This window comes from Streptacidiphilus neutrinimicus (genome assembly GCF_000787815.1).
In the GTDB taxonomy this organism is placed as follows: domain Bacteria; phylum Actinomycetota; class Actinomycetes; order Streptomycetales; family Streptomycetaceae; genus Streptacidiphilus; species Streptacidiphilus neutrinimicus.
This window is the reverse complement of sequence record NZ_BBPO01000019.1, coordinates 1-57,581: the sequence shown is the minus strand read 5'-3', so window position 1 is coordinate 57,581 and position 57,581 is coordinate 1. Positions and strand designations below refer to the sequence as shown.

At 71.3% G+C, this 57,581-nt stretch carries 43 protein-coding genes, 1 tRNA gene and 1 pseudogene; 22 read left to right on the top strand and 23 right to left on the bottom strand.

The window, feature by feature from the left end:
* From trpA to TR48_RS14865, 4 genes are all read left to right on the top strand, one after another.
* A partial coding sequence (trpA, locus tag TR48_RS14880) for a tryptophan synthase subunit alpha (protein ID WP_042367045.1) occupies positions 1-634 on the top strand: 634 nt, incomplete at its 5' end.
* A gap of 145 nt (positions 635-779) precedes the next feature.
* The gene (locus tag TR48_RS14875; RefSeq protein ID WP_161789835.1) at positions 780-1,127 is read left to right on the top strand and encodes a hypothetical protein; all 348 of its coding nucleotides are present in this window, start codon (positions 780-782) and stop codon (positions 1,125-1,127) included.
* Positions 1,128-1,214: 87 nt separating this feature from the next.
* Positions 1,215-1,664: a MauE/DoxX family redox-associated membrane protein gene (locus TR48_RS14870; protein ID WP_236652155.1), complete on the top strand. Its 450-nt coding sequence runs from the start codon at positions 1,215-1,217 to the stop codon at positions 1,662-1,664.
* Positions 1,665-1,722: 58 nt separating this feature from the next.
* Positions 1,723-2,601: a DsbA family protein gene (locus tag TR48_RS14865; RefSeq protein ID WP_042367041.1), complete on the top strand. Its 879-nt coding sequence runs from the start codon at positions 1,723-1,725 to the stop codon at positions 2,599-2,601.
* 42 nt (positions 2,602-2,643) lie between these two features.
* Here the strand turns inward: TR48_RS14865 and TR48_RS14860 are convergent, their stop codons facing one another.
* Positions 2,644-3,288 (bottom strand): response regulator transcription factor, encoded by a 645-nt coding sequence (locus TR48_RS14860; RefSeq protein WP_042367039.1) that lies wholly within the window; start codon positions 3,286-3,288, stop codon positions 2,644-2,646.
* Positions 3,285-4,613 carry a sensor histidine kinase gene (locus TR48_RS14855; protein ID WP_063770992.1) on the bottom strand — a complete coding sequence of 443 codons (1,329 nt, stop codon included), beginning with the start codon at positions 4,611-4,613 and terminating at the stop codon, positions 3,285-3,287. Before TR48_RS14855 ends, TR48_RS14860 begins: the two co-directional genes overlap by 4 nt.
* Before the next feature lie 195 nt (positions 4,614-4,808).
* Between TR48_RS14855 and TR48_RS14850 the strand changes: the two genes are divergently transcribed.
* The 5 genes from TR48_RS14850 (at position 4,809) to TR48_RS14830 (ending at position 13,800) form a co-directional block, all read left to right on the top strand.
* On the top strand, positions 4,809-5,882 hold the full coding sequence (locus tag TR48_RS14850) for an ABC transporter permease (RefSeq protein ID WP_042367037.1): 1,074 nt from the start codon (positions 4,809-4,811) through the stop codon (positions 5,880-5,882).
* Positions 5,879-6,562, top strand: a complete 684-nt coding sequence (locus TR48_RS14845; protein ID WP_042367035.1) for an ABC transporter ATP-binding protein — start codon at positions 5,879-5,881, stop codon at positions 6,560-6,562. Before TR48_RS14850 ends, TR48_RS14845 begins: the two co-directional genes overlap by 4 nt.
* A gap of 128 nt (positions 6,563-6,690) precedes the next feature.
* Positions 6,691-7,413: a VIT1/CCC1 transporter family protein gene (locus TR48_RS14840; protein WP_042367155.1), complete on the top strand. Its 723-nt coding sequence runs from the start codon at positions 6,691-6,693 to the stop codon at positions 7,411-7,413.
* A gap of 416 nt (positions 7,414-7,829) precedes the next feature.
* Positions 7,830-12,344: a glutamate synthase large subunit gene (gene gltB, locus TR48_RS14835; protein ID WP_042367153.1), complete on the top strand. Its 4,515-nt coding sequence runs from the start codon at positions 7,830-7,832 to the stop codon at positions 12,342-12,344.
* Positions 12,337-13,800, top strand: coding sequence for a glutamate synthase subunit beta (locus tag TR48_RS14830; protein ID WP_042367033.1), 1,464 nt, complete (start codon positions 12,337-12,339; stop codon positions 13,798-13,800). Before gltB ends, TR48_RS14830 begins: the two co-directional genes overlap by 8 nt.
* 166 nt (positions 13,801-13,966) lie before the next feature.
* On the opposite strand, the gene TR48_RS14825 is transcribed toward TR48_RS14830, so the two are convergent.
* The 4 genes from TR48_RS14825 to TR48_RS14810 form a co-directional block, all read right to left on the bottom strand.
* Positions 13,967-14,881, bottom strand: a complete 915-nt coding sequence (locus tag TR48_RS14825) for a hypothetical protein (protein ID WP_042367031.1) — start codon at positions 14,879-14,881, stop codon at positions 13,967-13,969.
* Positions 14,882-14,978: 97 nt separating this feature from the next.
* Positions 14,979-16,832, bottom strand: a complete 1,854-nt coding sequence (locus tag TR48_RS14820) for a phospholipase C (protein ID WP_042367029.1) — start codon at positions 16,830-16,832, stop codon at positions 14,979-14,981.
* A 149-nt stretch (positions 16,833-16,981) separates the two neighbouring features.
* The gene (gene efeB, locus TR48_RS14815; RefSeq protein ID WP_042367027.1) at positions 16,982-18,163 is read right to left on the bottom strand and encodes an iron uptake transporter deferrochelatase/peroxidase subunit; all 1,182 of its coding nucleotides are present in this window, start codon (positions 18,161-18,163) and stop codon (positions 16,982-16,984) included.
* 134 nt (positions 18,164-18,297) lie between these two features.
* Positions 18,298-19,488: an EfeM/EfeO family lipoprotein gene (locus TR48_RS14810; RefSeq protein ID WP_236652154.1), complete on the bottom strand. Its 1,191-nt coding sequence runs from the start codon at positions 19,486-19,488 to the stop codon at positions 18,298-18,300.
* 194 nt (positions 19,489-19,682) lie between these two features.
* Here TR48_RS14810 and pyk point away from each other — a divergent pair, with 194 nt between their 5' ends.
* Positions 19,683-21,128, top strand: coding sequence for a pyruvate kinase (gene pyk, locus TR48_RS14805; protein WP_042367025.1), 1,446 nt, complete (start codon positions 19,683-19,685; stop codon positions 21,126-21,128).
* Between the two features lie 71 nt (positions 21,129-21,199).
* Here pyk and TR48_RS14800 read toward each other — a convergent pair whose 3' ends face one another.
* The gene (locus tag TR48_RS14800; RefSeq protein WP_042367023.1) at positions 21,200-22,834 is read right to left on the bottom strand and encodes an APC family permease; all 1,635 of its coding nucleotides are present in this window, start codon (positions 22,832-22,834) and stop codon (positions 21,200-21,202) included.
* A 411-nt stretch (positions 22,835-23,245) separates the two neighbouring features.
* Positions 23,246-23,326 (bottom strand) — tRNA-Leu (locus TR48_RS14795).
* A gap of 91 nt (positions 23,327-23,417) precedes the next feature.
* Here TR48_RS14795 and TR48_RS14790 point away from each other — a divergent pair.
* Positions 23,418-24,044 carry an ANTAR domain-containing response regulator gene (locus tag TR48_RS14790; RefSeq protein ID WP_236652153.1) on the top strand — a complete coding sequence of 209 codons (627 nt, stop codon included), beginning with the start codon at positions 23,418-23,420 and terminating at the stop codon, positions 24,042-24,044.
* A gap of 59 nt (positions 24,045-24,103) precedes the next feature.
* Here TR48_RS14790 and TR48_RS14785 read toward each other — a convergent pair whose 3' ends face one another.
* The 7 genes from TR48_RS14785 to TR48_RS14755 all read right to left on the bottom strand — a co-directional run bounded on the left by TR48_RS14785 (position 24,104) and on the right by TR48_RS14755 (position 31,080).
* The gene (locus tag TR48_RS14785; RefSeq protein ID WP_042367018.1) at positions 24,104-24,820 is read right to left on the bottom strand and encodes an ABC transporter ATP-binding protein; all 717 of its coding nucleotides are present in this window, start codon (positions 24,818-24,820) and stop codon (positions 24,104-24,106) included.
* Positions 24,817-25,662 (bottom strand): ABC transporter ATP-binding protein, encoded by an 846-nt coding sequence (locus TR48_RS14780; protein ID WP_042367016.1) that lies wholly within the window; start codon positions 25,660-25,662, stop codon positions 24,817-24,819. The genes TR48_RS14785 and TR48_RS14780 overlap by 4 nt, the downstream gene beginning before the upstream one ends.
* Positions 25,663-25,667: 5 nt before the next feature.
* Positions 25,668-27,461 carry a branched-chain amino acid ABC transporter permease gene (locus TR48_RS14775; protein ID WP_042367014.1) on the bottom strand — a complete coding sequence of 598 codons (1,794 nt, stop codon included), beginning with the start codon at positions 27,459-27,461 and terminating at the stop codon, positions 25,668-25,670.
* Between the two features lie 5 nt (positions 27,462-27,466).
* Entirely contained in the window at positions 27,467-28,396 is a 930-nt protein-coding gene (locus TR48_RS14770) for a branched-chain amino acid ABC transporter permease (protein ID WP_042367013.1), read from the bottom strand.
* 140 nt (positions 28,397-28,536) lie between these two features.
* On the bottom strand, positions 28,537-29,772 hold the full coding sequence (locus TR48_RS14765; protein WP_042367011.1) for a branched-chain amino acid ABC transporter substrate-binding protein: 1,236 nt from the start codon (positions 29,770-29,772) through the stop codon (positions 28,537-28,539).
* A gap of 166 nt (positions 29,773-29,938) precedes the next feature.
* Positions 29,939-30,514 (bottom strand): hypothetical protein, encoded by a 576-nt coding sequence (locus tag TR48_RS14760; protein WP_052442683.1) that lies wholly within the window; start codon positions 30,512-30,514, stop codon positions 29,939-29,941.
* 104 nt (positions 30,515-30,618) lie between these two features.
* On the bottom strand, positions 30,619-31,080 hold the full coding sequence (locus tag TR48_RS14755; RefSeq protein ID WP_042367147.1) for a PaaI family thioesterase: 462 nt from the start codon (positions 31,078-31,080) through the stop codon (positions 30,619-30,621).
* Between the two features lie 203 nt (positions 31,081-31,283).
* Between TR48_RS14755 and polA the strand changes: the two genes are divergently transcribed.
* From polA to pgfA, 3 genes are all read left to right on the top strand, one after another.
* On the top strand, positions 31,284-34,034 hold the full coding sequence (gene polA, locus TR48_RS14750; protein ID WP_042367009.1) for a DNA polymerase I: 2,751 nt from the start codon (positions 31,284-31,286) through the stop codon (positions 34,032-34,034).
* Positions 34,035-34,586: 552 nt separating this feature from the next.
* Positions 34,587-34,721, top strand: coding sequence for an SPW_0924 family protein (locus tag TR48_RS41950; RefSeq protein WP_152627380.1), 135 nt, complete (start codon positions 34,587-34,589; stop codon positions 34,719-34,721).
* 13 nt (positions 34,722-34,734) lie between these two features.
* Positions 34,735-35,775, top strand: a complete 1,041-nt coding sequence (pgfA, locus tag TR48_RS14740) for a cell envelope lipid trafficking protein PgfA (protein ID WP_042367005.1) — start codon at positions 34,735-34,737, stop codon at positions 35,773-35,775.
* On the opposite strand, the gene TR48_RS14735 is transcribed toward pgfA, so the two are convergent.
* Complete coding sequence (locus tag TR48_RS14735; protein WP_042367003.1) at positions 35,698-36,549, bottom strand: class I SAM-dependent methyltransferase; 852 nt, start codon at positions 36,547-36,549, stop codon at positions 35,698-35,700. The two genes, pgfA and TR48_RS14735, sit on opposite strands and share 78 nt — an antisense overlap.
* A gap of 350 nt (positions 36,550-36,899) precedes the next feature.
* Here TR48_RS14735 and rpsA point away from each other — a divergent pair, with 350 nt between their 5' ends.
* The 3 genes from rpsA to coaE all read left to right on the top strand — a co-directional run bounded on the left by rpsA (position 36,900) and on the right by coaE (position 41,481).
* The gene (rpsA, locus tag TR48_RS14730; protein ID WP_042367001.1) at positions 36,900-38,396 is read left to right on the top strand and encodes a 30S ribosomal protein S1; all 1,497 of its coding nucleotides are present in this window, start codon (positions 36,900-36,902) and stop codon (positions 38,394-38,396) included.
* A 193-nt stretch (positions 38,397-38,589) separates the two neighbouring features.
* Entirely contained in the window at positions 38,590-40,755 is a 2,166-nt protein-coding gene (locus TR48_RS14725; protein WP_052442682.1) for an MMPL family transporter, read from the top strand.
* Positions 40,756-40,842: 87 nt separating this feature from the next.
* The gene (gene coaE / locus TR48_RS14720) at positions 40,843-41,481 is read left to right on the top strand and encodes a dephospho-CoA kinase (protein ID WP_042366999.1); all 639 of its coding nucleotides are present in this window, start codon (positions 40,843-40,845) and stop codon (positions 41,479-41,481) included.
* Here the strand turns inward: coaE and treZ are convergent.
* From treZ to glgX, 3 genes and pseudogenes are all read right to left on the bottom strand, one after another.
* A pseudogene (treZ, locus tag TR48_RS14715) lies at positions 41,427-43,166 on the bottom strand (malto-oligosyltrehalose trehalohydrolase); the annotation flags it as partial. The gene coaE and the pseudogene treZ sit on opposite strands and share 55 nt — an antisense overlap.
* Positions 43,167-43,297: 131 nt before the next feature.
* Complete coding sequence (treY, locus tag TR48_RS14710) at positions 43,298-45,646, bottom strand: malto-oligosyltrehalose synthase (protein WP_042366997.1); 2,349 nt, start codon at positions 45,644-45,646, stop codon at positions 43,298-43,300.
* 82 nt (positions 45,647-45,728) lie between these two features.
* On the bottom strand, positions 45,729-47,855 hold the full coding sequence (gene glgX, locus TR48_RS14705) for a glycogen debranching protein GlgX (RefSeq protein ID WP_042366995.1): 2,127 nt from the start codon (positions 47,853-47,855) through the stop codon (positions 45,729-45,731).
* Between the two features lie 359 nt (positions 47,856-48,214).
* Here glgX and TR48_RS14700 point away from each other — a divergent pair, with 359 nt between their 5' ends.
* Together TR48_RS14700 and TR48_RS14695 are read left to right on the top strand one after the other, a co-directional pair.
* Positions 48,215-49,471: a DUF5919 domain-containing protein gene (locus tag TR48_RS14700; protein WP_161789834.1), complete on the top strand. Its 1,257-nt coding sequence runs from the start codon at positions 48,215-48,217 to the stop codon at positions 49,469-49,471.
* Positions 49,472-49,564: 93 nt separating this feature from the next.
* Positions 49,565-50,269 (top strand): exonuclease domain-containing protein, encoded by a 705-nt coding sequence (locus tag TR48_RS14695; RefSeq protein ID WP_042366993.1) that lies wholly within the window; start codon positions 49,565-49,567, stop codon positions 50,267-50,269.
* A 78-nt stretch (positions 50,270-50,347) separates the two neighbouring features.
* Here TR48_RS14695 and TR48_RS14690 read toward each other — a convergent pair whose 3' ends face one another.
* Positions 50,348-51,304 (bottom strand): beta-ketoacyl-ACP synthase III, encoded by a 957-nt coding sequence (locus TR48_RS14690; protein ID WP_042366991.1) that lies wholly within the window; start codon positions 51,302-51,304, stop codon positions 50,348-50,350.
* Positions 51,305-51,434: 130 nt separating this feature from the next.
* Here TR48_RS14690 and TR48_RS14685 point away from each other — a divergent pair, with 130 nt between their 5' ends.
* The 3 genes from TR48_RS14685 to TR48_RS45535 all read left to right on the top strand — a co-directional run bounded on the left by TR48_RS14685 (position 51,435) and on the right by TR48_RS45535 (position 54,984).
* Positions 51,435-52,034 (top strand): TetR/AcrR family transcriptional regulator, encoded by a 600-nt coding sequence (locus tag TR48_RS14685; RefSeq protein ID WP_042366989.1) that lies wholly within the window; start codon positions 51,435-51,437, stop codon positions 52,032-52,034.
* A 306-nt stretch (positions 52,035-52,340) separates the two neighbouring features.
* A complete protein-coding gene (locus tag TR48_RS14680; protein ID WP_042366987.1) occupies positions 52,341-54,506 on the top strand; it encodes an MMPL family transporter in 2,166 nt (721 codons plus the stop codon).
* Between the two features lie 301 nt (positions 54,507-54,807).
* On the top strand, positions 54,808-54,984 hold the full coding sequence (locus TR48_RS45535; protein WP_236652151.1) for a hypothetical protein: 177 nt from the start codon (positions 54,808-54,810) through the stop codon (positions 54,982-54,984).
* 22 nt (positions 54,985-55,006) lie between these two features.
* On the opposite strand, the gene TR48_RS14670 is transcribed toward TR48_RS45535, so the two are convergent.
* The 3 genes from TR48_RS14670 to TR48_RS14660 are packed head-to-tail and all read right to left on the bottom strand — an operon-like array spanning position 55,007 to position 57,429.
* Positions 55,007-55,762 carry a sirohydrochlorin chelatase gene (locus tag TR48_RS14670; protein WP_042366985.1) on the bottom strand — a complete coding sequence of 252 codons (756 nt, stop codon included), beginning with the start codon at positions 55,760-55,762 and terminating at the stop codon, positions 55,007-55,009.
* Between the two features lie 4 nt (positions 55,763-55,766).
* Positions 55,767-56,660: an ABC transporter permease gene (locus tag TR48_RS14665; RefSeq protein ID WP_042366983.1), complete on the bottom strand. Its 894-nt coding sequence runs from the start codon at positions 56,658-56,660 to the stop codon at positions 55,767-55,769.
* Complete coding sequence (locus tag TR48_RS14660; RefSeq protein WP_042366981.1) at positions 56,647-57,429, bottom strand: ABC transporter ATP-binding protein; 783 nt, start codon at positions 57,427-57,429, stop codon at positions 56,647-56,649. Before TR48_RS14660 ends, TR48_RS14665 begins: the two co-directional genes overlap by 14 nt.
* Positions 57,430-57,581: the final 152 nt, after the last annotated feature.

Sequence of the window (57,581 nt, the reverse complement as noted above, 5' to 3'; positions counted from 1 at the left end):
GGTGCTGGACGGCGCGACCATCCAGACCGCTGACGACATCGCGCTGCGCGGGGGCGTGCGGACGAAGGACGTGCTGGAGACGATCCGCACCGTCACCGCCGCCAACCCGACCGTCCCGGTGCTGTGCATGACGTACTGGAACCCGGTCGACCGGTACGGCCAGGCGCGCTTCGCCGCGGACCTGGCGGCGGCCGGCGGCGCGGGCTGCATCCTGCCGGACCTGCCGGTCGAGGAGGCCGACGAGTGGCTCGCGGCCGCCGCCGAGCAGGGGCTGGCGACGGTCTTCGTGGTGGCGCCCTCCAGCCGTGACGAGCGGCTTGCGGTCATCACCGCCAAGGGCACCGGCTTCGTCTACGCGGCCGCCGTCATGGGCGTGACGGGCACCCGCGCCCAGGTCGGCGACATGGCCGAGGACCTGGTCGCCCGCACCCGGGCCACGACCGAGCTGCCCGTCTGCGTGGGCCTCGGCGTCTCCAACGCCGCGCAGGCGGCGGAGGTGGCCGCCTTCGCGGACGGCGTCATCGTCGGTTCGGCCTTCGTGCAGCGGATCCTGGACGCGGCCACGCCGGAGGCGGGCTACGGGGCGGTCCGCGAGCTGACCGCGGAGCTGGCCCAGGGCGTGCGCAAGCGCTGACGGGCGGTCAGGCCAGTCGGGCGAAAGCCGACACGGCAGGCACGGCGGACGCCTGGTGAGGGGGCGCGGACTTCGGTCCGCGCCCCCTCCGTGTTGCCGCGTGCGCCGCAGCCTGATCGCCCGTCATCAGGCGCTCGTCCACTGGATGATCGAGCCTTCACTCCACGAACGTCTGCCCGGTTCCAGTGCTGTGGCCGCCGCCGTCGCGGCGCGCGTCGCGCTCGTCCACGGGGGATTCCCGCTGTTCCACGCCCTGCTCCTGGCCAGCCGGGGCCACGAGGACGCGGACGGGTTCATCGCCGACCGGCTGCCGGCCGTGGCCGTGCACGTGCCGGGGCTGCGGTCGACGGCGTTCGACTCCGAGGCGCGCACGCTCTACTGGGAACCGTGGGTCGACGGGCGACGAAGTCGACCCGGGGCGCACCCGGAGCTGCTCGACGACCCGTCCGCGCTCCAGCGCTATGTGGAGAATGCTGCGAATTGCGGAGAATGACGCATGTCCGTTAAGGAACACAAGGCAGGATTGCTCCCAATTGACCGGGCCGGGCGAGGGTTGCCCGGGTCGGGGAGGGGGAGCGCCGTGACGGCCTGGATCGGCACGGCCGTGCGCATCGCCCTGGCGATCGTGTGGGCCTGGGCGGGGCTCGCGAAGATCTCCGATCCCCAGGCCGCGGCACAGGCCGTGCGGGTCTACCGGATCCTGCCCGAGGCGCTGGTGAAGCCGTTCGGCTATGGTCTGCCGTTCCTCGAGCTCGCGCTCGCGCTTCTGCTCCTGGTCGGCCTGGGGACGCGGATCGCCGCCGTCCTCTCGGGGGTGCTGCTGCTGGTCTACATCGCCTCGATCGCCTCGGTCTGGGCCCGCGGGATCTCCATCGACTGCGGCTGCTTCGGCGGCGGCGGCGCGGTGGCGGCCTCGCGGACCCAGTACTGGCAGGAGATCCTCCGTGACTGCGGCTTCCTGTTGTTGACGGGCTGGCTGATCTGGCGCCCGAAGACGCGGTTGTCGCTCGACGGCTGGCTGGCCGCGTGACGCGGCGGTCAGCGCCGACCCCGACTCAAGTCAACAGTCCGACAGAACAGAAGATCTGATGAGCACTAAGAACGAGGTCGGCAAGCGCAGCGCGCGCGAGCGCATGCAGGAGGAACGCGCCAAGGAGGAGGCCGCGGCCCGCAAGAAGCGCCAACTCACCGTCATCGTCGTCACACTGGTCGTCATCGCGGCAGCGGTGGTGATCGGCATCGTGGTGCAGAACGGCCGCTCCAGCAGCTACAGCGCCGCCACGGACGCGCCCGGCGGAACCGTCGGCACCACCAGGCTGCTGATCCCCGTCGGCGGGACGGCCGCGCCCAGCACGGTCACCATCTACGAGGACCCGCGCTGCCCCGCCTGCGACCAGTTCGAGACGGGCATGAAGACCACGATCAACCAGCTGCTGGCCCAGGGCAAGATCCAGATCCAGTACCACATCGCCTCGTTCATCGACCGCCACGACAGCGGCAAGGGGTCGAAGAACGCCGCGAACGCGCTGGCCTGTGCCCAGAACGTCGGCCGCTTCCACGACTACCACGACGTCCTCTACGCCAACCAGCCGCAGGAGACGGACGACGCCTGGGCGGACAAGTCCATCCTGATCAGCCTGGCCAAGCAGGTGCCCGGCCTGGACTCGCCGAGCTTCGAGGCCTGCGTCAACAACAACACCTACGGCAGCTGGGTGACGGCGGTGCAGTCGGACTTCGACAAGTCGGGCTACAACTCGACGCCGACGGTGCTGCTCAACGGCACCCCGGCGTACCCGACCTACAACAGCCAGGACATCTCGCCGGCCAACTTCACCACCTGGGTGGACAACGCCAACAAGGGCAAGCCGCTCGCGACCATGCCCTCGGCCAGCGCCGAGGCCCTGGCCTCGCCGACCGCCCACAACAACCCGCCCGCGTCGGGGGCCGCGAGCGCCGGCCACTCCTGATCCGAAGCGTGTCCCCCGGGGCTGATCCGGCCGCCCGGTCGACTACCGGGCCCGGATCAGCCCCGTCTGCATGGCCGCGGCCACCGCGGAGGTGCGGCTGTCGACGCCCAACTTGTCGTAGATGTGCACGAGGTGGGTCTTCACCGTGGCCTCGCTGATGAACAGGCGCTTGGAGATCTGCCGGTTGGGCAGGCCCTCGGCCAGCAGCTCCAGGATCTCCAGCTCGCGCGGTGACAGCACCGGCCGCCCGGGCCGGGAGCGGCCCAGCAGCCGGGCCGCGACCGGCGGCGCCAGCACCGTGTCGCCCTTGGCAGCGGCGCGGATCGCCGAGGCGAGCTCCTCCGGCGGGGCGTCCTTGAGCAGGTAACCCGTCGCGCCGGCCTCGACGGCGGAGAGGATGTCCGCGTCGGTGCTGTAGGTGGTGAGGATCAGCACCGCCGGAGCGTCGGGCAGCGCGGTGATCCGGCGGGTGGCCTCCACGCCGTGCATGCCGGAGCCCATCTGCAGGTCCATCAGCACCACGTCGGGGCGGGGGCTGCCCTCGGCCGCGCGCCGCTCCAGCAGCCGCAGCGCCTCGGCGCCGTCGGCGGCCTCCCCGACCGGCTGCAGCTCGGGCAGCTCCTCGAGCAGGGCGCGCAGGCCGCGCCGGACCACGGGGTGGTCGTCGACCAGGACGACGGTGATCACGAGGCGCGCTCCACGGGGTGGGGCCGGGCGGGCGCGGGCGCGGCCGCCGGTGTGGTCGGGGCCTGGGCAGAGGCGGCGGCCCGCACCGGGGGAGCCGCCTGCGCCGAGGGAGCGGCCTGCGCGGGGGGAGTGCTCTGGGTCGGAGCGGCGGCCGGGGCCGACGGGCCGTGCAGCGGGATGGCGGCGGCGACGGCTGTGCCCTCGCCCGGAGCGGACTCGATGGTGAGCGTGCCGCCGAGCTCGGCGATCCGCTCCCGCATGCCGTGCAGGCCGAAGCGCGGCCCGCCGGACGGGCCCCCGGCGCCGGCGATGCCCGCGGCCCCCGCGGGCGCGTCGGGGGCGAAGCCCACGCCGTCGTCGAAGACGTCGAGCGTCACCTGGTCGTCGAGGTAGGCGAGGGTGACCGCGGCCCGCTGGGCTCGGGCGTGGCGCTGGACGTTCGCCAGCGCCTCCTGGGTCAGGCGCAGCAGGGCCACCTCGGCCTCCACCGGCAGCGGACAGGGCTCCCCGTCGAGGTGGAAGGCGACCTGCGGGACAGGCCCGCAGCCGGCGGTGACCCGGCGCAGCGCCTCGGGCAGCGTGGCGTCCTGGAGCGACGGCGGCGTCAGCGCGGCGACGAAGCGGCGCGCCTCGGTCAGGTTCTCCCCGGCGGTGGCGCCGATCTCGCGCACCCGCTCGGCCGCGGCGTCCGCCCCCGCGGGCAGCGCCGACTCCGCCGAGCGGGCCAGCAGCACGATCGAGGAGAGCCCCTGGGCGAGCGTGTCGTGGATCTCCCGGGCCAGCCGGGCGCGCTCCGCGAGGCGACCGGCCTCGCGCTGCGACTCGGCCAGCTCGTCCCGGGTGCGGACCAGGTCGTCGATCAGGGCCTGGCGACGGCGGCTCTCGCGGTACAGGCCGGCGTAGCCGTAGGCCGTGAGCACCGCCACCGCGGCGCCCGCGCACGGCCCTATCACCTTGGCCGCCGTCAGCCCGCCGGAGGTGGTGGACTGCGCCGCGACGACGACGCCCGTCAGCAGCGCGACCGAGGGCAGCGACCAGCGCGGCGGCAGCAGGTGCAGGTAGAGGAAGTAGAGCGGGAAGGCCACGTAGCCGGCGCCCGGGGACTCGGCCGCCAGGGCCACCCACAGGACGGTGACGGCCGCCAGCCAGAGCAGGCCGTCCCGCCGAGTGGCCTCCGGCCGGGCGAAGAAGCCGCCGAAGGCGTACGTGGCGCCCAGCGCCGCGCAGAGCACCCAGGACGTGACGCCGCCGCCCACGCAGCCGATGACCAGCAGGACGTAGAACATGGCGTGCAGCGCGACCCGCATGACCCGGAGCGCGGGCATCCGCGCCGGGTCGTGCTGTGCGGGGAGAGTGCTGGTCACGGCATCGACCCTACGTCCCGGCGCCGAGGTCCGGCGCCGTCGGGCCATCAACCTTTCGGTTGATTCGGAACCCATCCTCTCCCTGATGGAACACCCTCTTCCGCGGACGAGTGTGGAGGACGACAGATCGTCCGACCGCCTCCGAGGAGTCCCCACGTGTTCGTCGCCCTGCGTGACATCCGCTTCGCCAAAGGGCGCTTCGCCCTGATGGGCGCGGTCGTCACGCTCATCACCACGCTCGTGGTCTTCCTCTACGGCCTCACCGGCGGTCTCGCCTCGGCCGCCTCCTCCTCGATCGCGCAGCTGCCGGCGAAGGACATCGTCTTCGGCGCGCCACAGGGCGCCGCTCCCGAGGTGTCGTTCAGCAACAGCGGGATCGCCCCCCAGCAGGAGCAGGCCTTCGCCGCCGCGCCCGGCATAGGCAAGGTCGAGCCCTTCGGCGTGGCCATGTCCCGGCTCACCGGCGGCAGCGGCGCCATCTCGGTCAGCGTGTTCGGCGCGCCCGCGGATCTGCTGCCGCCCGTCGTCTCGGGCACCGCCCCGCAGCCCGGGCAGGTCGCGGTCGGCCAGAAGGTCGCGGACGACAGCGGGCTGCACGTCGGGGACAAGGTGTCCGTGGGCGGCCGGACGCTGACCGTCTCGGCGATCACCGCGGACCGCTCCTACGCCCACGCGCCCAGCGTCTGGACCACCCCCGACACCTGGTCCCTGGCCACCGGCGCCAAGCAGCCGGGCGCCCTTGCGGTCGACCCGGGTTCCGCCGACCTCGCCGCGCTGGACAAGGCCCAGAACACCGAGACGGTCTCCCGTGACGCGGCCCTCGCCGGCATCGACGGGTACTCAGCCGAACAGGGCAGCCTGCAGATGATCCAGGGCTTCCTCTTCGCCGTCAGCGCGCTCGTCGTCGGGGCGTTCTTCACGGTGTGGACGGTGCAGCGCAAGGCGGACATCGCGGTGCTCAAGGCGGTCGGCGCGTCCAGCGGCTACCTGATCCGCGACGCGCTGGCCCAGGCCGTGGCCATGCTGGCGGCGGGAGCGCTGTCCGGCGCCCTGATCGGCCTCGCGGGCGGAGCGGTGCTCGGCGGCAGCGGCATGCCGTTCACCCTCGGCGCGGCGACGGTCGCCGTCCCCGTCGTCGTCATGGTCCTGCTGGGCCTCGGCGGCGCGGCCCTCGCCGTGCGCCGCATCACCTCCGTCGACCCGCTGACCGCGCTGGGAGCCAACCGATGAGCCTCGTCCTCTCCGACATCGTCCTCACCTACCCCGACGGGGACCGGCGCCTGACCGCGCTGGACGGCGTCACCCTCGAGGTCGCCCCCGGCGAGTTCACCGCCGTGGTCGGCCCCTCCGGCTCCGGGAAGTCCAGCCTGCTGGCCGTCGCCGCCACCCTGCTGACCCCGGACTCGGGCCGCGTCCTGATCGGCGGCCAGGACGCCGCCACGCTGAACGACAAGCAGCGCACCGCGCTGCGGCGGGACGGGATCGGGATCGTCTTCCAACAGTCCAACCTGCTGGCCTCGCTCACGGCGGTGGAGCAGCTCCAGGCCGTCGCCCACCTGCGCGGCGAGAAGCCGCGCGCCGTGGCCGCCCGGGCCGAGAGCCTGCTCGCCTCCGTCGGGATCGGCGACGGCAAGCAGCACCGCCGCCCGCACCAGCTGTCCGGGGGCGAACGCCAGCGGGTCAACATCGCGCGGGCGCTGTTCGCCGAGCCGTCGGTGCTGCTGGTCGACGAGCCCACCTCCGCCCTCGACCACGAACGCGGCGAGCAGATCGTCGGCCTGCTGGCGCGGATCACCCGCGAGCACGGCACGGCGACGGTGATGGTCACCCACGACAAGGCCCAGCTCGCGACGGCGGACCGGGTGCTGGAGATGGTCGACGGGCGGCTCGGCGAGGCGGTCGCCGCGTAGCGGCCCCGGAGCGCCCCCTTAGGCAAGGGATGCCTAACTTCGCAGGTCAGCGCACTGGTAAGGCAGTCCTGCCTTGCTGGAAACAAATCTCCGGAAGCGTTAGCTTCCTGGGCGTGACCACGATGACGATGAGCGCCCAGGACATAGCCGAGACCGCCGAGGCCTACAAGCACGACCACCGCGACGTGAACGGCGGTTGGCTCCGCCCGGCGGTCTTCGGAGCGATGGACGGCCTGGTGTCCAACTTCGCGCTCATGTCCGGCGTCGTCGGCGGCAGCGCGAACCACAACGTGATCGTGCTGACGGGCCTCGCGGGGCTTGCGGCGGGCGCGTTCTCCATGGCTGCGGGGGAGTACACCTCGGTCGCCTCGCAGGGCGAGATGGTCCAGGCCGAGCTGGCGCTGGAGCGGCGTGAGCTCGAGCGCAACCCGCAGGAGGAGCTGGCCGAGCTGGCCCAGCTGTACGTCGAGCGCGGCGTCGAGCCGAAGCTGGCCTTCGAGGTCGCCCAGCAGCTGAGCGCGGACCCGGAGCGCGCCCTCGAGGTGCACGCCCGCGAGGAGCTGGGCATCGACCCGGACGACCTGCCGTCCCCGCTCGTCGCGGCGGTCTCCTCCTTCACCGCCTTCGCGCTCGGCGCGCTGCTCCCGCTGCTGCCCTACCTGCTCGGCGCGACCTCCCTGCTCCCGGCGGTGGGCATCGCGGCGGTGGGCCTCTTCGCGGCCGGCGCGGTGGTCAGCAAGGTGACGGCGCGCAGCTGGTGGTTCTCCGGTCTGCGTCAGCTGCTGCTGGGCGGCGCCGCGGCGGGTGTGACTTTCCTGCTCGGCCACCTGATCGGCGGTCACATCGGCTGACTACCGCATGCGCCTGACCAGGCACGAGGTGGTGTTACTCACACAGTGCAATTGCATGAACCCCCTGTTTCGCGAGCGCGGCGATCGGGCAGACTTGCGAGGACGTCCGAATACCCCAGACACCGGGGTAGAGGCGGACTCACCTCCCACGGGATGTCCTTCACTACGGCCTCCACCCAGGCCGCACGCAGCTGGCTCGTCCACATGATGGACTGAAAAATCCACTGAGTGGAACTCGGGGCATCATGTAACCTGCACGACACGCAATCGCTAAGGGCCAGCGTCGTCCCGGATGCGCATGTGAATTGACCTCCATGCCGATCACGACGACGGGAGAGCCAATGCTGCCTGCGTCTGCGTACCCCGCCCCGCGGCCTTATGCCGCCCTGGCGGACGCACGCCCCGCCAAGCAGGGCCTGTACGACCCCAGCAACGAACACGACGCCTGCGGCGTCGGCTTCGTCGCCTCGCTCAGCGGAGTCGCTGAGCACCGAATCATCGAGCAGGCGCTCACCGTTCTGCGCAACCTGGAGCACCGCGGAGCCACCGGCTCCGAACCGGACTCGGGTGACGGTGCCGGCATTCTGACTCAGATCCCGCACGCCTTCCTGGCGGCCAAGGCCGCCGAGGCCGGCTTCGAGCTGCCCGAGCAGGGCCGCTACGCCGTCGGCATCGCGTTCCTGCCGGACGACGACGCGGCCGACGCCGTCGCCGTCTCGTCCATCGAGACGATCGCCGGCGAGGAGGGCCTGACGGTCCTCGGCTGGCGCGACGTCCCGGTCACGCCCGACCTGCTGGGCGCCACCGCGCGCTCCGTCATGCCGCGATTCCGTCAGCTCTTCGTCGCCGACGCCGAGGGGCAGAAGGCCGGCCTGGAGCTCGACCGGATCGCCTTCGTCGTGCGCAAGCGCGCCGAGCGGGAGAGCGGGATCTACTTCCCCTCCCTCTCCGCGCGCACCATCGTCTACAAGGGCATGCTCACCACCGGGCAGCTGGAGCCGTTCTTCCCGGACCTCTCGGACCGGTCCTTCGCCTCCGCGCTCTGCCTGGTGCACAGCCGCTTCAGCACCAACACCTTCCCGAGCTGGCCGCTGGCGCACCCCTACCGCTTCGTCGCCCACAACGGTGAGATCAACACCGTCAAGGGCAACCGCAACTGGATGACGGCCCGCGAGTCCCAGCTGGCGACCGACCTCATCCCGGGCGACCTGAACCGGATCTTCCCGATCTGCACCCCGGACCACTCCGACACCGCCTCCTTCGACGAGGTGCTGGAGCTGCTCCACCTGGGCGGCCGCTCGCTGCCGCACGCGGTGCTGATGATGATCCCGGAGGCGTGGGAGAACCACGCCACCATGGACCCGGCCCGCCGCGCCTTCTACCAGTTCCACTCGAACCTGATCGAGCCCTGGGACGGTCCGGCCTGCGTGACCTTCACCGACGGCACCAAGATCGGCGCCGTGCTCGACCGGAACGGCCTGCGTCCGGCCCGCTACTGGGTCACCGTCGACGGCCTGGTCGTGCTCGCCTCCGAGGTCGGCGTCCTCGACATCCCGCAGGACCAGGTCGTCCGCAAGGGCCGCCTGCAGCCGGGCCGGATGTTCCTGGTGGACACCGTCGAGGGCCGCATCGTCGACGACGAGGAGATCAAGTCCGCGCTGGCCGCCGAGAACCCCTACGGGGAGTGGCTGCACGCCGGTTCGATCAAGCTCGACGCGCTGCCCGAGCGTGAGCACATCGCGCACACCCACGCGTCGGTGACCCGCCGTCAGCAGACCTTCGGCTACACCGAGGAGGAGCTGCGCGTCCTGCTGGCCCCGATGGCCAAGAGCGGCGCCGAGGCGCTCGGCTCCATGGGCACCGACTCGCCCATCGCGGCGCTGAGCTCAAAGCCGCGGCTGCTCTTCGACTACTTCACCCAGCTCTTCGCGCAGGTCACCAACCCGCCGCTGGACGCCATCCGCGAGGAGCTGGTCACCTCGCTCGGCTCCAACCTGGGCCCCGAGGGCAACCTGCTGCACGCCGAGGCAGCCTCCTGCCGCTCCGTCGTGGTGCCCTTCCCGGTCATCGACAACGACGAGCTGGCCAAGCTGATCCACATCAACGCGGACGGCGACCTGCCGGGCCTGAAGGCGGTCACGCTCTCCGGCCTCTACAAGGTCTCCGGCGGCGGCGCGGCCCTGGCCGCCCGGCTCACGGAGATAGCGGCCGAGGCCGACGCGGCGATCGCCGACGGCGCCCGCCTGGTCGTGCTCTCCGACCGCCACTCCGACGCCGAGCACGCGCCGATCCCGTCGCTGCTCCTCACCTCCGCGATCCACCACCACCTCATCCGCACCAAGCAGCGGACCCACGTCGGCCTGATCGTCGAGGCCGGAGACGTGCGCGAGGTGCACCACGTCGCGCTGCTGATCGGCTACGGCGCGGGAGCGGTCAACCCCTACCTGGCCATGGAGTCCGTCGAGGACCTGGTCGCACAGGGCACCTTCATCACCGGCATCGAGCCGGAGAAGGCGATCCGCAACCTGATCAAGGCGCTGGGCAAGGGCGTGCTGAAGGTGATGTCCAAGATGGGCATCTCCACCGTCGCCTCCTACCGCGGTGCCCAGGTCTTCGAGGCCATCGGCCTCTCCCAGGAGCTGGTGGACACCTACTTCGCGGGGACCACCACCAAGCTCGGCGGCATCACCATCGAGGAGATCGCCAAGGAGACCGCCGCCCGTCACGCCCAGGCCTACCCGGCCTCCGGCATCTCCCCGGCGCACCGCCGCCTGGAGATCGGCGGCGAGTACCAGTGGCGCCGCGAGGGCGAGCCGCATCTGTTCGACCCGGAGACCGTCTTCCGGCTCCAGCACGCGACCCGCACCAAGCGCTACGACATCTTCAAGCAGTACACCTCGCGCGTGAACGAGCAGTCCGAGCGTCTGATGACGCTGCGCGGGCTCTTCAGGTTCAAGCCGGGCGAGGACCGCGGGCCGATCCCGATCGAGGAGGTCGAGCCGGCCAGCGAGATCGTCAAGCGCTTCTCGACCGGCGCGATGTCCTACGGGTCCATCTCGCTGGAGGCCCACGAGACGCTCGCCATCGCGATGAACCAGCTCGGCGGCAAGTCCAACACCGGTGAGGGCGGCGAGGACCCGGACCGTCTCTACGACCCGGCACGCCGTTCCGCGATCAAGCAGGTCGCCTCCGGCCGCTTCGGCGTCACCTCCGAGTACCTGGTCAACGCGGACGACATCCAGATCAAGATGGCCCAGGGCGCCAAGCCCGGCGAGGGCGGCCAACTGCCCGGCCACAAGGTCTACCCGTGGGTGGCCAAGACCCGGCACTCGACCCCGGGCGTCGGCCTGATCTCCCCGCCGCCGCACCACGACATCTACTCCATCGAGGACCTCGCCCAGCTCATCCACGACCTGAAGAACGCCAACCCGGTCGCCCGCATCCACGTGAAGCTGGTCTCCGAGGTCGGCGTCGGCACGGTCGCGGCGGGCGTCAGCAAGGCCCACGCGGACGTGGTGCTGGTCTCCGGCCACGACGGCGGAACGGGCGCCAGCCCGCTCACCTCCCTCAAGCACGCCGGCGGTCCGTGGGAGCTCGGCCTCGCCGAGACCCAGCAGACGCTGCTGCTCAACGGCCTGCGCGACCGCATCGTCGTGCAGACCGACGGTCAGCTGAAGACGGGCCGTGACGTGGTCATCGCCGCGCTGCTCGGCGCCGAGGAGTTCGGCTTCGCCACCGCCCCGCTGGTGGTCTCCGGCTGCATCATGATGCGCGTCTGCCACCTGGACACCTGCCCGGTCGGCGTCGCCACCCAGAACCCGGTGCTGCGCGAGCGCTTCAGCGGCAAGCCGGAGTTCGTGGTGAACTTCTTCGAGTTCATCGCCGAGGAGGTCCGCGAGATCCTCGCCGAGCTGGGCTTCCGCTCGATCGAGGAGGCCGTCGGGCACGCCGAGTTCATCGACGCGACCGAGGCGATCGACCACTGGAAGGCCAGCGGCCTGGACATCGCCCCGCTGCTGCACGTCCCGGAGACCGGCTCGGCGCTGCACCAGACCACCCAGCAGGACCACGGTCTGGACAAGGCCCTCGACAACCAGCTCATCGAACTGGCCGAGGACGCCCTGGAGCGCGGCAACGCGGTCCGGATCCAGCTGCCGGTGCGCAACGTCAACCGGACCGTCGGCACCATGCTCGGCTACGAGGTGACCAAGCGTTACCGCGGCGAGGGCCTGCCCGAGGGCACCATCGACGTCACCCTGACCGGCTCCGCCGGCCAGTCGCTGGGCGCCTTCGTGCCGCGCGGCATCACCATCCGCCTCGAGGGCGACGCCAACGACTACGTCGGCAAGGGCCTCTCCGGCGGTGTCGTGATCGTCCGCCCGTCCCGCGAGGCGTCCGCGATCGGCGCCGACGCGCAGAACCACGTGATCGCCGGCAACACCGTCGGCTACGGCGCCACCCAGGGCCGGATCCACCTGCGCGGCAAGGCCGGTGAGCGCTTCGCGGTCCGCAACTCGGGCGCCACCCTGGTCGTCGAGGGCGTGGGCGACCACGGCATGGAGTACATGACCGGCGGCCGCGTCGTCATCCTCGGCGAGACGGGCCGCAACCTCGCAGCCGGCATGTCGGGCGGCATCGGCTTCGTGCTCGACCTGCGTCCGGCCAACGTCAACGGCGGCATGGTCGGCATCGAGGCGCCCGACGCGGGCGACCGCGAGTGGCTGCGCGAGACCGTCCAGCAGCACTACGAGGAGACCGGCTCCACGGTCGCGGCCGAGCTCCTCGCGGACTGGGGCAGCGGCGTCTCCCGCTTCTCCAAGATCATGCCCACCGACTACAAGGCCGTGCTCGCCGCCAAGGACGCCGCCGAGCGAGACGGGCTCTCCGAGTCCGAGACCACCCGGAAGATGATGGAGGCGGCTAATGGCTGACCCGAAGGGCTTCCTCACCACGCCCAAGCAGCTCGCCGAGCGCCGTCCGGTCGCCGACCGCGTCCGTGACTGGAACGAGGTCTACGTCGAGCGGTCGCTGCTGCCCATCATCAGCAAGCAGGCCGGCCGCTGCATGGACTGCGGCATCCCGTTCTGCCACAACGGCTGCCCGCTGGGGAACCTCATCCCCGAGTGGAACGAGCTGGCCTGGCGCGACGACTGGAAGGGCGCCAGCGAGCGCCTGCACGCGACCAACAACTTCCCGGAGTTCACCGGTCGCCTCTGCCCGGCCCCGTGCGAGTCGGCCTGCGTCCTCGGCATCAACCAGGACCCGGTGACCATCAAGAACGTCGAGGTCACCATCATCGACAAGGCCTGGGACAACGGCAGCGTCACGCCGCAGGTCCCGGACCGCCTCTCCGGCAAGACCGTCGCCGTCGTCGGCTCGGGCCCCTCGGGCCTGGCCGTCGCCCAGCAGCTGACCCGCGCCGGGCACACGGTGGTGGTGTACGAGCGCGCCGACCGCATCGGCGGCCTGCTGCGCTACGGCATCCCCGAGTTCAAGATGGAGAAGCGCCACGTCAACCGCCGCGTCGAGCAGATGCGTGCGGAGGGCACCCGGTTCCGCACCGGCGTCGAGGTGGGCGTCGACATCACCGGCCGTCAGCTGCGCGAGCGCTTCGACGCCGTCGTGATCGCGGCCGGCGCCACCACGGCCCGTGACCTGAACGCGCCGGGCCGGGAGCTCAAGGGCATCCATCAGGCCATGGAGTACCTGCCGCTGGCCAACAAGGTGCAGGAGGGCGACTACGTCGACTCGCCGATCAGCGCCGCCGGCAAGCACGTCGTGGTCATCGGCGGCGGCGACACCGGCGCCGACTGCGTCGGCACCGCGCACCGCCAGGGCGCGGCCTCGGTCACCCAGCTGGAGATCATGCCGCGGCCGGGCGACGACCGTCCGAACAACCAGCCCTGGCCGACCATGCCGATGGTCTTCAAGGTCACTTCGGCCCACGAGGAGGGCGGTGAGCGGGTCTACTCCGTCAACACCACCCACTTCACCGGGGACGAGGAGGGCAACGTCCAGCAGCTCCACCTGGTTGAGGTAGTGTTCACCGAGGGCCGCTTCGAGCCGGTCCCCGGCACCGAGCGGGCCATTCCGGCCCAGCTGGTCACCCTGGCCATGGGCTTCACTGGCACCGACGTGAAGAACGGCCTGGTCGAGCAGCTCGGTGTGGACCTGGACGCGCGAGGCAACGTCGCCCGCGACAGTCGATTCGCCACCAACGTCGATGGCGTCTTCGTGGCCGGTGACGCCGGCCGCGGCCAGTCGCTGATCGTCTGGGCCATCGCCGAAGGCCGTTCCGCGGCCAAGGCGGTCGACTCCTACCTCTCGGGCCGCGCCTCCACGCTGCCCGCCCCGATCCGCCCGACGGACCGCCCGCTGACGGTCTGACGGGCACGTACGTCCGCGTGGCCTGCAACGGCGCCGGATCGCACGCGGCGAACCAAGAAAGCGGCACCCGCCCCCTGTCCCCGACCAAGTGCGGGGGGCTGGTGCCGTTGTTCGTTCCCGGCGAGGACCACCCCCGAGGACCACTCCGGAGGACCACTCCCGACGACTACCCCAGGGCCGCCTCGGGGTGACCGGTGGCGACATCGAGCACCGTGCGGCCGTCGAGGACGTCGCCCAGGTGCACCTGGAGCCGGACCAGGTGTTCGTCGGCCGCGCAGACCGTGCCCGGCGTTGTCGGCGCGGGCTTGTCGGTCGCGCCGATCACCACGACGTCCTTGGTCTCGTACACCAGGCCGCTCGGCGGCAGCTTGCCGCAGCCGGTGGCCGCGCCGAGGGTGAGCGTGCGGCCGTCTCCGGAGACGGAGATCAGCGACGCGCCCTGGTAGCCGGGCAGCACCGCCGGCGGGGTGGGCTCCTGGCCGGGAGCGAGGCCCAGATACGCCTCGGGCTTGACCGCCGCGTAGACGAACTCGCCCTGGTAGCCCTGGATTCTGAACGCCCAGGCGGGAACCGTCGCCTCGCCCCGGCTGGTGCGCACGCGCTCGCTGGTGGCCCGGACGGCCGTGACCGTCAGCCAGGTCGGGCAGCTCGCGGTCGGGCAGTGGCCGAGGCTCCCGGTGTGCAGGGCCTGGTCGGCGCCGAGAGCCGGCAGGGTGCGGGTGGCGCCGTGGTCGAACCGCACCGTCTGCGTGGCCGGTCCGTACGGCAGGGGGACGGTCACACGGAACTGCCCGGCCTCGTAGGCGGCCTTGTCCGCGCCCGAGTGGAAGACGCCCGCGGGCTCGTGCGTGGTCTCCTCCAGCGGCACGTAGCCGGCCTCCCACGCCTGCTGCAGGGGCGACCCGAGCCATCCGGACGCCAGCTCGCTCGCGCGCGTCTGGAAGCTCGGACCTGACGGGCTCGGTGACTGCTGGACGGACACGCCCGGAGGCGTCGCGCTCGCGCAGCCGCTGAGCGCGGCGGTGAGCAGGGCGCCGGCGAGAGCCAGGACGGGAACGGCGAGTGCACGAACAGGACGCATACCCCTGCGACGCACACGCCGCCCGACCGGTTCCCACAACAGCCGCAGGGCTGGACCCGCACTGCGGATCCAGCCCTGCGGTGTGTCCCTGTCGCCGTCAGACGGTGGCCTTGCGGCGCGCCCGGCGGGAGACCGCCCAGCCGGTGCCGAGGGCGGCGACGGCCGCCGCGCCCAGGCTGATGGAGAGCATCGTCGAGCCGTTGTCGGACGTGGCCGAGGCCGCGGCCGGGGAGGCCTGGATGGCCTCGGGGGTGTCGCTGTTGTCGTGGTGCCTGATCCGCGTCACCGAGGCGACCGAGCCGTTGCTGTTGAGCAGCACCCGGACGTCGTTCGGGCAGGTGAAGTCGAAGGCCGAGTTCAGGCGACCCGCGGTGGCGTCGAAGGAGCCGTCGCCGATGCGGCCCAGCTTCCAGTTGTCCTCGATGAAGCGGGTGATCGAGGACTGCGAGGTGAAGGTGTGCGAGACGTTGTTGGTGCGCGCGTAGGGCGAGATCACCAGCAGCGGCTGGCGCGGGCCGACGCCGCAGCGGTCGGCGTAGCCCTTCTTGGCCGCCGGGCCGGCCTGGCAGGCCGGGGAGTCGGCGGCGACGGCGCCGGACAGCGTGGAGTCCGTCGAGCCGTTGGTCGGCGCGTGGTAGACGTGGTCGTACCAGCCGTCGGAGTCGTCGTAGGCGACGACGACCGCGGTGGAGGACCACTCCGGGGAGGACTCCAGCGCGTTGATCTGCTTGACCAGGAAGTTCTGCTCGTCGATCGGGTCCGAGTAGGCGGCGTGCCCGTCCTGGTACTCGCCGGCCTTGAGGAAGCTGACGGCCGGGAGGTTGCCCGCGGCCAGCGCCGCGTCGAAGTCGGTCATGTCGTACTGGTGGTTGGCCTGACCGGCGTTGCCGATCTCCGCCTCGTTCGCCGGCGCCAGGTGGTGCGGGTTGGACGTCGACTTGTAGTACTCGAACGGGTTGTGGTGCGCGCTGTAGTCCGAGACGGTGGCGCCGCCGACGTTGGTGTGCGTGGCGCCGCAGACCGCGTAGCCGCTGGTGCCGTTGTACGCCGTGGTCGGACGGAAGCCGCCCTGGAACCAACCCCAGGTGACGTGCTTGGCGTTGAGCAGGTCGCCGACGTTCTTGCCCTGCATCTCGGCGAGCGCGTTGTTGGAGGCGTGGTTGTTGTTGGCGCAGTCGTCGTAGGCCGGGTCCGGGTCGCCGACGACCGTGCCGACGCCCTGGGCGTTGGGCGAGTGCACCGTGTAGGAGTCCGGCGTCGAGGTCTGCGTCGGGTTCGTGGTGCTGCCGTTGCCGGTCACCGAGACGACGCCGTGGGTCTGGCCGGAGACCAGGCTCAGCGCGCCGGGAGTGGACGGGCCGTAGACGTCCGAGAAGGCGTTGTCGCTCAGCGTGTAGTGCTGGGCGTAGTTCCACAGCGCGGTGACGGTGTTGCCGTCGTAGTAGTCCATGGCCAGGCCCGGCGCGCCGTACAGGCCGCCGGAGCAGGTGTCCCTGGACGTGTTCTGGACGAACTTGTCCATCTTGCCGCCGTCTTCGGCGTACTGCTCCGGCGTGTAGTTGTGGTTCTGGTCGCAGGTCAGGGCCTGCTTGCCGGAGAGGCGCTGCGGCGCGTAGAGGTTCGGGTTGCTGGTCAGCAGACCCGAGTTGACCAGGTTGTTCACCTTCTTCGGCGTGTTCTTGGCCGCGGTGAACGGGGTGCCGTCGGTGTTGGCGGCCTTCGGGTAGGTGCCGAAGTAGTGGTCGAAGGAGACGTTCTCCTGGAAGATCACCACGAGGTGCTTGATCGGCGTGGTGGTGTGCACCTTGCCGTGGCCGTGGCCGCCGTGGTCAGCAGAGGCCGCCCAGGCCGGCGCGGTGCCCGCGGCGACCGTCAGTGCCGCCGCGCCCGCGAGCGCCGCGAAGCGCCGACCCCGGCGCGTGCTCTTCGCCCTATCCGTGTTGCCGCTCATCCAGCATCCCCTCCGGTGACTGCACGTGCTTCAAGCTGAACACTCATCAACTGTGCGTCCGCATCCTTCGCGTGACGGCCGACGTGCTGGGACCGCTGAGGTGACGTGTCCGTAAACGCCACACGAAGCCTGGTCTCTGCGCGCGTAGATCATGCGAGCAGGGCCCGAGCATAACGGTCGTTCGCATCCCGAACACCTGGCAGGACGAAGAAGTAGCCGCCGCCGAACGGACGGATGTAGTCGACCAGCGGCTCTCCGGCCAGACGCTTCTGCACCGTGGCGAACTGACGCTCCAGGTCCTGCTGGAAGGCGCAGAACACCAGGCCCATGTCGAGGTTGCCGTTGGCGTCGGTGCCGCGGTCGTAGTTGAACCCGCGGCGCAGCAGCCGCTGCTCGGCGGTCTGCGCGGTGCGCGGGTTGGCCAGCCGGATGTGCGAGTCCATCGGGATGACGTCGCCCGTCGGGTCGGCGCCGAAGTCCGGTGTGTCCGTCTCGGAGCGGCCGTCCAACGGGGCGCCGGAGTCCTTGCGGCGGCCGAACATCCGCTCCTGCTCGGTGATGCCGACGCGGTCCCAGAACTCCACCAGCATCCGGATGAGCCGCACGGCGAGATAGGAGCCGTCCGTGGCCCAGGCCGGCTCGCCCTGTCCCGCGTCGACCCAGAGCAACTGGTCCATCAAGCGGGTGTCGGTGGTGTCGGGGTTGGCGGTGCCGTCGCGGAAGCCCATCAGGTTGCGCGGCGTGCCGACCGGACGCGGCGGCGAGGCGAAACCGTCGATGCGCCAGCGCACCTGCATCGCGCCCCGGGTGTGCCGGGCGAGGTCGCGCAGGGCGTAGGCGATCACGTCGGTGTCGTCGGCCTCCAGCTGCAGCAGCAGGTCGCCGTGGCAGACCGACGGATCGAGGTCGTCGTCGGGGAAGGCCGGCATGGCGGAGAGCCTGACGGGCCTCTGCGCGGAGAGCCCGAAGCGCTCGTCGAAGAGCGAGGCGCCGACCGCGACGAGAGCGGTCAGCAGGCCGCCGGGCGGCACCGGCCCGAGTACCCCGGAGTCGGCGGGCGGCGCACTGATGCCGAGCGGCTCGGGCACCCGGCCCGCGGTGAGGGCGCGCACCCGGTCGGTCAGCGTGCCGAACAGCTCCGTGAGCCCGGCGCGGTCGCCGGCGGTCACGTCGAAGGAGACGAATGCCGCGACGCGACGCTTCGGCGTGAGAACGCCGGCCTGGTGCACACCGTGGAAGCCGCGCGGGCTCCCGGAGGGCGAACTCGCGCGGGCCGCGCCCGCGCCCGCGAGCGCCGTCGCGGCCCCCGTGGCCAGGGCTCCGGCCAGCACGGCGCGCCGTGCGACGTCCTTCCCTGCTGCGCTGTCGGGTCGCGCTCCGCTTCGGTTCCTCTCCGGCCGGGTGCCCTCTTCGCCTGTTCCTCGCGGCGCGGCCCCCCAACCTCCGCCGCGCCTCAGCTCCGCGCTCACTGCGTCCTCCGTACTTCCAGCACGGCCGCGATCGGCGCGAGCTGCTCGACCAGATCCCCGAACACGGCGTTCAGCTTCTCCCGCTGCTGCTGGGCCAGGCCGGCCAGCGCGGTGTTCCCGTCCGTGGTCAGCTGGGCCCGGGCCGCCGCCATCGCCGCGTCGACCTGCGGCATGGGGACGCGCGAGGTGAGCAGCGGGCGCAGCAGGGTCAGCACCTCCGTGGTGCCCTCCAGGTTGGCGCCGACGGTGGCCAGGTTCGAGTCGCTGCCGTAGTCGGTGCGGCCGCTGAGCTCGAACTCGATGGCGTTCTCGACGATCTCGTGCGCCCGCACGCCGAGCACGGCCGGGTCCAGCTGGACCTTCGGCCAGGAGGCCTCGAGTCCGCGCACGTCGGAGAGCAGCTTCGCGGCGACCGGCTCCAGGGCGGTGGTCGAGCCCTGGCGCCACAGGCCGAACTCGACGCCGTGGAAGCCGGTGTCGTGACTGCGCGGGCCGTTGATCTCGTCGTCGACGTCGCCGAAGGCCCCGTACGCGGCGCCGAGGCGCTCGTAGGCGAGGTGTGCGGTGAGCCAGCGCTGCTTGGCGCCCGCGAGGTCGCCGGAGGCGACGGCGCTGTGCAGCGCGTCCACGTCGGTGACCAGGCCGGGCAGTTGGCCGCCGACCCAGTGCTGGTAGGCGAGCGCGGCCGGGATCAGGTCCTGCTGGGTGACCGGCACGACGGCGGGGGTGCCCTGAGTCGATCCCGTCCCGGAGCCGGTGACCGCGACGGTGGGGCCGGTCGCGGCGTCGACGTCCTGCTGCAGGCAGCGGAAGGCGTAGGAGCCGGCCGCGAGGCGGACCAGCAGCGGCCGGGAGCGGTTCGGCGCCAGCCCCTCGACCTCGCCGAGCACGGCGCCGGAGGCGGGCTCGACGAGCTGTACGTCGGCGGGCCCGATCCCGGCGTTGGAGACGTCGAAGACCTGCAGCCCGGAGGCGGCGTGCCCGGTGCTCCAGCCCGCGCCGCAGCCGCCGGGGGAGACCTGGACCAAGGTGTGCGGCAGCCCGGGATAGCCGTCCGCCTGCTGCGCGGACGTGCTCCCCGCGCCCGGCGCCTTCCCCGTGCCCCCCGAGAGCTGCCAGACGGCCGCGCCGGTCAGCGCCATGGCCGCGGCGGCGGCCAGCGCCGTCGTTCGTCGTACCCGTTCCACGCGCGGAAGCCTAGGCAGCGGCGACGGGCGTTCGACAGGGGGAGGGGTGTACGGCAAGGAAGTGTTCCCCCGTGGTTCATCCGCGCGTCCGGCGCGCGTAGGTTTCGGAATCTTCAACGCTCCGTCGGACAAAAGACATCTGACGGACCGCCAGCGCCACGAAGCTACCAGGCGGTAGGAACTAGGCTCGTTTCATGCGCCGAGCAAAAATCGTCTGTACGCTAGGCCCCGCCTCCGACAGCTTCGAGCAGATCAAAGCGCTCGTGGAAGCCGGCATGGACGTGGCCCGCTTCAACCTCAGCCACGGCAGTCACGCCGACCACGAGGACCGTTACCGTCGAGTCCGCAAGGCCGCGGACGAGACCGGCCGCAGCGTCGGCATCCTGGTCGACCTGCAGGGCCCCAAGATCCGCCTGGACACCTTCGCCGAGGGGCCCGTGCTCCTGGAGCGCGGGGACTCCTTCACCATCACCACCGCCGACGTCGAGGGCGACCGCAACCGCTGCGGCACGACCTACAAGGGCCTGTGCCACGACGTCACCCCCGGTGAGCGCATCCTCGTCGACGACGGCCGGGTGACGCTCGAAGTCACCGCCGTCGAAGGCCAGGACGTGCGCTGCACCGTGGTCGAGGGCGGCATGGTCTCCGACCACAAGGGCCTCAACCTCCCGGGTGTGGCCGTCTCCGTTCCCGCGCTGAGCGACAAGGACGTCGCCGACCTGCGCTGGGGCCTTCGTATCGGCGCCGACCTGGTCGCCCTCTCCTTCGTCCGCAGTGCGGACGACATCAAGGACGTCCACCGCATCATGAGCGAGGAGGGGCGCTTCGTCCCGGTCATCGCCAAGGTGGAGAAGCCGCAGGCGGTCGAGAAGCTCGACGAGATCGTCGACGCCTTCGACGCCGTCATGGTCGCCCGCGGCGACCTGGGCGTCGAGATGCCGCTGGAGCAGGTGCCGCTGGTACAGAAGCGCGCCATCAAGCTGTGCCGCCGCAACGCCAAGCCCGTCATCGTGGCCACGCAGATGCTCGACTCGATGATCAACGCCTCCCGGCCGACCCGCGCCGAGGCGTCCGACGTCGCCAACGCCGTCCTCGACGGGGCGGACGCGGTGATGCTCTCCGGCGAGACCAGCGTCGGCAAGTTCCCGGTGGAGACGGTCCGGACCATGTCCCGCATCGTCGCGGCCGCCGAGGAGGAGATCCTCGCGGCCGGGCTGCCGCCGCTGAGCGCCACCAGCAAGCCCCGCACCCAGGGCGGCGCGGTCGCCCGCGCGGCGGCGGAGATCGGCGACTTCCTGCACGCCAAGTACCTGGTGGCGTTCACGCAGTCCGGCGACACCGCGCGGCGGCTGTCGCGCTACCGCTCGCCGATCCCGGTGCTGGCCTTCACCTACGAGCCGGCCGTGCGCAGCCAGCTGGCGCTCACCTGGGGCGTGGAGACCTTCCTCGGCCCCTTCGTCGGCACCACGGACGAGATGATCGACCAGGTCGACGCGGCCCTGCTGGCCATCGGCCGCTGCGAGGTGGGCGACATCGTCGTCATCACCGCCGGCTCCCCGCCTGGGCTGGCCGGGTCGACCAACCTGGTCCGGGTCCACCACGTCGGCCAGGACGACCTGCCGCTGCCGACCAAGCCGTAACGCGCGCACGAGAAGAGCCCGGCCGGAGCGGCGTTGCTCCGACCGGGCTCGGTCATGTCATCCGAGGGAGGTCAGTGCCCACCCTCGTCCACGACCTCGACGTCCTCGATGTTGCGCTCGATCTCGGCGGCCTTGAGCGACGTGGCGATCGCCCAGTAGTAGACGGCCACCGCGAAGACGGCGACGATCGCGATGTCCACCCAGAGCGGGATGTTGCCGGTGCCGCCGAACTGGCCCTGCCAGGAGACGATGCCGACGCCGACCAGGTAGACCGGCAGCCACTGCGCCGACTTCCAGTCCATCTTCGGCGCGTAGGGCTTGCCCGTGGCCGTGGCGTACCAGGCGTACGCGCCCATCAGCAGGTAGCCGAGCAGGATCGCGAGGCCGAGGCGCCACAGGGTGCTCCAGCCGCTCCAGTAGATGATCAGGGTAGCGATGACGAACGACAGCGGCGAGATGACCTGGCCGAACGGCAGGCGGTAGGGACGCTCACGCGCCGGCAGCTGCTTGCGCAGCGCGCCGTAGGCGAGGGGGGCGCCCGCGTACATCAGCACCGAGGCGGAGGTGATGAAGGAGACCAGCGCCTGCCAGCTCGGGAAGGGCAGGAAGCAGATGACGCCGACCACGAAAGAGATGATCAGGCCGAACCACGGCACGCCCTGGCGCTCGGTCTTCTCGAACAGCTTCGGCGCGTAGCCGTTGCGGCTCAGACCGAAGGAGATGCGCGAGGTGGAGGTGGTGTAGATCAGGCCGGTACCGGCCGGGGAGACCACCGCGTCCAGGTAGAGGAACCAGGCCAGCCAGCCGAGGCCGACCAGCGAGGCCAGACCCGCCCACGGGCCGGAGATGCCCTGGTAGGCCAGGCTCGCCCAGCCCTTGGCGAAGGAGGCCCCGGGGAGCGCGCCGATGTAGGCGACCTGCAGCAGGACGTAGATCGCGGCGCCGATGGCCACCGAGCCGAGGACGGCGCGGGGGATGTCCTTCTTCGGGTTCTTGCTCTCACCGGCGAGCTGGATCGCCTGCTCGAAGCCGAGCAGGGCGAAGATGATGCCGGAGGTGCTGATCGCGGCCAGGATGCCCTTGCCGCCGAACGGCATGAAGCCGTGCGAGGTGAAGTTGCTGCCGTGGAAGTGCGTCAGCGCCACCACGAAGATCGTCACCAGCGGGATGAAGATCTTCCACCAGGTCGCCGCGCTGTTGGTGTGCGCCAGTACCTTGACGCCCAGGAAGTTCACCGCCACGAAGACGGCCATGAGGATCACGGCGACGACGAAGCCGGAGGTCGTCAGCGTCCCGTCGGCGTTCTGGAACCCGGTGGCCCAGGACCAGTGACCGGCGTAGCCGATCATGGCCTCGACCTCGATCGGCGCCACGGTGGCGGCCTGCAGCCAGGAGAACCAGCCGAAGGACATGCCGGCGAGGCCGCCGAAGGTGTAGTGCGGGTAGCGCGCGGTACCACCGGCGACCGGGAACATGCCACCGAGCTCGGCGTGCACCAGGGCGAGCAGCACGATGGCGACGGCGCCGATCAACCAGGAGATCACAGCGGCCGGACCGGCCATCATGACGGCGTTCTTGGCGCCGTAGAGCCATCCGGATCCGATGATCGAACCGACGGATGCCCACATCAGACCGATCAGGCCGATCTCACGGCGCAGGGTCCTGCCCTTGGCGGGGGATGAGGGCAGTTGGGTACTGGTGCTCATGCAAGCCTCTCGGAGGGTGGGGAGCAGTTGCTTGAGAGTTGCCCAACCGTAAGGGCGACATTTATCCCATGCATAGACGCCGTTACTGAATAGATGCCTTCGGATGCTGTGTATTCGCAGCTCAGAGAATGCTCAAGTCGCTGAGGAAGATTTGAGCCTGGCTCGTAACGGCGCAGAATATTCAGTGATCTACGCGGGTTGCCCTAAGAATCCGTTGGATACGGGGCCCACGCCTTGAGATTCGTTGGAGGCCGCCTGGGAGGCTGCTGGATCTATGCAGAGTCGGGCGTCGGAGGACGTAAGGGGCGGGCTGGCACTGCGTCCCTTGCGCCGTGTCACGCCGAGATGACCGCTCCCGTCCACATCGTGAGACGACATGAGAAAGGCCCGCCGAAGCGGGCCCTCCTGAGGTGCCGGGTGCGGGATTCGAACCCGCAAGCCTTTCGGCAGATGTGTTTGAGACATCCGTGTATGCCGTTCCACCAACCCGGCCGGTCGTGTGCATGAGCACCATACCGTGTGCGCCCTGCGTGATGCAGCTAGGTAGGCTTGCGCCGTACGCCCCGGAGCTACGAGGAGCATCGTGACCGCCGCCGACGAGCAGGACCCGCACGTCCCGCCGACGACCACCCGTGTCGTCATCGCCGAGGACGAGGCACTGATCCGCCTCGACCTCAAGGAGATGCTTGAGGAGGAGGGCTACACCGTCGTCGGCGAGGCCGGTGACGGTGAGACGGCCGTCCGCCTGGCCGAGGAGCTGAAGCCGGACCTGGTGATCCTGGACGTGAAGATGCCCGTCCTGGACGGCCTTTCGGCCGCCGAGCAGATCCACCAGGCCCACATCGCGCCGACCCTGATGCTCACCGCCTTCTCCCAGCGCGAGCTGGTGGAGCGCGCCCGCGACGCCGGGGCGATGGCCTACATCGTCAAGCCCTTCAACAAGGGCGACCTGGTCCCCGCCATCGAGATGGCCGTCTCCCGCTACAGCGAGATGCGCGCGCTGGAGCTGGAGGTCGAGGACCTCAACCTGCGGCTGGAGACCCGCAAGCTGGTCGACCGGGCCAAGAGCGTGCTGCAGACCAAGTTCGGGCTGACCGAGCCGGCCGCGTTCCGGTGGATCCAGAAGACCTCGATGGACCGGCGGATGACCATGAAGGCCGTCGCCGAGGCCGTCATCGAGGAAGGCGCCGCGCAGGACGCCAAGAAGTAGCGGACACAGGAAGAGGGGTGCGGGGCCGACGGCCCCGCACCCCTCCCTCTTCCTGTGCCTCAGTCCTCGCCGAGGTAGGCCTTGCGGACGGACTCGTCGTGCAGCAGGTCCGCGCCGGTGCCGGAGAGCGAGATCCGCCCGACCTCCATCACGTGCCCCTGGTCCGCCAGCGACAGCGCGGCCTGGGCGTTCTGCTCGACCAGCAGGATGGTCATGCCCTGCGCGCGCAGCTCCGTGATGGTCGACATGATCTTCTGCATCATGATCGGCGACAGGCCCATGCTGGGCTCGTCCAGCATCAGCAGCTTAGGCTGCGACATCAGCGCCCGGCCCATGGCCAGCATCTGCTGCTCACCGCCGGACAGCGTGCCGGCGGCCTGCTTGCGGCGCTCGCCCAGGATCGGGAAGAGCTCGTACGCCCTCTCGACGTCGGCCTGGATGCCCGGGGTGTCCCGGCGCAGGAACGCGCCGAGCAGCAGGTTCTCCTCGATGGTCATCCGCGCGAAGATGCGGCGGCCCTCGGGGGAGTGGGCGAGGCCCATCCGGACGATCTCGTGAGCGGGCTTGCCGTCGATCCGCTCGCCCTTGAAGAGGATGCTGCCCGCCGTGGGCTGGTGCAGCCCGGATATGGTCCGCAGCGTGGTGGTCTTGCCGGCGCCGTTGGTGCCGATGAGCGTGACCACCTGTCCTTCCTCGATGCTGAAGGAGATCCCCTTGACGGCCTCGATCTTGCCGTAGGCGACGCGGAGGTCCTGGACCTCGAGAAGCGCGGTCACTGGTTCTCCTCCGGGGTGGTGCTGTCGGCGTTGCCCTCGTAAGGCGTGCCGAGGTAGGCGGCGACGACGCGCTCGTCGCCCTGGACGGTCGCGGCGTCGCCCTCCACGAGCTTCTGGCCCTGGACCAGGACGGCCACGCGGTCGCACAGGTTGAAGATGAAGCGCATGTCGTGCTCGATGACCAGGACGGCGACGCCGCGGTCGCGGACGGCGAAGACCAGCTCCTCGGTGGCCCGGGTCTCCTGCGGGTTCATCCCGGCGGTGGGCTCGTCGAGCAGCAGCAGGCCTGGCTCGCTGGCGAGGGCGCGGGCGACCTCGAGCTTGCGCTGCTCGCCGTAGGGGAGGTTGCGGGCCAGGGTCCCGGCCTTGTTCGCCAGGCCGACGAAGTCGAGGTACTCCATCGCCTTGGCCCGGGACTCGGCCTCCTCGCGGCGGTAGCCGGGACCGCGCAGGATGGCCGAGATGAGGCCTTCCTTGGTCCGGGTGTGCCGGCCGACCAGGACGTTCTCCAGGACGGTCATGTTGTGGAAGAGACGGATGTTCTGGAAGGTGCGCGCCATGCCCGCCTGGGTCACCTTGTGCGGCTTGGGCGGGAGTGTCTTGCCCTGGTAGGTGACCGTCCCCTCGGTGGGGACGTAGAGGCCGGTGAGGCAGTTGAAGAAGGTGGTCTTGCCGGCGCCGTTGGGCCCGATGAGTCCGATGATCTCACCGGAGTTGACGGTCAGTGAGACGTCGTTGACGGCGGTGAGGCCGCCGAAGCGCATGACGACGTTGCTGGCCTGGAGCAGCGGGGTGCCCGGGGCGGGTGCGTTGTCGACGGTGGCGGTGGTGGTGTCGGTCATCGCGTTCAGGCCTCTGCGGTGCGGAGTTCGGGGGTGGGCCCTTCCTGGCCGCCCTCGGTCTGGGATTCGTGGAACTCCAGCTGGCGACGGCGGTTGGGGATGATGCCCTCGGGGCGGAAGCGCATGAACAGGATCAGGGTGATGCCGAAGAGCAGCAGCTGGTAGTCGTGCAGGAAGGAGAGCTTCGCCTGCAGCAGGAAGAACAGCGAGGCGCCGACGAGCGGTCCGGAGACGGTGCCCATGCCGCCGATGACGACCGCGGCCAGGAGGAACGCCGAGTTCGGCGGGGTGGGCCCGGCGAACTGGAAGGTGTCGGGGACGATGCTGTAGTTGACGTGGACGAAGACGGTTCCGGCGAGGCCCGCCAGGGTCGCGCCGAGCGCGAAGGCCAGCAGCTTGAAGCGGAAGCCGTTGATGCCCATCGCGGTCGCGGCGGTCTCGTCCTCGCGGATGGCGACCCAGGCGCGTCCGATCCGGGAGTCGGCGGAGCGGGCGAACACCAGCACGATGATCGCGGTGAACAGCAGCATCAGCTCGAAGTAGTTGGCGAAGCGCCCGATGCTGAACGGCCCGAAGTCGTGCGCGGAGCCGAAGTCGAATCCGAAGATGTTCAGGTCGGGGACGTTGCTGATGCCGATCGCGCCGTTGGTGACGTTCGGGCCGGAGGTCCCGTCGAGGTTCTGCACGACGATGCGGAAGATCTCACCGAAGCCCAGGGTCACGATGGCCAGGTAGTCGCCGCGCACGCGCAGCGTGGGCGCGCCGAGCAGGACGCCGAAGATGCCGGAGACGGCGGCGCCGAGCAGCGCCGCGGCCCAGAACGGGATCTGGACGTTGAACGCGGTCCCGGCGGCGCCGGAGACCAGGGCCGCGGTGTACGCGCCGACGCCGAGGAAGGCGACGTAACCGAGGTCCAGCAGGCCGGCGAGGCCGACGACGATGTTCAGCCCCAGGGCGGTGGCGGCGAAGATCAGGATGCTGACGCCCAGGTTGGCGTTGGCCTCCGCGTTGGAGCTCGTCTGGGTGAACGGGAAGAGCCCGGCCGCGACGAACGCGCCGACGGAGGCGAGGACGCGGTGGCGCTGCATGATCTCGCCGAGCCGGCCGAAGTCACCGGAGCGGTTCAGGGCCCAGGCGGCGAAGCCCGCCAGGATGAGGAAGCCGGCGAACAGCTCGGGGTAGGAGGTGTCGACGCCGTAGGCGAAGACGCCGAGGGCCGCAGCCAGGGTCAGCAGGACCGCGACCACCTCGACGGCGGCGTGCAGCGGCCTGGCCGGGCGCAGGTCGGGGCGCTTGCCCGGGTAGAGCAGCACGCCGAGGCCGTGGCCGCGCGGGTGCTGCCCGTCGCGGGGCAGACCGAGCGCGCCGACGACGGCGAGCAGCGAGGCGATGCCGGCGATCCAGCCGCCCGTGGTCAGGTTGGCCAGCCCGCCGAGCTCGACGCTGATCGCGATCAGGGTGAACCAGGTGGTGGCCGCCGCGCCGACGGCGAGGATGACCGTGGTCCCCTCGGCGCCGCCGGGGGCCAGGCCGCGCAAGCCCGGAGTGCCGTAGCCGACGAGGAGGTAGAGCAGGGTGAGCAGCCCGCCGGTGAAGGTGATCCACTGCAGTCCGCCGGGGTAGCCGGTGACCGTCAGGTCCCCGGGGAACTGCGAGCTGTAGGTCCAGGACAGGAAGGCAGCGGCGGCGGTCAGCACGGCGCCGGCCGCGGTGACCGCGCGGGCCGCGGCGGTCGGGAGCGGTATGGCCGGCTTGGGCGCGGCGGCCGCTTCGGGTCGGATCTGGAGGGTGTCGGTCATGGTGGTTACGCCCTGTCCGCGACGCGCTCACCGAGCAGGCCCTGCGGCCTGACCATGAGCACCAGGATGAGGATGACGAAGGCCCAGACGCTGGACCAGGACTGGCTGCTGAACTGGCTCATGCCGGGGATGTCGGCGATGTAGATCGCGGTGAGGTTCTGGACGAGACCGAGGACCAGACCGCCGAGCATCGCGCCGTAGATGTTGCCGATGCCGCCCAGCACCGCCGCGGTGAAGGCGTAGAGGCCGGTGAGGAAGCCCATGTCGAACTTGATCTCGCCGTAGCGCAGACCCCAGGCGACGCCGGCGATCCCGGCGAAGCCCGCGCCGAGCGCGAAGGCGATGACGATGACCCGGTCGGTGTTGATGCCCATCAGCTTGGCGGTGTCCGGGTCCTGGGCGGTGGCCTGCATGGCACGGCCGGTGCGCGTGCTGCGGACGAAGTAGGCCAGGAACAAGGTGGAGATCACGGCGGCGACCACGACGAAGATGTCCGCCGACTGGATCAGCACGCCGCCGATGTGGAACGGTCCGCCCGGCAGGCTCGGGAAGACGCGGGGCGACTTGGCGCTGGGGTAGAAGCCCCAGACGAGCTGCTGCAGGGTGATCGAGACGCCGATCGCGGTGATCAGCGGCGCGAGGCGTGGCGCGTTGCGCAGCGGCCGGTAGGCGAGCCGTTCGGTGAGAACGGCGATCACGGTCGAGGTGACGATGGCCCCGATCAGCATCAGGGGGATGGCGATCCACATCGAGGTCCCGGATCCGAGTCCGAGGTAGACCGACAGGGCGCCGAAGGCACCGGTCATGAAGATCTCGCCGTGGGCGAAGTTGATGAGCTGGACGATGCCGTAGACGATCGTGTAGCCGACGGCGATCAGTCCGTAGGTCGCGCCCAGGAGCAGGCCGTTGACCAGGTTTTGCGGCAGTTCGTGCACCGCGGTCCTCCGTGTTCGAGCCGGTGTCGGACCCTGTCCGCGGACCGGACGTGGAACCGCGCGGGGGCAAAGGTGTGGTGCCCCCGCGCGGTTGGTGTCTCAGAAGGTGGTTCGACGGATGCGTGCCGGTACGGGCGACGTCAGCCGGAGAAGGTGCCGGTCTTGATGGTGGTCCAGACGCCGTTCTTGACGCCGTAGACGGTCAGCTGCTTGTTGGTGGCGTCGCCGTACTGGTCGAAGGAGACCGTGCCGGTCACACCGGAGAAGTTGACGTTGCTCATCGCCTTCTCCACCGCCTGACGCGGGTTGCTGGGCAGCTTGCCGCTGTTGGCGCTGACGACGGCCTTGACGGCCTCGATGATCGCCCAGGCGCTGTCGTAGGAGTAGCCGCCGTACGCGCCGTAGGCCTGGGAGTAGCCGCCGGCCTTGTAGTTGGTCACGAAGGTCTGCGCGGAGGGCAGGGACTCGACCGGCGCGCCCACGGAGGTGGCGTAGTCGCCGTTGGCCGCGGTGCCGGCCAGCTTGACGTAGGTCGGGTCGTAGTTGCCGTCGCCGCCGATCACCGAGATGTTGTCGCCGGCCGCCTTGAGCTGCTTGGTCAGCGGGGCCGCGTCCGGGTACTCGCCGCCGAAGTAGACGAAGTCGGCGCCGGAGGACTTGATGGCGTTGACCGTGGAGGAGAAGTCGCTCGCGCCGCTGGTGACGTGGTCCTGGCCGGCCACCGTGCCGCCGAGCTTGGTGAACTCGTCCTTGAAGGTGCCGACCAGGCCGACGCCGTAGGCGTCCTTGTTGTCGACCAGGAAGACCTTCTTCTTGCCCAGCGTGCTGTACGCGAACTGAGCGGCGAAGGGGCCCTGGATCGCGTCCGTGGTGGCGGTGCGGAAGTACGAGGCGAACGGGCGGGCCTTGGTGCCGGTCTGCCAGTTCGGGCCCTGGGTCAGCGCCGGGTTCGTGTTGGCCGGGGAGACCTCGACGAGGTTGGCGTTGTTGAACGTCTTCTGCATGGTCAGCGCGACACCGGAGTTCAGCGGGCCGACGACGCCGATGACGGAGCTGTCGCCGACCAGCTGGGTGGCGTTCAGGCTGCCCTGCTGCGGGGCGGCCTTGTCGTCCAGGGCCTCCATCTTGAAGGTGACCCCGGGGACCTCGTTGGTCTTGTTCGCGGTCTTGACCGCGAGATCGACGGAGTTCTGGATCCCGATGCCGAGGGCCGAGAGCGAACCGGTGAGCGGCGCGTCGACGCCGATGGTGACGGTGGTGGAGCCGGAACCGGAGCCGCCACTGCCGCTGTTCGACGCACGGGAGCCACAGGCGGTGAGGGTGAGCGTGCCGGTGGCCGCGATGGCGGTCAGCACAAGCAGGGAACGGTTTCGCACGGAGTTTCCTTCCTCTGGCATGAGGGGGTCGATCCGCGCGCAGGCCCCGACCTGTCTACCCATGGCGCGGTGACTGGCCGTGACTTTAGGCCTCCGCTGCGCTCGCCTGGGAGCTATTGGAGGGCTATGTGATGGAGCTGTTATCACCTGAGGAAGATTTGAGACTTCACCCTCGACGGCAGGCGGCGGTCATCGCGCGGTGCAGGTCCGAGGTGTATCTGTCACCGAGTATTTCGCTTTCCTGCCCGATTGCGCGGATGTTACGGAACGTAACATCGATGAAAGGTAGTTCGTCGTCCATCGGGATGCGGGTGCAGTCTGCCGCGGTGGCGATGAGCTGGATGCGCACCGTTTGTCCCGGTTGCACCGCGACCGGCAGGCGGGGGTCGGTGTGCAGTGTCAAGCCCCGGTAGTCGACGGTCATTTGAACAACCGTCAGCGGTGCTGCGTCCTGGTTGCGCACGGACACCGAAAAGTCGGCGGTGCGGCCCGACGGATCGCCCGCCGGCATGCCGTCGTAGGTGACGGCGGCGTGCTCGGCCGGCCATGCCGTGGCGGCGGGAGCCGGGGGTTGAGGGCGCGTCAGGTCGACCGTCAGGAACGCCAGTACGAGCAGGGCAGCGGGACCGAGTGCCAGGACGAGTCGGCGCCGCGTACTCTGCGCGCGCCACCAGGTGCTGAATCTGCGCTCCGCGCCGCGGGATTCGAGGATCTCGACCGGCTCGGGACCGGAGCCCGCCATGGGAGACGTGCTGCCCGCGCCGAAGCCCTGTCAAACGCGGGAAGGAGCCCCACCGCCCGTGGTGAGGCTCCCACTTCGCGTCAGCGTCCCCGCGGGTTCGCGGCCTACAGGTCGCGCAGCATGCAGGTCAGCCGGCAGCTGGTGATGCGGCGGCCCTGGTCGTCGGTGATGGCGATCTCGTACGTCGCCGCCGTGCGGCCGCGGAAGACCGCCGTGGCGACGCCGGTGACCAGGCCGGAGGTCGCGCTGCGGTGGTGCGTCGCGTTGAGGTCGACGCCGACCGCGTACCGGCCGGGCCCGGCGTGCAGCATCGAGCCGATCGAGCCGAGGGTTTCGGCGAGCGCGGCGGACGCGCCGCCGTGGAGCAGGCCGTAGGGCTGCTGGTTGCCGTCGACGGGCATGGTGCCGACCACGCGCTCCGGGGAGGCCTCCACGATCCGGATGCCGAGCTTCTCGCCGAGGTGGCCGCCGGAGAAGGTCTCGGGCGTCACCCCCAGCTTCGCGAAGTGGTCCAGCACGTCCTGCGGGACGTTCAGCTGGATACCTGACTGCTGCTGGTCGGCCATGTCGCTCCTGACGCCGTCGTCGTTCGGGATCATCGTCGTGCGAGATCCGTGCGATCGTACGACGCCGAAGCTCCCTCGGCCGAGGTGACCCAGGTCGCTGCGCGGGCCGTCACTCCGAGAGATCTGTCGGTCCCGGGTCATAGGATTCGAGCGGTAACGAAAAGGACCGTCGGCGACAGCCGGCAGAGCGGCGGTGGCGAGGCATGGCAGGCAGCAAGGGGACGACCGGCGGGGCCAAGGGGCGCCTGCTGCTCATGGACGGCCACTCCATGGCCTACCGCGCCTTCTACGCCCTCCCCGAGGAGAACTTCAGCACGGTCACGGGGCAGCCGACCAACGCGGTCTACGGCTTCACCTCCATGCTGGCCAACATCCTGCGCGACGAGCAGCCCACGCACCTCGCCGTCGCCTTCGACGTCTCGCGCAAGACCTTCCGGGCCGGGATCTACCCGGAGTACAAGGCCACCAGGTCCGCCTCGCCCGAGGGCTTCCGCGGCCAGGTCGAGCTCGTCTCCGAGCTGCTGGACGCGATGCGCGTGCCGCACCTGCGCTCGCCCGAGTACGAGGCCGACGACATCATCGCCACCCTCTCCACCGCCGCCGCGGCCGAGGGCTACGAGGTGCTGATCCTCACCGGCGACCGGGACTCGCTCCAGCTGGTCGGCGAGCACGTCACCGTGCTCTACCCGACCAAGGGCGTCTCCGAGTTCACCCGGTACACCCCCGAGAAGGTGTTCGAGAAGTACGGCGTCACCCCCGCCCAGTACCCGGATCTCGCCGCGCTGCGCGGCGACCCGTCGGACAACCTCCCGGGCATCCCCGGCGTCGGCGAGAAGACCGCCGCGAAGTGGATCAACCAGTACGGCAGCTTCGCCGAGCTGGTCGCCCACGCCGAGGAGGTCAAGGGCAAGATCGGCGAGAAGCTCCGGGCCGGCCTGGAGGACGTCAAGCTCAACCGCGAGCTGACCGAGCTGATCCGGACCGTCGAGCTGCCGCTGGGCGTCGACGACTTGGTCCGGCAGCCCTACGACGTACCGGCCACCACGCTGCTGCTGGACGCCCTGGAGTTCCGCAACCAGCAGCTGCGCGACCGCCTCTTCGCCGTCGACCCGGGCGCGGGCTCCGGCGAGGCCGAGGGCGGGGTCGACGTGCACGCCGGGCCCGGCGTCGACATCCACGGCGTGGTGCTGACCGAGCCCGGCGCGCTCGCCGGGTGGCTCGCCGAGCACGCCGCCGAGGCGCGGGTCGGCCTCGCCGCCGACTACCGGTGGGCGCTGGGGGAGGGCCACGTCAAGGCCGTGGGCCTGGCGGTCGAGTCCGGTCCCGCCGCCTGGTTCGACCCGACCGCCCTGGCCGAGGCCGACGAACGGGCCTTCGCCGGCTGGCTCGCCGACGCCTTCCGGCCCAAGGCGCTGCACATCGCCAAGCAGGTCCAGCGCGCCTTCGCCGAGCACGGCTGGGAGATCGCCGGTATCGAGGCCGACAGCGCCCTCGCCGCCTATCTGGAGAAGCCGGGCCGGCGCACCTTCGGCCTCGACGTGCTCGCCGAGGAGTACCTCGGCCGCACCCTCGGCTCCGCCGAGGCCGCCGACTCCGGCCAACTCGCCTTCGGCGACGAGGCCTCCGAGGACGACGCGGCCGCGGCCGCCGCCGAGCTGCTCATGGTCGAGGCCCGCACCGTCCTGGACCTCGCCGTGGCGCTGGAGGAGCGGCTCGGCAAGGACAGCGCGCTCGCCCTGATGCGCGAGCTGGAGCTGCCGATCGCCGAGCTGCTGGCCCGGATGGAGCGCACCGGCATCGCCGCGGACCGCGAGTGGCTGACCCAGCTGGAGATCCAGTTCGGCGCCGCCGTCCAGCAGGCGGTCAAGGAGGCCCATCACGCGGTCGGCCACGAGTTCAACCTCGGCTCGCCCAAGCAGCTCCAGGAGATCCTCTTCAACGAGTTGGGCCTGCCGAAGACCAAGAAGATCAAGACGGGCTACACCACCGACGCCGACGCGCTCACCTGGCTGGCCGGCCAGACCGAGCACGAGCTGCCCGTGCTGCTGCTGCGCCACCGTGACCAGACCAGGCTGCGCAGCACGGTCGAGGGCCTGATCAAGACCATCGCCGCCGACGGCCGGATCCACACCACCTTCAACCAGATGGTCGCCGCCACGGGCCGTCTCTCCTCCACGGACCCGAACCTGCAGAACATCCCGGTCCGCACCGAGGAGGGCCGGATGATCCGCCGCGCCTTCGTGGTCGGCGAGGGCTACGAGACGCTGCTGACGGCCGACTACAGCCAGATCGAGCTGCGGGTCATGGCCCACCTGTCCGAGGACGCGGGCCTGATCGCCGCGTTCACCTCCGGCGAGGACCTGCACACCACGGTCGGCTCCTACGTCTTCGACGTCGCGCCCGACGCGGTGGACGCGGAGATGCGCCGCAAGGTCAAGGCGATGTCCTACGGCCTGGCCTACGGCCTGTCGGCCTTCGGCCTCTCCCAGCAGCTCGGCATCGAGACCGCCGAGGCCCGGCGCCTGATGGACACCTACTTCGAGCGCTTCGGCGGGGTCCGCGACTACCTCCAGCGCGTCGTGGAAGAGGCCCGCGGCACCGGCTACACCGAGACCCTGCTCGGCCGCCGCCGCTACCTGCCGGATCTCACCAGCGACAACCGCCAGCGTCGGGAGATGGCCGAGCGGATGGCGCTGAACGCCCCCATCCAGGGCTCGGCGGCGGACATCGTCAAGATCGCCATGCTCAAGGTCGACGCGGCCCTGCGCGAGGCGCGCCTCGGCTCGCGCATGCTGCTCCAGGTCCACGACGAGATCGTGCTCGAGATCGCCCCGGGCGAGCGCGCCGCCGTCGAGGAGCTGGTCCGCCGCGAGATGGCCGGCGCCTACCCGCTGCGCGCCCCGCTCGACGTCTCCGTCGGCGCGGGCCGCAACTGGGAGGACGCCGGCCACTGACGGCCAGGAGGGGTGACGTACGTCTCCGCGCTCATCCGCTGCGCCGGCCACACAGGCAGCGCGGACAGCACGACGAGCGCGGAGGCGACCTCGTCCACCACCGGCCCCTGGTCGGGCCCGGCCGGGTTGTCGCCTGAAGGAGCGGTAGCGGGTCGCCGCGAACGCGGCCGGACTTCCGGGGGCGTGAGGGCCGCTCGTAGACCGCGGCCGGCCGAGGGACGGTTGACCAGCGCGCCGGCCGGCGCGACGCGCTGCCGCCGGCCGCCGGGGAGTTCGGCGGCCGACGGTCCCGTATCCAACCCAACGGACCGTGGCCAGCGCTTGGTCGGCGCGCTCCCGCGCTCCGCCTGCGCGACCCGCCTCACCCTGAGCCCGTGCTCCATGTTCTGACGCACCGACAGATGCCGGATCAGAGCATAGTCCTGGAGCACGGTGTCTCCTCGAGCGCGGCGCGTCGAACTGGCGGACGCAGAAGGGTAGAACCTGTTCTCATTTATGGCCCGCGACGCTACGGTGCGCTTCTGCCCGGCATCGAGCGGAAGGGGCGGCGACGTGCGTGCGCTGATCGCAGCGGCGGTGGGAGCCGCGGTGGCGGTGGTGGTGGCCCTGGTCGCCGTGCCGCTCGCCGACCAGAACGGGCCGACGACGGCCAAGCCCCTGCTCACCAGCGCTCCGGCGCATCCGTAGGGGAGGGGCGCGGATGCGGCAGCGACTCGCTCTCGTCCTGGTGGCCCTCGCGGCGTTCCTCGCCGTGCTCGGGGTGATGCTGCGCGTCTGGGTCTACCCGCACGTCGTCGCGGTGCCGGACAACCAGTACCAGGCCGTGGTGCTGGAGGCGAAGGACGCCACCCTCATCGACTACAGCTCGATGACCGCGGTGCCGCACCAGCACGTCACCATCGTCGAGACCCTCAAGGGCGACGCGGCCGCGGCGCAGGCCGAGAAGAAGCGCACCGGCCGGGACGTCGTCGTGTGGGACGCGCTCTCCTACGTGCTGGGCAACGATGGCAAGCGGCTCTCCGCCATCCCGGAGACCTACCCCTTCGACGCGCGCACCCAGGAGCCGGTGCACTGCTGCGGGGAGAACGTCGACGGCCAGGCGGTCAGCCGGGTCGGCATCGAGTACAAGTTCCCCTTCGACACCCAGCCGCACGACTACCAGTACTTCGACCCGCAGACCCGCACCTCGGCCCCCATCCACTACAAGGGGACCACCACACTCGACGGGTTGACCGTCTACTACTTCGAGCAGACGATCCCGTGGACGCGGGTGCCGTTCCCGAGGGCCATGCCGGCCGGCGTGGCGATCACGCCCGCCCAGATCGACAAGCTCGGGTACCAGCGCTGGTACACCACCGTCCGCAAGTTCTGGGTCGACCCGGTCACCGGTGCGCCCGTCAACGGCGAGGAGTCGCACGACGAGCAGCTGCGGATGCCACCGAGCTCCGGCATGGCGCCGGTGACGATCTTCTCCGGCGACGTGAAGATCCGCCCCGACTACCAGGCCGCGACCGTCGCCCTGGTGAAGAAGGAGCGCACGCTGTTGCTCATGCTGCGCGACTGTCTCCCGTTCGGGCTGCCGCTGTTGGGCCTGGTCGCACTGGCGCTCGGCTTCGTGGTCGAGGGCCGGGCGCGCATCCGGGCCGCCCGGCCCACGGGAGGCTCAGTCGCGGACGCAGACGAAGACGGCGGTGCCGGGGATATGCCGTCCGCGCAGGGGGCTCCAGCCGCCCCACTCTGAGGTGAGGCCCTCGGGCCACTCCGGCTCCACCAGGTCGACCAGGCGGAAGCCGGCCACCGTCAACTCCCGCACCCGGTCGCCGAGGGTCCGGTGGTGCTCGACGTAGACGGCCGCCCCGGTCTCGTCCTGCTCGACGTAGGGAGTGCGGTCAAAGTAAGAGGCGCTGGCCGTCAGGCCCTCGACGCCCGGCTCGTCCGGGAAGGCCCAGCGGATCGGGTGGGTGACTGAGAAGACCCAGCGCGAGCCCGGCCGCAGCACCCGGTACACCTCGCGCAGCAGCCGCGTCGTGTCGGCGACGAAGGGCACCGCCCCGTAGGCGGAGCAGGCCAGGTCGAAGCTCTCGTCGGCGAAGGGCAGCAGCGTGGCGTCCGCCTGGACCAGCGGCACCGGCGTGCGGTCCGCCTGCTCGTCGATGCGGCGGGCGTGCTGCAGTTGCCGGTAGGAGAGGTCCAGTGCGATCGGCAGCGCGCCCTGGTCCGCGAGCCAGCGCGAGCACTGGGCCGCGCCGGCCCCTATCTCCAGCACCCGCGCGCCGGGCAGCGCGGCGGGGTCGCCGAGCAGCCGGGCGTCGGCCTCGTCCAGGCCCTCGGGGCACCAGACGAACCGGGCGTCGCCGAGGAACGCGCCGTGCTCCTGCTGGTACTCGTCGGCGTTCCGGTCCCACCAGCCGCGGTTGGCGCGGCTGCTCTCGGCTGCGCCGGCCTCGCGGCGCACCGCCTCGGCGTCGTCGTCGACACCGGGCTCGGTCTTTTCGGGGGGTGTGTCATTGATCATGTCGGCGATAGCGTAACCTTGGCGCCGTAGCAAGCGAGGTCACCTCGGGGTCTTGCGGAAACTCCCGTTCGGGCGATAGACATCCCTCCGTCCGGGCTTAATCCGCAGTGCGGCTTCCGCATTGACCGTGCATGGCTGTCCCCGTATGCTACAAGTTGCGCTGCGGGCCTGCGCGCCTCGGACGGAGCAGGTCGCGCTCGCATCTGTTGAAGACTCCACGTTTCTTTGTCTGCTTGCTTGTCTTCTGTGCGGCATCCGGCTGGTGGGCGTGGCGTCCTTGGTGGAGCGATCACGGGTCCCCGGCGTGGTAGTACCTACGACTTCATGTCCGTACCGGAGCCCCTTTCCTAATGACGAGCAGCACCGAGGCCCCCACCACTCCCCAGGTTGCGGTCAACGACATCGGCGACGCCGAGGCCTTCCTCGCCGCGATCGACGAGACCATCAAGTACTTCAACGATGGTGACATCGTCGAAGGCACCATCGTGAAGGTTGACCGTGACGAGGTGCTCCTCGACATCGGTTACAAGACCGAGGGCGTCATCCCGTCCCGCGAGCTGTCGATCAAGCACGACGTCGACCCGCACGAGGTCGTCGCCGTGGGCGACAGCATCGAGGCCCTTGTCCTCCAGAAGGAGGACAAGGAGGGTCGCCTGATCCTGTCCAAGAAGCGCGCCCAGTACGAGCGCGCCTGGGGCACGATCGAGAAGATCAAGGACGAGGACGGCATCGTCACCGGTACCGTCATCGAGGTCGTCAAGGGTGGTCTCATCCTCGACATCGGCCTCCGTGGCTTCCTCCCGGCCTCCCTGGTCGAGATGCGCCGCGTCCGCGACCTCCAGCCGTACGTCGGCAAGGAGCTCGAGGCGAAGATCATCGAGCTGGACAAGAACCGCAACAACGTGGTCCTGTCCCGCCGTGCCTGGCTGGAGCAGACCCAGAGCGAGGTCCGTCAGACCTTCCTCACCACCCTGCAGAAGGGCCAGGTGCGCTCCGGCGTCGTCTCCTCGATCGTCAACTTCGGTGCCTTCGTGGACCTGGGTGGCGTCGACGGCCTGGTGCACGTCTCCGAGCTGTCCTGGAAGCACATCGACCACCCGTCCGAGGTTGTCGAGGTCGGCCAGGAGGTCACCGTCGAGGTTCTCGACGTCGACATGGACCGCGAGCGCGTCTCCCTGTCGCTGAAGGCGACCCAGGAGGACCCGTGGCAGCAGTTCGCCCGGACCCACCAGATCGGTCAGGTCGTCCCGGGTAAGGTCACCAAGCTGGTTCCGTTCGGTGCGTTCGTCCGCGTGGACGAGGGCATCGAGGGCCTGGTCCACATCTCCGAGCTGGCCGAGCGCCACGTCGAGATCCCGGAGCAGGTCGTCCAGGTCGGCGATGAGATCTTCGTCAAGGTCATCGACATCGACCTCGAGCGTCGTCGCATCAGCCTCTCGCTGAAGCAGGCCAACGAGTCCTTCGGTGCCGACCCGATGGCGGTCGAGTTCGACCCGACCCTCTACGGCATGGCCGCGTCCTACGACGACCAGGGCAACTACATCTACCCGGAGGGCTTCGACCCCGAGGCGAACGACTGGCTGCCCGGCTACGAGAAGCAGCGTGAGGAGTGGGAGCGCCAGTACGCCGAGGCGCAGGCCCGCTTCGAGCAGCACCAGGCCCAGGTCGTCAAGAGCCGCGAGGCCGACGCCGAGGCCGCTGCCGCGGGCGAGGGTGCCGCTGCCGAGACCGGCGGTGCCGTCTCCGGTGGCTCGTACTCCTCCAGCAGCGAGGAGACCTCGGGCGCCCTGGCGACCGACGAGGCCCTGGCCGCGCTCCGCGAGAAGCTGGCGGGTGGCCAGAGCTGAGGCTCTGCCCCACGCGCTAGTCGCCAGCGTCTGACGAACCCCCACCCGGGGAACCGGGTGGGGGTTCGTTCGTTGCCAGAGGTTTAACTCCAGCTGACGACTATGGCGCAGCCCATACCGGATGCCTCTACCGATCAAGGGACAAGTCGGTCACCGTGGACTGAGTTGCCCTGAACGGAAGCAGGCCGTCCACATGCACCAGACCTCCTCGCAGCTCCGCGGTCCCTTCGCGGCGCTCGGCCGGTTCAGCTTCCGCCACCGTCGCTGGGTGGCACTCGCCTGGGCCGTGCTCATCGCGATCGGTCTGGTCTTCGGCACCAAGGTCTTCAGCGCGGCGGCTCCCTCCGCCAAGGCCGCCGGCTCCGAGTCCGCGACCGGCTCCGCGCTCCTGTCCCAGTACGGCACCAGCGGCGACGCGCTGCAGGCGCTCGTCAGCGGCAAGTCACCGGGCGACGCGGGCGTGAAGGCGGCCGTCGCCTCCGCCGAGCGGGACCTGCACGTCATGCCCGGCGTCGCGTCCGTCACCGACGTCGTCGCCCAGAACGGCTCCTCGCAGATCCTGAGCGTCCAGCTGGGCGACGCCAAGGCGGCAGGCCAGGTGGAGGCGCGCCTGGACCGGATCGCCGCCGACAGCGGCGCGAGCGTGAAGCTCGGCGGCAACCAGGTGCTCTCGCAGCAGGTGCAGCAGCAGACCAAGTCCGACACCGAGACCGGCGAGCTGGTCGCCCTGCCGATCACCCTGGTCGTGATGGTGCTGATCTTCGGCGGCTTCGTCGCAGCCGGCCTGCCGCTGATCGGCGCGATCGGCTCGGTCGCAGGGGCTCTGCTGGCGCTGCTCGGATTCACCCAGATCATGCCGATGGACACCAGCGTCCTGCCCATCACCACCGTGCTCGGCCTCGGCCTCTCCATCGACTACGCCCTGCTGGTCGTCAACCGCTTCCGGGAGGAGCGCAGCAAGGGGGCGACCATCGAGCAGGCCGTGGAGCGCACCAGCGCCACGGCCGGCCGGACCATCGCCTTCTCCGCGCTGACCGTCGCCGTCGCCCTCTCCGGCCTGTTCGTGCTCACCAGCCCGATCTTCCACGCCGTCGCGGCCGCCGGCGTCAGCGTCGTGGTCATCACCGTGCTGTCCGGACTGACCCTCGTCCCGGCGCTGCTCGGCTTCGCCGGAAAGAAGATCAAGCCGCCGAAGCACGGCGTCCGGGACAAGGGCCGCTTCGCCTGGGTGGTGCGCAAGGTCCGCCGCCGCGCCATGCCGGTGGCGCTGGCCACCGTGGCCCTGCTGATCGCCGCCGCCGCGCCGTTCTTCGGCGCCCACGCGCAGAGCCTGGGCACCCAGACGCTGCCCACCAGCTTCAGCGCCCGGACCGTCGCCGACGCCATCTCCGCCGACTACCCGACGCTCAAGGACCCCGACATCACCGTCCTGGTCAAGAGCGACCCGGCCACGGCGGACGGCTACGCCAAGCACGTCGCCGCCCTGCCGGACGTGAAGTCCGCGGCCGTGACCGAGGCCGGCGGCAGCGGCTCCTCCGCCTGGGCCGCGGTGGGCGTCCACGTCGACGGCAGCGCTCAGGGCGCGAGCGCCCAGCACGTCGTGGGCGAGCTGCGCGCCGACCGCGAGGGCCTGACCACCTGGGTCACCGGCGACGCGGCGAGCGTGGTCGACTTCCACCACGAGATCACCTCGCGCGGGCCGTGGGCGCTCGGCCTGATCGTTGTGGCGACCTTCGCGCTGCTGTTCCTGATGACCGGGTCCGTGGTCGTGCCGGTCAAGGCGCTGGTGATGAACCTGCTCTCGCTGGGCGCGGCGCTGGGCGTGATGACCCTGATCTTCCAGGGCGGGTGGTTCAGCGGCCTGCTCGGCTTCACGCCCACGGGCGGGCTGGAGGCGTGGATCCCGGTCCTGGTCTTCGTCTTCTCCTTCGGCCTGTCGATGGACTACGAGGTCTTCCTGCTGTCGCGGATCAAGGAACTCCACGACGAGGGCTACTCGTGCGCGCGCTCGGTCGAGCTGGGCGTGCAGCGCAGCGGCCGGATCATCACCTCGGCGGCCGCCCTGATGGTGATCGTCTTCCTCGGCTTCTCGACCGGGCGGATGCTGGACATCAAGGAGATCGGCCTGGCGCTGGCGGTCGCCGTCCTGGTCGACGCCACGCTGGTGCGGATGCTGCTGGTCCCGGCGACCATGTCGATGTTCGGCCGGATCAACTGGTGGGCCCCGCCCTTCCTGCGCCGCCTGCACGCCCGCTTCGGCTTCAAGGAGCACGCGGTCCTGCCCCCGCTGCCGGTGGTGACCGCCCTCCCGGTCCAGCGGACCGACGAGCCCGAGCCGGAACTCCTGCAGGCGAGCTGAGGTCTGTCGTGCGGACCAGGCCTGACCGGCGACCACAGGACAGGCCGAGCCGCACGTGCCCGACGGGGCACTGCTAGGTTGCTGCCCATGGTGAAGGTCGGACTGACGGGCGGCATCGGTGCGGGCAAGAGCGCGGTGTCCGCGCTCCTCGCGGAGCTCGGCGCGGTGATCGTGGACGCGGACCTGATCGCGCGCGAGGTCGTCGCGCCCGGGACCGAGGGCCTCGCGGCCGTCGTCGCCGAGTTCGGCGACGAGGTGCTGGCGGCGGACGGCTCGCTGGACCGGCCGAAGCTGGGCGCCGTCGTCTTCGCCGACCCGGCGCGGCTCGCCGCGCTCAACGCGATCGTCCACCCGCTCGTCGGGCGGCGCTCCGCCGAGCTCGAGGCCGCTGCCGGGCCCGGCGCGGTCGTCGTCCACGACGTGCCCCTGCTCGTCGAGAACGGCCTCGCGCCGCTGTACGACGTGGTCGTCGTCGTGGACGCCGCCGACGGGACGCGGGTGCGGCGCCTGGTCGAGCTGCGCGGGATGGCCGAGGCGGACGCCCGCGCGCGGATGGCCGCGCAGGCCACGCGCGAGGCGCGGCTCGCCGTCGCGGATCTGGTGATCGACAACGACGGGCCGCTCGAGCGGCTCGCGCCGCAGGTGCGCGAGGTCTGGGAGAGGCTGACCGGCTACCGCCCCGGGGCCGCGTCCAAGACGGGGACCGAGGCCGGCCCCGACGCCTGAGCGCGGAACACCGTCACCGAGGGCGGGAACTGGGCGAGCACGGTGCCCTTCGGCAGCGGCAGCTCGTGCCGCGCGCCGGTGCCGGTCGAGAGGTCGACGCTGACGACCAGCTCGCCGCGGCGCAGTACCAGCCAGCGCTCCGTCTCGCTGTACTGGACCTCGGCAGGCCCGTGGGCGAGCGGGCGCAACCGGATCAGCCGGCGGTGCCAGTCCAGCAGCACGGCGTGACCGCCGTCGGCCCGCTCCGGCTGGGACCAGTCGAGCCGGGAACCGGTGAACGTCGACTCCGCCTGCGGGTCGGGGATCTCCTCCGGCTTCCAGCCGTGCTCGGCGAACTCGCGGCGGCGGCCCTCGCGGACGGCCCGCGCCAACGCCGGGTCCTGGTGGTCGGTGAAGTACATCCAGGGCGTGGTCGCGCCCCACTCCTCGCCCATGAACAGCATCGGGGTGAACGGGGCCAGCAGCACCAGCGCCGCGCCCGCCGCCAGCCGTTCGAGGGTGAGCGAGGCGGCGAGGCGGTCGCCGCGGGCGCGGTTTCCGATCTGGTCGTGGGTCTGCGCGTAGCCGAGCAGCCGGTGTGCGGGGGTGCGTGTCAGGTCGAGGGGGCGGCCGTGGGTGCGGCCGCGAAAGCTGGACCAGGCGCCGTCGTGGAAGTAGCCGTGCGTCAGGGTCTTCGCCACGGCGTGGATCGGGCGCTCGGCGAAGTCGGCGTAGTAGCCCTGGGCCTCGCCGGTCAGCGCCGTGTGCAGGGCGTGGTGGAAGTCGTCGCTCCACTGCGCCGAGAGCCCGATGCCCCCGGCCTCGCGGGCGGTGATCAGCCGCGGGTCGTTCAGGTCCGACTCGCCGATCAGGAACAGCGGACGCCCGGTGCGTTCGGCCAGCTCGTCGACGGCGGCGGCCAGCTCCTCAAGGAAGGTCAGCGCGCGGTCGTCGACGAGCGCGTGCACGGCGTCCAGCCGCAGGCCGTCGATCCGGTAGTCGCGCAGCCAGGCCAGGGCGCTGCCGACGAAGTAGTCGCGGACCTCGTCGGAGCCGGGCGCGTCCAGGTTCACCGCCGAGCCCCACGGGGTCTGGTGACGGTCGGTGAAGTAGGGCGCGAAGGCCGGCAGATGGTTGCCGGAGGGGCCGAGGTGGTTGTGGACCACGTCGAGGATCACGCCGAGACCGTGCGCGTGGGCGGCGTCGACCAGGCGCTTCAACCCCTCGGGCCCGCCGTAGGGCTCGTGGACGGCCCAGGGGGCCACCCCGTCGTAGCCCCAGCCGTGGCGTCCGGGGAAGGAGCAGACGGGCATCAGCTCGATGTGCGTGACACCCAGGTCGACCAGGTGCGGCAGCCGGGCGACAACACCGTCGAAGGTGCCCTCGGCGGTGAAGGTGCCGACGTGCAGCTCGTAGACGACGGCTCCCGCCAGCCCACGGCCCGGCCAGTCCGGGGTGGTCCAGCGGAAGGCCGTGTGGTCGACCAGTTGTGACAGTCCGTCCGGTCCGTCGGGCTGGCGCGCCGAGCGCGGGTCGGGGTGGGCCGGTCCTCCGTCGAGGCGGAACCCGTAGCGGCTCCGGCCCGGATCGGCCGCGATGTCCGACGCCCACCAGTCCGGGCGGTCGGGGTCCGGCCGCATCGCGTGCACGGCGCCGTCGACCTCCACCTCCACCCGCGCGTGGTCGGGCGCCCAGACGGCGAACCGGTGCGTCCTGCGGGCACGAGGGGCGGGCGGAGCTGACGCCGGGCTCGGCGCTGACGCTGCGCCCGGCGTGGAGGGGGGAGGCGGCACGGGTGTCGGCATACCCGCCCTCCTACCCGGCCCGGCGGCCTGCGTCACAGCCGCGCGAGCAGTGCGACGGGCAGCGGGGCCAGCAGGTCGGCCAGCGGCACCGCGCCGGTGAGGCCGTGACGGCCGGTCAGGGTTTCGGTCCAGACGCCCTCCGGGAGGGCGAGCACCTCGTCACGCCAGCCGCCCGCGCGCTCGAGGCCGTACGGCAGACGGGTGACGACGGTCAGCAGCGAGTCGTCGCGCTGGAACGCGAGGGCGTGCGGGGAGGGTGTCGCCCAGGGGGAGTAACCCGCCTTCGGGTCCAGCTCGGCCCGCAGGCGCAGGGCCGTTCGGGTGAGCTCCGCCTTCTCGGCGGCGAGGCTGCCGGTCGGCGCCTCAGGGGGCGGGAAGGCGACGACGCCGCGGTTGTCCGGGTCGACGAGCGTGTACAGCGGGAACTCGCTGCCCTGGTAGAGGTCCGGTGCGCCCGGCATGGTCAGGTGCAGCAGCGCCGCCGCGAGCGTGTTGACGCGGGCGTAGGGCGCGAGGCGCTGCGCGAAGGCGGTGACGCGGGCGGCCAGGGCCGGCTCTCCGGCGAGGGAGAGCGCGAGCGCGCGGACCGCGCGCTCGTAGTCCTCGTCCGGGTCGGTCCAGCTGGTGCGGAGCTTGGCCTCCCGGACGGACTTGAGGGCGACCGCGGCCAGCCGCTCGCCGTCGACGGGCCAGGCCGCGAGCGCCGTCTGCAGGACCAGGTCCTCGGCGTCCCGGTCCTGCGGCAGGCCGCCGCCGGGCGCGAGCGCGGACCACGCGGCGCGCTCGGCCAGCCACTCCTCGGGCAGCTCGGCCAGGACCGCGAGACGGGCGCGGGCGTCCGCGCTGCGCTTGGTGTCGTGCGTGGACAGCGCCGTCATCGTCGCGGGCCAGTCGCGGGCCGTCCGGGCGCAGTAGCCGTGGAACTCCTCGGGGCTGACGCCCGGGTGGGCCGGGTCGCCGCCCACCTCGTTGAGGGAGAGCAGCGGGTGGTGCCGGTAGAAGGCGGTGTCCTCGACGCCCTTGGCCGCCACGGCCGCCGCCGTCTGGGCGAAGCGGGCCCGCAGCGACGCGGGCGAGCTCGGGTCCAGCAGCAGCCGCTTCACCAGCGCGGCCGTGGCCGTGAAGGGCGCGGGCACCAGAGCGGCGTCCGGCTCGGCGCGCAGGGCGGCCACGTCCGCCTCCGGGAGCGGCTCGCCCGGGACGGGGTAGGGGCGGTAGCGGGGGAAGGCCGCGAGCAGCCCGGCCACCGAGGCCCGGACCGCCCACGCCGGATGATCGCTGCGCGCCGGATCACCGGCGCACGCCGCCTCGACCTCCCGGACCAGCCGGGCGACCTCCGCGTCAAGCTCCCCCTCGGGACGTATCAGCTCGGCCCGGCCGCGCTGCGCGGCCGCCGTTGCCTCCTCGGCCGGTGGGCGCAGCGCGCGGACCACGCCCGCGCCGTCGGTCAGCACGCCGTCGATCCGGCGCAGCGCGTCGTACCCCGTCGTGCCGGCGCAGGGCCAGTCTGCGGGCAGGGTCTCCGGGCCGGTGAGGATCTTCTCCACGACGACGTGGGCGCCGCCGGTGGCCTCGCGCAGCCGCCGCAGATAGCCCCGCGGATCGGCGAGGCCGTCCGGGTGGTCCACCCGGAAGCCGTCCAGCACGCCGTCGGCGTGCAGGCGCAGCAGCAGCGCGTGGGTCGCGTCGAAGACCTCGGGCAGCTCCACCCGGACGGCGATCAGGTCGTTGACGGTGAAGAACCGCCGGTAGTTGAGCTCGGTGTTCGCCAGCCGCCACCAGGCCGGGCGGTACCACTGACGGCGCAGCAGCTCCGGCAGCGGCAGCGACTCCGTGCCGGGCCGCAGCGGGAAGACGTGCGGGCCGTACCGCAGCACCGGCTCGTCCCCGTCCGGGCCGTCGTTCGAGGCCAGGCTGAAGCCGCCGTCGGCGAGGACCGCGCCGAGCCGGTCGCCGAGCACGGGCAGCAGCACCCGTCCCTCCTGCGCGGCCCAGTCGATGTCGAACCAGGCCGCGAAGGGCGATGCCGGACCCTCGCGCAGCGCCTGCCACAGGGCGCGGTTCAGGTGCAGCGGGGTGGGCGCGGCCATGTGGTTGGGCACGATGTCCGCGATCAGGCCGAGCCCGTACGCCCGCGCGCGGTCGGCGAGGGCCCGCAGGCCCGCCTCGCCGCCCAGCTCGGCGCTGACCCGGCCGTGGTCCACCACGTCGTAGCCGTGCCGTGAGCCCGGCACGGCCTGCAGCACGGGCGAGAGGTGCAGATGCGACACGCCCAGCCCCGCCAGGTACGGGACGGCCCCGGCGGCCTGTGCGAACCCGAAGCCCGGCTGGAGCTGCAGCCGGTAACTGGCTGTAGGGGCGCGTCGCTCTGCATTCGTCATACCTACACGCCTACCCCACCCCGCCGGAGCGCACGACCCGGGCCGGACAATCGGCCGAACCCGCGCCCGTTCCGCGCCCGGCTCAGACGGAGGGGCGCTGCAGCACCATCATCGAGCGGTCCACCAGCCGCAGTGTCTCCCCGGCCCGTACCTTGGCGCCCGTGCCCGGCGAGATCGTCCACGGCAGCGAGCTGTCCACGATCACCTGCCACTCCTGCCCGTGGTTGACCGGGATGGTGAACTCCAGCGGCTGCGCGTCCGCGTTGAACAGCAGCAGGAAGGAGTCGTCCGTGATCCGGCCGCCGCGCCGGTCCGGCTCGGAGATGGCGTTGCCGTTGAGGAAGACGATGAGCGACTTGGCGAAGGAGGCGCGCCAGTCCCGCGCCGTCATCTCCTGACCCTCGTTGGTGAACCAGGCGATGTCGGTGAGCTCGTCGTGCGTGCCGGAGACCGGGCGGCCGTGGAAGAATCGGCGGCGCCGGAAGACCGGGTGGTCACGGCGCAGCCACACCATGTGCCGTGTGAACTCCAGCAGTTGGCCGGCCGGGCTCTCCTCGTCCAGCAGCGGCCAGCGCACCCAGGAGATCTCGTTGTCCTGGCAGTAGGCGTTGTTGTTGCCGCCCTGGCTGCGGCCGAACTCGTCGCCGTGCAGCAGCATCGGCACACCCTGGCTCAGCAGCAGGGTGGCGATGAAGTTGCGCTGCTGGCGGGCGCGCAGCCCGAGCACCGTCGGATCGTCCGTCTCGCCCTCGACGCCGCAGTTCCAGGAGCGGTTGAAGGACTCGCCGTCGCGGTTGTCCTCGCCGTTGGCGGCGTTGTGCTTCTGGTCGTAGGAGACCAGATCCCGCAGCGTGAAGCCGTCGTGGCAGGTGACGAAGTTGATGCTGGCGATCGGACGGCGGCCGTCGTCCTGGTAGAGGTCGGAGGAGCCCGTCAGCCGGGAGCCGAACTCGGCCAGCGTGGCGTTCTCGCCGCGCCACAGATCCCGCACGGTGTCGCGGTAGCGGCCGTTCCACTCCGTCCACAGCGGAGGGAAGTTGCCGACCTGGTAACCGCCCTCGCCGAGGTCCCACGGCTCGGCGATGAGCTTGGCCTGGGAGACCACCGGATCCTGCTGGACCAGGTCGAAGAAGGAGGAGAGCCGGTCCACCTCGTGGAACTGGCGGGCCAGCGTGGCCGCCAGGTCGAAGCGGAAGCCGTCGACGTGCATCTCGGTGACCCAGTAGCGCAGCGAATCCATGATCAGCTGCAGCACGTGCGGGCTGCGCATCAGCAGGCTGTTGCCCGTGCCGGTGGTGTCCTCGTAGTACCGTCGGTCGTCGGCGAGCCGGTAGTACGACGGGTTGTCCAGGCCGCGGAAGGCGAGCGTGGGACCGAGGTGGTTGCCCTCGGCGGTGTGGTTGTAGACGACGTCGAGGATGACCTCGATGCCGGCCGCGTGCAGCGCCTTGACCATCGACTTGAACTCCTGGACCTGCTGGCCGCGGTCCCCGAGCGAGGAGTAGGCCCCGTGCGGGGCGAAGAAGCCGATGGTGTTGTAGCCCCAGTAGTTGGACAGGCCCAGGTCGGTGAGCCGGTGGTCGTCGACGAACTGGTGTACCGGCATCAGCTCCAGTGCGGTGATGCCGAGTTTGACCAGGTGCTCGATGACGGCCGGGTGCGCGATCCCGGCGTAGGTGCCGCGGATGTCCTCCGGGATCCCCGGATGGAGCTCGGTGAGGCCCCGGACATGGGCCTCGTAGATGACCGTGCGGTGGTAGTCGGTGCGCGGCGGCCGGTCGTTGCCCCAGTCGAAGTACGGGTTGACCACGACCGAGGCCATCGTGTGCGGGGCGGAGTCGAGGTCGTTGCGGCGCTCCGGCGCGCCGAAGTGGTAGCCGTAGACGGACTCGTCCCAGTCGACCCGGCCGCTCATCGCCTTGGCGTACGGGTCGAGCAGCAGCTTGGCGCTGTTGCAGCGCAGGCCCCGCGTCGGGTCGTAGGGACCGTGCACGCGGAAGCCGTAGCGCTGGCCCGGCTGGACGCCGGGCAGGAAGGCGTGGCGGACGAACGCGTCCGTCTCGCGCAGCTCGACCGAGGTCTCCGAGCCGTCCTCGGCGAGCAGGCACAGCTCGATCCGCTCCGCCGTCTCGGAGAAGACGGCGAAGTTCGTCCCGGCGCCGTCGTAGGTGGCGCCGAGGGGGTACGGCTGGCCCGGCCAGACTTGCATGGTCCTCAACCAATCCTGCTCGGTGGTGATGCTGGGTGGATCGCGCGGTCGGCCCTGAGGGGGTGATGCCCGGACCGACGGTGCGTCATGTCCGAGTGCATCGTGACCTAGCACACCGGTTCCCATGAAAGACTTGCCGGTTCTTCGCCCGAACGAGTGTCTGTTCGTTACCTGCGCCCGAGGACGCGATCGTCGCCGGCGCTCGAACTGCTGCGCTGGATTCGGAATTGGCAGTAGTCTTGATCGTCCGGGAGGTCCCGGACGGCCCTCATCGGGCGGCTCGGCGCGGTAGCGTGTGGGCGCGGCCGTCGGGAGCGGCCGCGCGGGGCGTTGCGGGATAGGGACGGTGAACTGAAGGAATGGTGGTCCCCGACGGGGGTGCCCCGGGGAGCGCGGCGCGGGGCGACGCCCCCACCGTGGTGGTCCGCACCGGCTCCGGCCGGACCGTTCCTACGCAGTCGGGACCGATGGAACCTTCGCTCGCCTGGCCCGCCGCCGCTTGGGAAGAGGCCCGGCTGCGGGTCGGCCGCGCGGGCCGCGCCTACGTCTGGCTGAACCTCGTCGAACAGCGCCTGCGTTCCGTCGTCGCCGAGGTGCTGCGCCCCGTCTACGAGCCCGCCCACGGCGACGACTGGGTCATCGCCGCGGCCGGTCCCGCGGGCGAGGAGTGGGTGCAGCGCGCCGGGGCCGTGCGCGAGGTCAGCCGCCGCAAGGGCTACCTGCTCGACCCGGACGACGACGCCCTGGTGGTCTTCCTGACCCTGCCGCAGCTGCGCGAGCTGATGGTGCAGCACTGGCCCTGCTTCGAGCCCTTCCTGGGCGACCGGCGCGAGATAGAACTGGCGCTGGACGAGCTGGAGGTCGCCCGGCACGTCGTCTCGCGCAACCGCACCCTCACCGAGAACGTCCTGGCCCAGGCCGAGCGCGCCTCCGCGCGGCTGCTGCTCCTGCTCGACGGAGCCGGCCGCGAGGTCGCCCTGGCGGCCGGTCAGCACGCGCTGCGCGCGCCCGTCGACGCGGTCGAGGAGCTGATCGGCGACCGCTACGCCGACGTGATCGGCGTCCACCCGGACCGGGTCCGGCTGCAGCGCTCGCTGCCCGTCGAGGACCTGCTCGCCGGGGCGCGGCGGCTGGACGCCGTCGGCATCGGGCTCAACCTGCTCTGCCAGAACTTCACCGGCCGCCGGCTGGTCCAGCTCGCCGACGCGGGCTGCCGGGTCCGACTGCTCTTCCTGAACCCCGCGAGCAGCGCGCTGCGCCGAAGAGAACGCGAACTCGGCCTCGGACGAGGCGAGCTGGGCAAGCTGGTGGAGACGAACATCATGCACGTCCGCCGGGTCCGCTCCCGGCTGCGCGACGGCGGCGCCTTCGAGATCCGCGTCTACGACGAGCTGCCCCGCGTCTCGGCCTACCTGGTCGACGGCGACGGCCCGGACGGGCTGGCGGTGGTCCAGCCCTACCTGCGCCGCTCGCGCGGCATGGAGTCGCCGGTCATGGTCCTGCGCGGCGGCTCCGCCGCGCCGCTGGCCCCCGGCCGCGCGCCGGAGCCGGGGCTCTTCCAGGTCTACCAGGAGGAGTTCGAGGGCGTCTGGGGCGACTCCCGCCCGGTCTCCTGAGCGCGGCCAGGGCGGCCGTGGCCGGAACCCGCCCGTCGGCCTGTCAGTGCCGCACGGGATGATGGTGGCCGACGGGACGAGAGGACGCGCTAGATGAGCTGGTTGCACGACATGCTGGTCGGCTTCGACCTGGAGACCACCGGTACCGACCCGGCCGAGTCACGCATCGTCACGGCCGCGCTGGTGGAGGTCAAGGAGGGCGAGCCGGTCCGCCGCCGTGAGTGGCTGGCCGATCCCGGCGTGGCCATCCCGGCGGAGGCGACGGCCGTGCACGGCATCACCACGCGGGAGGCGGTCGCCGAGGGCCGCCCCGCCGGGGACGTGGCGGCCGAGGTCGCGGCCGCGCTCGTCGCCTACTGGCGTGCGGGCATACCCGTGGTGGTCTACAACGCCCCCTTCGACCTCAGCCTGCTCGCAGCGGAGCTGCGGCGGCACGATCTGCCGTCGTTGGAGCGGCAGTTGGGCGGGGCGGCGGTGGGCCCGGTGGTGGATCCGCTGGTGGTGGACCGCGCCGTGGACAAGTACCGCAAGGGCTCGCGTTCGCTGGAGAACGCGAGCGCCCTGTACGGCGTGCGCCTGGACGACGCCCATGAGGCGGGCGCGGACGCGCTGGCCGCGGTGCGCGTCGCGCTGGCGCTGGGGGAGAAGTACCCGGCGCAGGTCGGGGAGGCGGCTCCAGAAGAGCTGCACGAACGTCAGACCGCCTGGCACGCGCAGTGGGCGGCGGGCCTCCAGGAGTGGCTGCGCAAGGGCAAGGACCCGGAGGCGGTCGTGGACGGCGCCTGGCCGCTGCGCTAGGCGTTCCCGGGGCGCGCGCGGGCGCGGCCCGGCCGCGTGGCGGCGGAGCCGCGCGCCCCGGGGTTCGGCGCTACCGCATCACGGGCAGGTGATGACCTGTCCGGCCCAGGAGAGGCCGCCGCCGAAGGCGAAGAGGAGGACCGGGGAGCCGGAGGGGAGCTCGCCGGACTCGACCAGCTTGGAGAGCGCCAGCGGCACCGACGCCGCCGAGGTGTTGCCGGACTCGACGATGTCGCGGGCGATGACGACGTCGTCCGGGAGGCCCAACTGGCGGGTGAGGGACTCGATGATGCGCAGGTTCGCCTGGTGGGTGACCACGCCGCCGAGGTCGGCCGGGGTGAGGCCGGCGCGGGCGCAGGCCTCGCGGGCGATCGCGGGCAGCTCGCTGGTCGCCCAGCGGAAGACCGACTGACCCTCCTGGGCGAAGCGGGGCTGCCACGAGCCCATCAGGCGGACCGCGTCGGCACGCGTCGGGTCGGAGCCCCAGACCACGGGGCCGACGCCGCCCGCGTCCTCCGGATCGTCCGTCGCGCTGAGCACGGCCACGCCCGCACCGTCGCCCAGCAGGATGCAGGTGCTGCGGTCGGTCCACTCCACCACGTCCGACATCTTCTCCGCCCCGATCACCAGCGCGTGCTTCGCGGCGCCCGCGCGCAGGGTGTGGTCGGCGGTGGCGAGCGCGGTGCAGAAGCCGGCGCAGCCGTTGTTGAGGTCGAAGCAGACGGCGGAGTGGATGCCGAGCCGGGCGGCGACCTGAGCCGCCGTCGAGGGGCAGCGGTCCCGGTTGCTGCAGGTGGCGACGGTGATCAGGCCGATGTCGGACGGCTCCAGACCGGAGGCCGCCAGCGCCTTGGCCGCCGCCTCGGCGGCCATGTCGGCGACCGTCTCCTCCTCGGCGGCGATGCGGCGCGTCACGATGCCCGTCCGCTGCCGGATCCAGGCGTCGTTCGTCTCGACGAGCTGCTCGAGGTCGAGGTTGGTCAGGATGCGGGAGGGCTGGTAGTGGCCGAGCGCGGTGATGCGGGAACCAGACACAGGTCTTCTCTCCAGGGCTCAAGCGGGGCTGAAGCAGGACGCGAGCAAGAAGGCGACGCCCGGCCGCCGTGAATATAGCAACCGATCGTTCGGAAGCTAAGAGGTGGTCGGGTGGGTAGCATGTGCACCCATGAGCCCGAGGAAGTCCGTCGCCGAGACCCGCCTCACCCGGCGGCGCATCGTGGACCGCGGCCTGGAGATCGCCTCCATGGAGGGGCTGGAGGGTCTGACCATCGGGCGCCTGGCCACCGACCTCGGGATGAGCAAGGCGGGGGTGATCGGCCACTTCGGCACCAAGGAGACCCTGCAGCTGGCCGTGGTGGACGAGGCGGCGGACGTGTTCACGCGCGAGGTGCCGGAGCGCGTGCACGACGTCCCGGCCGGGCTGGCGCGGCTGCGGGCGATGTGCGAGGCGTGGGTCGCCTATCTGGAACGGCACGTGCTGCCGGGCGGCTGCTTCTTCACCGCGGCGGCGACGGAGTTCGACGACCGCGGCGGGCCGGTCCGTGACGCCATCGCAGGGCTGAGCGCGGTCTGGCAGCGGGACCTGCGGATCCAGGCGCGGCTGGCCGTCCACGGCGGGGAGCTGCCCGCCGACACCGACGTCGGGCAGCTCGTCTACGACCTCGTCGGGATCATGCTGGCGCTGAACCACTTCCTCCAGCTCCAGGGGGATCCCGCCGCGCCGCAGCGCGCCCGCCGGTCGCTGCGCCGGCTCCTGGGCGAGTAGCGCCGAAAGCCCGGGTCAAGGAGCGCCGAAGCCCGGGTCGAGCCGACCCGGAGTCGGACACCAGGGTCGATCTCCACCCTGAGCAGGAGACGGATCCACCCGGGGGACGAGGACGGCGGCCACCGGGGGCAGGGAAGATGATCGAGGCAGACCTGGGTGGGAACTGACTTGCCGGTCGGCAAGTAGGTTTCTTAGGATGCTCGAACTACGAACTTTCCTGCCGTCCGAATCGTCGGGTGGCCAGATCGCCCTGCCCACGACCTCACCCGGGGCGGCGGTGATCCATGCCGTGGAGGGGCAATCGACATGTTTCACCGGATCGGGCGGGTTGTCGTCCGACACCCGTTCTGGACACTGATCACTTGGATCGTGGCCGCCGTCGCCATCGCGATGTCGGCGCCGACGCTGACGTCCAACAGCGACGAGAGCAGCTTCCTGCCGAAGAGCTACGAGTCCATCCAGGCGATGGAGCTCCAGCAGTCGGCTTTCCCGCACCAGTTCACGCCGGGCGCGGAGATCCTCTTCCAGCGCGCCGAGGGGAAGCCCCTTGAGCCCGCCGACAAGGCGCTGGTCGCGACGGTCGACAAGGAGCTGTCCGCCAAGACGGACATCCCGCTCAACAAGGGCGTCATCACCGGGCCGTTCTCCAAGGACGGCCTCTACGGCCTGGGGATGGTCAACCTCGGCCAGAACCAGTCGGACCAGACCAAGATGTCCGACGCGGCCAAGGCGATCCGCGCCGACCTCGCGGACCTGACCAAGGGGACCAGCCTGACCGCCAAGGTCGGCGGCTCGGCCGCGCAGGTGCTGGACCAGGCCGACTCCAACAAGACCGGCCAGGCCATCATCGGCATGGGCACCTTCGTCATCATCATCCTGGCGATGCTGCTCATCTTCCGGGCGCCCCTGATGGCGCTCCTGCCGATCCTGCTGATCGGCGTGGTGCTGGTGGCGGCGAACGGCCTGATCGCCGACGTCACCTCCGCGCTCAACCTCAGCTACAACGCCTCGGTCTCGGGCATCCTCATCGTCGTCCTGTTCGGCGTCGGCACGGACTACATCCTCTTCCTGATGTTCCGCTACCGCGAACGGCTGCGGGCCGGCGAGGACCACAAGGAAGCCATGATCAACGCGGTCGGCCGCGTCGGCGAGGCCATCGCATCCGCCGCCGGAACCGTGATCATCGCCTTCCTCGCGCTGTGCCTGTCCTCCATCTCCTTCCTGAAGCAGATGGGCCCGTCGCTGGCGATCTCCGTCGGCGTCACCCTGATCGCCGGTCTGACCCTGGTGCCCGCCGTCTTCTCCTGGATCCCGCCGCGCGTGCTGTTCTGGCCGTCGAAGAACTGGCGCGTCGAGCCGGAGGGCTCCCGCTTCGCCGCGGTCGGCAACACCGTCAAGCGCCGCCCGGCGCTGGTCGCCGTCGTCTCCGGCGTGCTCATGGTCGCGGTCGCCCTGGTGGCCACCACGTACAAGGCGAGCTTCGACTTCGCCTCCGGCTCGATGCCGAAGACCGTGGAGTCGATGGTCGTCCAGGACACCATCGCGAAGGCCTACAGCGCCGGCGCCGCCACCCCGACCGACGTGTTCGTCACCAGCTCGACCCCGCTCGACCAGAGCGCGGTCCAGGGGCTGGCCTCGAAGCTGGACATCTCCGGGGTCTCCAGCGTCGCCCCTGCGAAGTACAACCCGCAGGGCACCACGGCCGACATCAGCGTCGTGCTCAGCAACGACCCGCAGAGCAGCCAGGCCATGGACACGGTCGGAAAGCTGCGCGACGTCGTCCATGCCAACGCGCCCAACGGGACCAAGGCGATGGTCGGCGGTGTGACCGCCATCTACGCCGACATCCAGAAGGCGATCGACCGCGACTACTCCGTGGTCTTCCCCGTCGCCGCGGTGCTGATCATGCTGATCCTCGGCCTGATGCTGCGCAGCGTCGTCGCGCCCTGGTACCTCATGGCCTCGGTGGGTCTCGGCTTCGCCGCCACCCTCGGGTCGACGGTGCTGGTCTTCCAGCACCTGGACCACCAGAGCGGCCTGATGTTCATGCTGCCGGTCTTCATCTACCTGTTCGTCGTCGCCATCGGGACGGACTACAACATCCTGATGATCTCCCGACTGCGCGAGGAGGCCCGCGAGGGCCGCGAGCCGCGTGAGGCAGCCGCCCAGGCGCTGCGTCACGCCGGTCCGACGGTCGCGGCGGCCGGTGCGATCCTCGCCGGTACCTTCGCCTCGATGATGCTGGCCGGGAACTCGCTCTTCTCGGAGATGGGCTTCTCGATCGCCATCGGCATCGTGATCGCCGCCTTCGTGATGGCCATGTTCTTCACGCCGTCGCTGACCGCTCTCGTCGGTCACGCCGCCTGGTGGCCGGGCCACGCCGACCGCCGCAAGGCGGAGGGCAGCCTCGTCGTCGCCTCCTCTGCGGGCGCCCGCTCCGAGGACGACGAGCTGGACCCCAGCCACCGCTGAGTCCGCGTCAGTACTCCCGCACAGAGAGGGCCGCAGCCGATCCGGCTGCGGCCCTCCGCTGCTCTCCCGGCGTCCCGGTGAGGGCGGCCGTCAGTCTCACGCCCATGCCGGAGCCGCTGTCGCCCGCCCCCCGTCTGCACGGCTCGTGGCTCGCTGCCCGCGAGGAGTGGCCGGTCGGCGCCCACCACGACGGCAGCGGCCTGCGCCTGGCCGCCGATCTCGATCTGGACGCTGCCAAGGCTTTGCCGTCCGGGTCTAGGGGCGGCTCGTCCCGACATCGGGGGGTCGCACCGGCTACAGCGTGGGCCCGGCCGTCCGGGGGCGGGGCGTGGTGCCGTGGGCGCCGGGCGCGATGCTCACCCATGACGACGACCACGAGGCCTCCGCGCGCACGATCGAGCGCAACGGCGGCGTCCTGGAGGATGTGCGCGAGACCTGTGCCCACGGGAGGAAGCGCCGGTACTGGATCGCCCTCTGACGCGACGTGCGCCGGCGCTCGGCTACGCGGTGGCGGCGAGGCGCGCGGGGCGCGTTGTCAGTGCCTCGGCGTAGCGTTGCAGGAGCAACTCGGCGAGGTCGGGGGACGCGCCGATGGGCGCGGCGACGGCGGCGATGTCCGCCGTCGCCGCTTGGGCGGCGATGCGGTCCGGCAGCAGGCCGGGGGCCAGGAGGTAGGGGGCGACGGCGAGTCGGCGCAGGCCCTGTGTGCGCAGGAGCTCCGCCGCCTCGGCCACCGTCGGGGGCGCGGCGGAGGCGTGGGCCACGGCCACGCCTCCCCAGCCCGCCGCCCGCTGCCACGCGGCGGCGGTCGCCAGGGTCGCCGCGTTGGCGGCCGGATCGGAGGAGCCGGCGGAGGCCAGGACGACGCCGGTGTCGGGTGCGGGGCGGACGCCCACCTCGGCCAGGCGGCGCTCCAGCGCGCGCCACAGCAGCGGCGAGGGCCCGAGCACGTCGGCCAGGTGGACGGTCAGCCGTGGCAGCCGCGCCGCGGTCTCCCGCAGCACGCCGGGGATGTCGGTCTTGGCGTGGTAGGCGCGCGCCAGCAGCATCGGCACCGCCACGACGGGCCCGTCCCCCTCCTCGGCCAACTGCTCCAGCGTGCGCGGGATCCGCGGGGCGCAGTGGTCGAGGTAGCCGACGCGCACGTCCAGGCCGGGGCGCAGCGCGCGGGCCTGGGCGACGAGCGCGTCCATCGTCGCGGCGTGCCGCGGGTCGCGGCTGCCGTGGGCGAGAAGGAGCAGGCGGGCCTCGTCCATCAGGTCACCGCCGCGCCGTCAGCAGGCCGCGGGAGCGCAGCACGCGTCGCTCGATCGGGTTGAAGATGAGCAGTTCGATGCCGATGCCGACCAGCAGGATCAGGATGATGGTGGCGAGGACGCCGGGCATGTCGAGGTTCTCGCGGGAGAACTCCAGCTGCGCTCCCAGGCCGAGGCCCAGGGCCGGGGAGCTGGCGATGAGTTCGGCCGCCATGAGGGAGCGCCAGGAGAAGGCCCAGCCCTGCTTGAGTCCGGCGACGTAGCCGGGCAGGGCGGCGGGCAGCAGGACGTGCCGGACACCGCGCAGGCCGGTGGCGCCGAGGGTGCGGCCGGCCCGCAGATAGATCGGCTGGACCTGGTCGACGCCGGCGACGAGGCCGTTGGCGATCGAGGGGACGGCGCCGAGCAGGACGACGGCGTAGATGGTGGCGTTGGACAGGCCGAACCAGATGACGGCGGCGGGCACCCAGGCCACCGAGGGGATCGACTGCAGGCCGGACAGGATCGGGCCGATCGCCGCGCGGACGGGCTTGACCCGGGCGACGAGCAGGCCGATCGGCGTGCCGATGAGGACGGAGATCAGGAAACCCAGCACACCTCGGGAGAGGGAGGTCCAGATGACCGAGAGGATCGTGCCCTGCACCCACTGCTGGTGCAGGCTGTCCCACACGTCGAGCGGGCTGGGCAGCAGGTCCGGGCGCTTGAGGTGCGCGGAGTACGCCAGCTGCCAGACCAGCAGCACCAGGGCGACGGCGATCAGCGGCGGCAGCACCTTGCCGGTGAACACCCGGATGAACGGGGTCCGTTCGACGGTCTGGGTCTCCAGCGCGTCCAGGCCGGCGCTGATGTCGGAGACGTCGGAGGTCGTCTCGGCGGGCTTGAGGTCAGTGCTGGACATGGCGGCGGATCTCCCCTCGGAGCTTGTCGGTGATCTCCACCGCGAGGTCGGCCACGCCGGTCGACTCGATGCGGCGCGGCTGGGGCAGGTCGATGGCCCACTCCTCGGCGATCCGCCCGGGGCGGGAGGAGAGCAGCACCACACGCTGGGCGAGGCGGACGGCCTCGCGCACGTTGTGGGTGACGAACAGGACGGAGAGGTTCGTCTCGTCCCAGATCTGGATGAGCTCCTCGTGCAGGACGTCGCGGGTGATGGCGTCGAGTGCGGCGAAGGGCTCGTCCATCAGCAGTACCTTGGCGTCCTGGGCCAGCGCGCGGGCCATGGCGACGCGCTGGCGCATGCCGCCGGAGAGCTCGTGGACGCGCTTGCCGTGGGCGCCGCTGAGGCGCACCAGCTCCAGCAGGCGCTGGGCCTCGGCGCGGCGCTCGCCGCGCGGCACGCCGCGCAGGCGCAGGGCCAGCTCGATGTTCTGCCCCGCGGTCAGCCAGGGGAAGAGTGCGTGTTCCTGGAACATCAGCGCGGTGCGGCCGCCGGGGACGTCGATGCTGCCGGAGGTGGGCTGGTCCAGGCCTGCGACGAGGTTGAGCAGGGTGGACTTGCCGCAGCCGGAGGCGCCGAGAAGGCAGACGAACTCGCCCGGGGCGACGTTCAGGGTGATGTCGTCCAGGACGACGTGGGCCGCGCTGTTGCGGCCGAAGGACTTGGTGACGTGGTCGAGCCGGACGGCGGTGTCGACCACTGGGGTGGCCTCGGTCAGCAGGGCGGTCATGCGGTCACCTCCTGGTACTGGCTGCGGTCGGGGGAAGTCTGTGGTGGAGCTGTCTGTGGTGGAGCTGTCTGTGGCCGAGGGCCGCTCCGCGCCGCCTTGACGGGGCATCGACGCGGAGCGGAGCGGCTCCCGGAGTTTGTTGGGCCGGAGTT

Coding starts and splice junctions, on each gene's coding strand:
- TR48_RS14875 (WP_161789835.1), top strand. CDS start 780: ATGATCGAGCCTTCACTCCACGAACGTCTGCCCGGTTCCAGTGCTGTG.
- TR48_RS14865 (WP_042367041.1), top strand. CDS start 1,723: ATGAGCACTAAGAACGAGGTCGGCAAGCGCAGCGCGCGCGAGCGCATG.
- TR48_RS14855 (WP_063770992.1), bottom strand. CDS start 4,613: ATGCCCGCGCTCCGGGTCATGCGGGTCGCGCTGCACGCCATGTTCTAC.
- TR48_RS14845 (WP_042367035.1), top strand. CDS start 5,879: ATGAGCCTCGTCCTCTCCGACATCGTCCTCACCTACCCCGACGGGGAC.
- TR48_RS14840 (WP_042367155.1), top strand. CDS start 6,691: ATGAGCGCCCAGGACATAGCCGAGACCGCCGAGGCCTACAAGCACGAC.
- TR48_RS14830 (WP_042367033.1), top strand. CDS start 12,337: ATGGCTGACCCGAAGGGCTTCCTCACCACGCCCAAGCAGCTCGCCGAG.
- TR48_RS14825 (WP_042367031.1), bottom strand. CDS start 14,881: ATGCGTCCTGTTCGTGCACTCGCCGTTCCCGTCCTGGCTCTCGCCGGC.
- TR48_RS14820 (WP_042367029.1), bottom strand. CDS start 16,832: ATGAGCGGCAACACGGATAGGGCGAAGAGCACGCGCCGGGGTCGGCGC.
- pyk (WP_042367025.1), top strand. CDS start 19,683: ATGCGCCGAGCAAAAATCGTCTGTACGCTAGGCCCCGCCTCCGACAGC.
- TR48_RS14800 (WP_042367023.1), bottom strand. CDS start 22,834: ATGAGCACCAGTACCCAACTGCCCTCATCCCCCGCCAAGGGCAGGACC.
- TR48_RS14780 (WP_042367016.1), bottom strand. CDS start 25,662: ATGACCGACACCACCACCGCCACCGTCGACAACGCACCCGCCCCGGGC.
- TR48_RS14775 (WP_042367014.1), bottom strand. CDS start 27,461: ATGACCGACACCCTCCAGATCCGACCCGAAGCGGCCGCCGCGCCCAAG.
- TR48_RS14760 (WP_052442683.1), bottom strand. CDS start 30,514: ATGGCGGGCTCCGGTCCCGAGCCGGTCGAGATCCTCGAATCCCGCGGC.
- TR48_RS14755 (WP_042367147.1), bottom strand. CDS start 31,080: ATGGCCGACCAGCAGCAGTCAGGTATCCAGCTGAACGTCCCGCAGGAC.
- polA (WP_042367009.1), top strand. CDS start 31,284: ATGGCAGGCAGCAAGGGGACGACCGGCGGGGCCAAGGGGCGCCTGCTG.
- pgfA (WP_042367005.1), top strand. CDS start 34,735: ATGCGGCAGCGACTCGCTCTCGTCCTGGTGGCCCTCGCGGCGTTCCTC.
- TR48_RS14735 (WP_042367003.1), bottom strand. CDS start 36,549: ATGATCAATGACACACCCCCCGAAAAGACCGAGCCCGGTGTCGACGAC.
- rpsA (WP_042367001.1), top strand. CDS start 36,900: ATGACGAGCAGCACCGAGGCCCCCACCACTCCCCAGGTTGCGGTCAAC.
- TR48_RS14725 (WP_052442682.1), top strand. CDS start 38,590: ATGCACCAGACCTCCTCGCAGCTCCGCGGTCCCTTCGCGGCGCTCGGC.
- coaE (WP_042366999.1), top strand. CDS start 40,843: ATGGTGAAGGTCGGACTGACGGGCGGCATCGGTGCGGGCAAGAGCGCG.
- treY (WP_042366997.1), bottom strand. CDS start 45,646: ATGACGAATGCAGAGCGACGCGCCCCTACAGCCAGTTACCGGCTGCAG.
- glgX (WP_042366995.1), bottom strand. CDS start 47,855: ATGCAAGTCTGGCCGGGCCAGCCGTACCCCCTCGGCGCCACCTACGAC.
- TR48_RS14700 (WP_161789834.1), top strand. CDS start 48,215: ATGGTGGTCCCCGACGGGGGTGCCCCGGGGAGCGCGGCGCGGGGCGAC.
- TR48_RS14695 (WP_042366993.1), top strand. CDS start 49,565: ATGAGCTGGTTGCACGACATGCTGGTCGGCTTCGACCTGGAGACCACC.
- TR48_RS14685 (WP_042366989.1), top strand. CDS start 51,435: ATGAGCCCGAGGAAGTCCGTCGCCGAGACCCGCCTCACCCGGCGGCGC.
- TR48_RS14680 (WP_042366987.1), top strand. CDS start 52,341: ATGTTTCACCGGATCGGGCGGGTTGTCGTCCGACACCCGTTCTGGACA.
- TR48_RS14670 (WP_042366985.1), bottom strand. CDS start 55,762: ATGGACGAGGCCCGCCTGCTCCTTCTCGCCCACGGCAGCCGCGACCCG.
- TR48_RS14665 (WP_042366983.1), bottom strand. CDS start 56,660: ATGTCCAGCACTGACCTCAAGCCCGCCGAGACGACCTCCGACGTCTCC.
- TR48_RS14660 (WP_042366981.1), bottom strand. CDS start 57,429: ATGACCGCCCTGCTGACCGAGGCCACCCCAGTGGTCGACACCGCCGTC.